The 57,671-nt window shown below is 35.6% G+C and carries 62 protein-coding genes (1 of these 62 running past the window's edge); 7 read left to right on the forward strand and 55 right to left on the reverse strand.

Annotation, left to right across the window (positions count from 1 at the left end):
• The 5 genes from EC501_RS05710 to ccpN all read right to left on the reverse strand — a co-directional run.
• Window positions 1-308, reverse strand: a 308-nt coding sequence (locus tag EC501_RS05710) for a transposase family protein (protein WP_148037799.1), incomplete at its 3' end; no start/stop codon positions are given.
• A 205-nt stretch (window positions 309-513) separates the two neighbouring features.
• On the reverse strand, window positions 514-1,641 hold the full coding sequence (rpoD, locus tag EC501_RS05715) for an RNA polymerase sigma factor RpoD (protein ID WP_122971335.1): 1,128 nt from the start codon (window positions 1,639-1,641) through the stop codon (window positions 514-516).
• A 31-nt stretch (window positions 1,642-1,672) separates the two neighbouring features.
• On the reverse strand, window positions 1,673-3,496 hold the full coding sequence (dnaG, locus tag EC501_RS05720) for a DNA primase (protein ID WP_122971336.1): 1,824 nt from the start codon (window positions 3,494-3,496) through the stop codon (window positions 1,673-1,675).
• Between the two features lie 297 nt (window positions 3,497-3,793).
• Entirely contained in the window at window positions 3,794-4,606 is an 813-nt protein-coding gene (locus EC501_RS05725; protein ID WP_122971337.1) for a pyruvate, water dikinase regulatory protein, read from the reverse strand.
• An 11-nt stretch (window positions 4,607-4,617) separates the two neighbouring features.
• Window positions 4,618-5,256, reverse strand: a complete 639-nt coding sequence (gene ccpN, locus EC501_RS05730) for a transcriptional regulator CcpN (RefSeq protein ID WP_122971414.1) — start codon at window positions 5,254-5,256, stop codon at window positions 4,618-4,620.
• A 793-nt stretch (window positions 5,257-6,049) separates the two neighbouring features.
• Here ccpN and EC501_RS05735 point away from each other — a divergent pair.
• Window positions 6,050-7,438: a glycine--tRNA ligase gene (locus EC501_RS05735; protein WP_122971338.1), complete on the forward strand. Its 1,389-nt coding sequence runs from the start codon at window positions 6,050-6,052 to the stop codon at window positions 7,436-7,438.
• Between the two features lie 207 nt (window positions 7,439-7,645).
• Window positions 7,646-8,119, forward strand: a complete 474-nt coding sequence (locus EC501_RS05740; protein WP_122971339.1) for a hypothetical protein — start codon at window positions 7,646-7,648, stop codon at window positions 8,117-8,119.
• Window positions 8,120-8,122: 3 nt separating this feature from the next.
• Here the strand turns inward: EC501_RS05740 and recO are convergent, their stop codons facing one another.
• From recO to EC501_RS05855, 23 genes are all read right to left on the reverse strand, one after another.
• Entirely contained in the window at window positions 8,123-8,905 is a 783-nt protein-coding gene (gene recO / locus EC501_RS05745; protein WP_122971340.1) for a DNA repair protein RecO, read from the reverse strand.
• A gap of 82 nt (window positions 8,906-8,987) precedes the next feature.
• Window positions 8,988-9,905, reverse strand: coding sequence for a GTPase Era (gene era, locus EC501_RS05750; protein WP_122971341.1), 918 nt, complete (start codon window positions 9,903-9,905; stop codon window positions 8,988-8,990).
• The gene (locus EC501_RS05755) at window positions 9,886-10,305 is read right to left on the reverse strand and encodes a cytidine deaminase (RefSeq protein WP_174232655.1); all 420 of its coding nucleotides are present in this window, start codon (window positions 10,303-10,305) and stop codon (window positions 9,886-9,888) included. The genes era and EC501_RS05755 overlap by 20 nt, the downstream gene beginning before the upstream one ends.
• A gap of 27 nt (window positions 10,306-10,332) precedes the next feature.
• Window positions 10,333-10,683, reverse strand: coding sequence for a diacylglycerol kinase family protein (locus EC501_RS05760; RefSeq protein ID WP_122971342.1), 351 nt, complete (start codon window positions 10,681-10,683; stop codon window positions 10,333-10,335).
• Entirely contained in the window at window positions 10,670-11,155 is a 486-nt protein-coding gene (gene ybeY, locus EC501_RS05765) for an rRNA maturation RNase YbeY (RefSeq protein WP_122971343.1), read from the reverse strand. Before ybeY ends, EC501_RS05760 begins: the two co-directional genes overlap by 14 nt.
• 15 nt (window positions 11,156-11,170) lie before the next feature.
• Window positions 11,171-13,288, reverse strand: a complete 2,118-nt coding sequence (locus EC501_RS05770) for an HD family phosphohydrolase (RefSeq protein WP_122971344.1) — start codon at window positions 13,286-13,288, stop codon at window positions 11,171-11,173.
• Between the two features lie 148 nt (window positions 13,289-13,436).
• Window positions 13,437-14,393, reverse strand: a complete 957-nt coding sequence (locus EC501_RS05775) for a PhoH family protein (RefSeq protein WP_122971345.1) — start codon at window positions 14,391-14,393, stop codon at window positions 13,437-13,439.
• A 3-nt stretch (window positions 14,394-14,396) separates the two neighbouring features.
• Window positions 14,397-15,524: a sporulation protein YqfD gene (locus EC501_RS05780; protein WP_122971346.1), complete on the reverse strand. Its 1,128-nt coding sequence runs from the start codon at window positions 15,522-15,524 to the stop codon at window positions 14,397-14,399.
• The gene (locus EC501_RS05785) at window positions 15,511-15,762 is read right to left on the reverse strand and encodes a hypothetical protein (protein WP_122971347.1); all 252 of its coding nucleotides are present in this window, start codon (window positions 15,760-15,762) and stop codon (window positions 15,511-15,513) included. Before EC501_RS05785 ends, EC501_RS05780 begins: the two co-directional genes overlap by 14 nt.
• A 99-nt stretch (window positions 15,763-15,861) precedes the next feature.
• Window positions 15,862-16,359, reverse strand: a complete 498-nt coding sequence (locus EC501_RS05790; protein WP_122971348.1) for a hypothetical protein — start codon at window positions 16,357-16,359, stop codon at window positions 15,862-15,864.
• 37 nt (window positions 16,360-16,396) lie between these two features.
• Window positions 16,397-17,395, reverse strand: coding sequence for a flotillin-like protein FloA (gene floA / locus EC501_RS05795; protein WP_122971349.1), 999 nt, complete (start codon window positions 17,393-17,395; stop codon window positions 16,397-16,399).
• Window positions 17,385-18,281 carry an NfeD family protein gene (locus EC501_RS05800; RefSeq protein WP_122971350.1) on the reverse strand — a complete coding sequence of 299 codons (897 nt, stop codon included), beginning with the start codon at window positions 18,279-18,281 and terminating at the stop codon, window positions 17,385-17,387. The genes floA and EC501_RS05800 overlap by 11 nt, the downstream gene beginning before the upstream one ends.
• 296 nt (window positions 18,282-18,577) lie before the next feature.
• A complete protein-coding gene (rpsU, locus tag EC501_RS05805) occupies window positions 18,578-18,751 on the reverse strand; it encodes a 30S ribosomal protein S21 (protein ID WP_004227078.1) in 174 nt (57 codons plus the stop codon).
• A 110-nt stretch (window positions 18,752-18,861) separates the two neighbouring features.
• Complete coding sequence (gene deoC / locus EC501_RS05810) at window positions 18,862-19,530, reverse strand: deoxyribose-phosphate aldolase (protein ID WP_122971351.1); 669 nt, start codon at window positions 19,528-19,530, stop codon at window positions 18,862-18,864.
• 187 nt (window positions 19,531-19,717) lie between these two features.
• On the reverse strand, window positions 19,718-21,052 hold the full coding sequence (gene mtaB, locus EC501_RS05815; RefSeq protein ID WP_122971352.1) for a tRNA (N(6)-L-threonylcarbamoyladenosine(37)-C(2))-methylthiotransferase MtaB: 1,335 nt from the start codon (window positions 21,050-21,052) through the stop codon (window positions 19,718-19,720).
• Window positions 21,053-21,068: 16 nt separating this feature from the next.
• Entirely contained in the window at window positions 21,069-21,812 is a 744-nt protein-coding gene (locus EC501_RS05820) for a 16S rRNA (uracil(1498)-N(3))-methyltransferase (RefSeq protein WP_122971353.1), read from the reverse strand.
• Window positions 21,813-21,892: 80 nt separating this feature from the next.
• Window positions 21,893-22,831: a 50S ribosomal protein L11 methyltransferase gene (gene prmA / locus EC501_RS05825; RefSeq protein ID WP_122971416.1), complete on the reverse strand. Its 939-nt coding sequence runs from the start codon at window positions 22,829-22,831 to the stop codon at window positions 21,893-21,895.
• Window positions 22,832-22,915: 84 nt separating this feature from the next.
• A complete protein-coding gene (gene dnaJ, locus EC501_RS05830; protein WP_122971354.1) occupies window positions 22,916-24,034 on the reverse strand; it encodes a molecular chaperone DnaJ in 1,119 nt (372 codons plus the stop codon).
• 163 nt (window positions 24,035-24,197) lie between these two features.
• The gene (gene dnaK, locus EC501_RS05835; RefSeq protein ID WP_122971355.1) at window positions 24,198-26,030 is read right to left on the reverse strand and encodes a molecular chaperone DnaK; all 1,833 of its coding nucleotides are present in this window, start codon (window positions 26,028-26,030) and stop codon (window positions 24,198-24,200) included.
• A 63-nt stretch (window positions 26,031-26,093) separates the two neighbouring features.
• Entirely contained in the window at window positions 26,094-26,669 is a 576-nt protein-coding gene (grpE, locus tag EC501_RS05840; protein ID WP_122971356.1) for a nucleotide exchange factor GrpE, read from the reverse strand.
• A gap of 12 nt (window positions 26,670-26,681) precedes the next feature.
• Window positions 26,682-27,716, reverse strand: coding sequence for a heat-inducible transcriptional repressor HrcA (hrcA, locus tag EC501_RS05845; protein ID WP_122971357.1), 1,035 nt, complete (start codon window positions 27,714-27,716; stop codon window positions 26,682-26,684).
• A 90-nt stretch (window positions 27,717-27,806) separates the two neighbouring features.
• Window positions 27,807-28,952: a radical SAM family heme chaperone HemW gene (gene hemW, locus EC501_RS05850; RefSeq protein WP_122971358.1), complete on the reverse strand. Its 1,146-nt coding sequence runs from the start codon at window positions 28,950-28,952 to the stop codon at window positions 27,807-27,809.
• A gap of 133 nt (window positions 28,953-29,085) precedes the next feature.
• Window positions 29,086-29,409 carry a hypothetical protein gene (locus EC501_RS05855; RefSeq protein WP_122971359.1) on the reverse strand — a complete coding sequence of 108 codons (324 nt, stop codon included), beginning with the start codon at window positions 29,407-29,409 and terminating at the stop codon, window positions 29,086-29,088.
• Window positions 29,410-29,981: 572 nt separating this feature from the next.
• Here EC501_RS05855 and EC501_RS05860 point away from each other — a divergent pair.
• Complete coding sequence (locus EC501_RS05860) at window positions 29,982-30,161, forward strand: hypothetical protein (RefSeq protein ID WP_122971360.1); 180 nt, start codon at window positions 29,982-29,984, stop codon at window positions 30,159-30,161.
• A 190-nt stretch (window positions 30,162-30,351) separates the two neighbouring features.
• On the opposite strand, the gene lepA is transcribed toward EC501_RS05860, so the two are convergent.
• From lepA to gpr, 3 genes are all read right to left on the reverse strand, one after another.
• On the reverse strand, window positions 30,352-32,184 hold the full coding sequence (gene lepA, locus EC501_RS05865) for a translation elongation factor 4 (RefSeq protein WP_122971361.1): 1,833 nt from the start codon (window positions 32,182-32,184) through the stop codon (window positions 30,352-30,354).
• A gap of 299 nt (window positions 32,185-32,483) precedes the next feature.
• Window positions 32,484-33,347: a stage II sporulation protein P gene (gene spoIIP, locus EC501_RS05870; RefSeq protein ID WP_122971362.1), complete on the reverse strand. Its 864-nt coding sequence runs from the start codon at window positions 33,345-33,347 to the stop codon at window positions 32,484-32,486.
• 48 nt (window positions 33,348-33,395) lie between these two features.
• Window positions 33,396-34,424 (reverse strand): GPR endopeptidase, encoded by a 1,029-nt coding sequence (gene gpr, locus EC501_RS05875; protein ID WP_122971363.1) that lies wholly within the window; start codon window positions 34,422-34,424, stop codon window positions 33,396-33,398.
• Window positions 34,425-34,589: 165 nt separating this feature from the next.
• Here gpr and rpsT point away from each other — a divergent pair, with 165 nt between their 5' ends.
• Window positions 34,590-34,841, forward strand: a complete 252-nt coding sequence (gene rpsT, locus EC501_RS05880) for a 30S ribosomal protein S20 (protein ID WP_122971364.1) — start codon at window positions 34,590-34,592, stop codon at window positions 34,839-34,841.
• A gap of 115 nt (window positions 34,842-34,956) precedes the next feature.
• Here rpsT and EC501_RS05885 read toward each other — a convergent pair whose 3' ends face one another.
• From EC501_RS05885 to holA, 3 genes are all read right to left on the reverse strand, one after another.
• Window positions 34,957-36,270: a hypothetical protein gene (locus tag EC501_RS05885; RefSeq protein ID WP_122971365.1), complete on the reverse strand. Its 1,314-nt coding sequence runs from the start codon at window positions 36,268-36,270 to the stop codon at window positions 34,957-34,959.
• Window positions 36,270-36,959 carry a hypothetical protein gene (locus EC501_RS05890; RefSeq protein WP_148037801.1) on the reverse strand — a complete coding sequence of 230 codons (690 nt, stop codon included), beginning with the start codon at window positions 36,957-36,959 and terminating at the stop codon, window positions 36,270-36,272. Before EC501_RS05890 ends, EC501_RS05885 begins: the two co-directional genes overlap by 1 nt.
• Before the next feature lie 128 nt (window positions 36,960-37,087).
• Window positions 37,088-38,098 (reverse strand): DNA polymerase III subunit delta, encoded by a 1,011-nt coding sequence (holA, locus tag EC501_RS05895; protein WP_122971367.1) that lies wholly within the window; start codon window positions 38,096-38,098, stop codon window positions 37,088-37,090.
• Between the two features lie 174 nt (window positions 38,099-38,272).
• Here holA and EC501_RS05900 point away from each other — a divergent pair, with 174 nt between their 5' ends.
• Window positions 38,273-38,437: a YqzM family protein gene (locus EC501_RS05900; protein ID WP_122971368.1), complete on the forward strand. Its 165-nt coding sequence runs from the start codon at window positions 38,273-38,275 to the stop codon at window positions 38,435-38,437.
• Window positions 38,438-38,462: 25 nt separating this feature from the next.
• Here the strand turns inward: EC501_RS05900 and EC501_RS05905 are convergent, their stop codons facing one another.
• The 12 genes from EC501_RS05905 to EC501_RS05960 all read right to left on the reverse strand — a co-directional run bounded on the left by EC501_RS05905 (window position 38,463) and on the right by EC501_RS05960 (window position 48,085).
• A complete protein-coding gene (locus EC501_RS05905; RefSeq protein ID WP_122971369.1) occupies window positions 38,463-40,772 on the reverse strand; it encodes a DNA internalization-related competence protein ComEC/Rec2 in 2,310 nt (769 codons plus the stop codon).
• On the reverse strand, window positions 40,756-41,328 hold the full coding sequence (locus EC501_RS05910) for a ComE operon protein 2 (RefSeq protein ID WP_122971370.1): 573 nt from the start codon (window positions 41,326-41,328) through the stop codon (window positions 40,756-40,758). The genes EC501_RS05905 and EC501_RS05910 overlap by 17 nt, the downstream gene beginning before the upstream one ends.
• Before the next feature lie 76 nt (window positions 41,329-41,404).
• On the reverse strand, window positions 41,405-42,091 hold the full coding sequence (locus tag EC501_RS05915) for a helix-hairpin-helix domain-containing protein (RefSeq protein WP_338322888.1): 687 nt from the start codon (window positions 42,089-42,091) through the stop codon (window positions 41,405-41,407).
• Window positions 42,092-42,167: 76 nt separating this feature from the next.
• Window positions 42,168-42,911, reverse strand: coding sequence for a class I SAM-dependent DNA methyltransferase (locus EC501_RS05920; protein ID WP_122971371.1), 744 nt, complete (start codon window positions 42,909-42,911; stop codon window positions 42,168-42,170).
• A complete protein-coding gene (gene rsfS / locus EC501_RS05925; RefSeq protein WP_122971372.1) occupies window positions 42,911-43,258 on the reverse strand; it encodes a ribosome silencing factor in 348 nt (115 codons plus the stop codon). Before rsfS ends, EC501_RS05920 begins: the two co-directional genes overlap by 1 nt.
• 29 nt (window positions 43,259-43,287) lie before the next feature.
• Window positions 43,288-43,851, reverse strand: coding sequence for a bis(5'-nucleosyl)-tetraphosphatase (symmetrical) YqeK (yqeK, locus tag EC501_RS05930; protein WP_122971373.1), 564 nt, complete (start codon window positions 43,849-43,851; stop codon window positions 43,288-43,290).
• Window positions 43,838-44,410 carry a nicotinate-nucleotide adenylyltransferase gene (locus EC501_RS05935; RefSeq protein ID WP_122971374.1) on the reverse strand — a complete coding sequence of 191 codons (573 nt, stop codon included), beginning with the start codon at window positions 44,408-44,410 and terminating at the stop codon, window positions 43,838-43,840. The genes yqeK and EC501_RS05935 overlap by 14 nt, the downstream gene beginning before the upstream one ends.
• A 12-nt stretch (window positions 44,411-44,422) precedes the next feature.
• Window positions 44,423-44,728 carry a ribosome assembly RNA-binding protein YhbY gene (yhbY, locus tag EC501_RS05940; RefSeq protein ID WP_122971375.1) on the reverse strand — a complete coding sequence of 102 codons (306 nt, stop codon included), beginning with the start codon at window positions 44,726-44,728 and terminating at the stop codon, window positions 44,423-44,425.
• A 16-nt stretch (window positions 44,729-44,744) separates the two neighbouring features.
• On the reverse strand, window positions 44,745-45,563 hold the full coding sequence (aroE, locus tag EC501_RS05945; RefSeq protein WP_122971376.1) for a shikimate dehydrogenase: 819 nt from the start codon (window positions 45,561-45,563) through the stop codon (window positions 44,745-44,747).
• A gap of 40 nt (window positions 45,564-45,603) precedes the next feature.
• A complete protein-coding gene (gene yqeH, locus EC501_RS05950; RefSeq protein ID WP_122971377.1) occupies window positions 45,604-46,707 on the reverse strand; it encodes a ribosome biogenesis GTPase YqeH in 1,104 nt (367 codons plus the stop codon).
• The gene (locus EC501_RS05955; protein ID WP_122971378.1) at window positions 46,707-47,225 is read right to left on the reverse strand and encodes a YqeG family HAD IIIA-type phosphatase; all 519 of its coding nucleotides are present in this window, start codon (window positions 47,223-47,225) and stop codon (window positions 46,707-46,709) included. The genes yqeH and EC501_RS05955 overlap by 1 nt, the downstream gene beginning before the upstream one ends.
• A 77-nt stretch (window positions 47,226-47,302) precedes the next feature.
• Window positions 47,303-48,085 carry a phosphatidylserine decarboxylase gene (locus EC501_RS05960; protein ID WP_122971379.1) on the reverse strand — a complete coding sequence of 261 codons (783 nt, stop codon included), beginning with the start codon at window positions 48,083-48,085 and terminating at the stop codon, window positions 47,303-47,305.
• A 113-nt stretch (window positions 48,086-48,198) separates the two neighbouring features.
• On the opposite strand from EC501_RS05960, the gene pssA reads away from it, so the two are divergent.
• Window positions 48,199-48,738: a CDP-diacylglycerol--serine O-phosphatidyltransferase gene (gene pssA, locus EC501_RS05965; protein ID WP_122971380.1), complete on the forward strand. Its 540-nt coding sequence runs from the start codon at window positions 48,199-48,201 to the stop codon at window positions 48,736-48,738.
• 122 nt (window positions 48,739-48,860) lie between these two features.
• Window positions 48,861-49,604, forward strand: a complete 744-nt coding sequence (gene sigK, locus EC501_RS05970) for an RNA polymerase sporulation sigma factor SigK (protein ID WP_122971381.1) — start codon at window positions 48,861-48,863, stop codon at window positions 49,602-49,604.
• A gap of 255 nt (window positions 49,605-49,859) precedes the next feature.
• Here the strand turns inward: sigK and mtnN are convergent, their stop codons facing one another.
• The 9 genes from mtnN to EC501_RS06015 form a co-directional block, all read right to left on the reverse strand.
• Window positions 49,860-50,552: a 5'-methylthioadenosine/S-adenosylhomocysteine nucleosidase gene (gene mtnN / locus EC501_RS05975; RefSeq protein WP_122971382.1), complete on the reverse strand. Its 693-nt coding sequence runs from the start codon at window positions 50,550-50,552 to the stop codon at window positions 49,860-49,862.
• A gap of 69 nt (window positions 50,553-50,621) precedes the next feature.
• Entirely contained in the window at window positions 50,622-51,338 is a 717-nt protein-coding gene (locus EC501_RS05980) for a YrrS family protein (RefSeq protein ID WP_122971383.1), read from the reverse strand.
• A gap of 202 nt (window positions 51,339-51,540) precedes the next feature.
• The gene (gene greA / locus EC501_RS05985; protein WP_122971384.1) at window positions 51,541-52,026 is read right to left on the reverse strand and encodes a transcription elongation factor GreA; all 486 of its coding nucleotides are present in this window, start codon (window positions 52,024-52,026) and stop codon (window positions 51,541-51,543) included.
• A gap of 241 nt (window positions 52,027-52,267) precedes the next feature.
• Window positions 52,268-52,906 (reverse strand): uridine kinase, encoded by a 639-nt coding sequence (udk, locus tag EC501_RS05990; RefSeq protein ID WP_122971385.1) that lies wholly within the window; start codon window positions 52,904-52,906, stop codon window positions 52,268-52,270.
• Window positions 52,907-54,184, reverse strand: coding sequence for a peptidase U32 family protein (locus tag EC501_RS05995; protein WP_122971386.1), 1,278 nt, complete (start codon window positions 54,182-54,184; stop codon window positions 52,907-52,909).
• Between the two features lie 19 nt (window positions 54,185-54,203).
• Window positions 54,204-55,136, reverse strand: a complete 933-nt coding sequence (locus EC501_RS06000; RefSeq protein WP_122971387.1) for a peptidase U32 family protein — start codon at window positions 55,134-55,136, stop codon at window positions 54,204-54,206.
• A gap of 6 nt (window positions 55,137-55,142) precedes the next feature.
• Window positions 55,143-55,775: an O-methyltransferase gene (locus tag EC501_RS06005; protein WP_122971388.1), complete on the reverse strand. Its 633-nt coding sequence runs from the start codon at window positions 55,773-55,775 to the stop codon at window positions 55,143-55,145.
• Between the two features lie 313 nt (window positions 55,776-56,088).
• Entirely contained in the window at window positions 56,089-57,210 is a 1,122-nt protein-coding gene (gene mltG, locus EC501_RS06010; protein ID WP_174232656.1) for an endolytic transglycosylase MltG, read from the reverse strand.
• A gap of 261 nt (window positions 57,211-57,471) precedes the next feature.
• On the reverse strand, window positions 57,472-57,671 hold the end of the coding sequence (locus EC501_RS06015) for a DUF1292 domain-containing protein (RefSeq protein WP_122971389.1). 316 nt of this gene lie beyond the right edge of the window; 200 of the gene's 516 nt are visible here — the last part of the coding sequence; its start codon lies beyond the right edge, outside the window; the stop codon is at window positions 57,472-57,474.

Consider the following 57,671-nt stretch of genomic DNA (forward strand, 5'->3'; position numbering starts at 1 on the left):
ACTTGATTCCATTCTTTCGAGAAACGTTGATATTTATCCACGAAAGGGGATTTTTCTGAAAAACGTTTCCCACATTGGCATACATAACGACGACGTTTATAAAAAAGGACGGTTAATCGTTCAAACCATTTTAAATGATTAATTTTTTGAATTCGATAATCATGGACTTTTGATGTTATATTCTTGCATGCTGGACATTGATGTTCTTTTTTTGGTATGGAAACGTGTAGAACAATACGTTCCCCCATCTCCTCCACCTTATGAACAGTTACACCTTTTAATCCTGGAATATTCATGTTAAAATTCATTTGCACGTATCACCTTTCATTGCTTGTTTCTCGACAATTCAAGTATATAGAAATCGGTGATTACGTGCTTTTTTATTTATGAAATTTTTTTAAACCCCAACAAATATTATAGAGCCACAAAAAAAGACACCCTTTTCTTAAATGCCAACGAATAGATACGAAATGTAACTATTCGTGGCAATTTCGAAAGGATGCCTAATTAAAACTATTCTAGGAAATCTTTTAATCGTTTACTTCTAGATGGATGGCGTAATTTTCTTAACGCCTTTGCTTCGATTTGACGAATTCTTTCTCGTGTTACGCCAAATACTTTCCCTACTTCTTCAAGGGTACGTGTACGTCCATCATCTAAACCGAAACGAAGACGTAAAACATTTTCTTCACGATCAGTTAATGTATCTAAAACATCTTCTAGTTGCTCTTTTAACAACTCGTAAGCTGCGTGATCAGATGGTGATTGCGCTTCATGGTCCTCGATGAAATCACCTAAATGGGAATCGTCTTCTTCCCCGATTGGTGTTTCTAAAGAAACCGGTTCTTGAGCAATTTTTAAAATTTCACGAACTTTCTCAGGGGTTAAATCCATTTCTTCACCAATTTCTTCCGGTGATGGTTCACGACCTAAGTCTTGTAATAATTGTCTTTGAACTCGGATTAATTTATTAATCGTTTCAACCATATGAACTGGAATACGAATTGTTCGCGCTTGGTCCGCAATTGCACGAGTAATTGCTTGTCGAATCCACCAAGTTGCATACGTAGAAAATTTGAACCCTTTACGGTAGTCGAATTTTTCGACTGCCTTGATTAGCCCCATATTTCCTTCTTGGATTAAATCAAGGAATAACATTCCTCGACCAACATAACGTTTAGCAATGGAAACAACTAGACGAAGGTTTGCTTCAGCAAGACGTTTACGAGCATCCTCATCTCCTTGTTCAATACGCTCTGCAAGTTCTATTTCTTCTTCAGCTGTCAGTAGATCAACGCGACCGATTTCTTTCAAATACATACGAACTGGATCGTTAATTTTCACACCAGGAGGAACACTTAAGTCATTTAAATCAAATGCTTCTTCGCTCTCTTCTTGTTTCGCTAAAACTTCATCTTCAAATTCTTCTTTACCTTCAACTTGAATACCATGACTTTTCTCGATATCTTCTGCAAAATGGAAAATTTCTTCGTTTTCCAAATCAAATGGGGCAAGCTTATTCGAAATTTCTTTCATGGAAATTTCGTTATCTTTTTTCGCTATTTGCTGAAGTAATGCTTTTACCTCTTCAACAGATTGCTCATTAATTACCTCTTTTGATTGTTCTGACTTGTCCGCCATAAACCTTCCTCCTTCTAACAACCGAATCGGGTTAAATCGCCGATAATGATTTCTTCAATTGTATGATTGTCTGGGCTAGTTCAAGTGCACGTTTATGTTCGTGCATCTTTTCCGCTTCCAGAGAATCATGAATTAATTTTTTTATTTCAACTTCAATTCGATGTTTTTTTAACTGCTTCAAACAGTCATTAATTTCTGCTTCCGACTGTTCTGGATCATGTTCTACAAGTGCAGCTTCCATCACAATTTTTCTCAACTCAGAGTCATCGAGAATTTCTAAAAATCTTTGATAATCAGCTGTTCCATGTTCCTCATAAAAACCAATTAAACGGACGAACACCGCTGCGTATTCATCCCGGGCAAAAGGTTGAGGATCATCACTTTTTAAAACTTTATCTATCACATCAATATTCATAAGCATATGCGACAATAATAATCGTTCTGCCCGTTCTGTTGCAGATAAAGATTTTTTTTGTTGAAGTTCGATTTGTTTCGTTTGAATATTTCCTTGTTCTGCCCGTTTAAAAGTTTTTGCATTATTCGCTTCTAATTTTCTAAATTGAGCATAAATAGCTTCCTCAGAAATATTTGTTTCACTTGCAATCTGTTTTATATAAAGGTCTCTTTCAATAGGAGAAGAGCGCCCGACGAGTTGCTCAAGCACTTCCTGGATGTATTGCAACACATCATTTTCAAATTGAAAGTTTTTATTTCTTCTCGCATGCATCATCATAAAAGCAATGTATGCATGAGGTTTATCTAAAATTTGCTGTACAAAATTTTCAGGTCCATATTTTCGAATATATTCGTCTGGATCTAATTTATCTGGTAGTACTGCAATTTCTACTTTCAATCGTTCGGAATGTAACATTTCAGAAGCACGTTTGGCTGCTTCCCAACCTGCATTATCACCGTCATAACAAATTATTATTTGCTCACTTAAGCGTTTCAACTTTGTGATGTGCTGTGTGGTTAAGGAAGTTCCCATTGTAGCGACTGCATTGTATACTCCAGCTTGATTGGCAGCAAGGACATCCATAAAACCTTCCATTAAAATAACTTGACGTTTTTTTCGGATAGTTGTTCTTGCCTTGTCCAAATTAAAAAGCACTTGACTTTTATGGAAAATTGGTGATTCAGGACTGTTTAAATATTTCGCCTCATCCACTGAATCGATAATACGACCTGAAAATGCGATTACCTTTCCATTTTCATCACGTATTGGAAACATGATTCGTCCTCTAAAGCGGTCAAAGTAAGTATGGTCACTTTCCTTCTGGATGATGAGTCCACACTCGGCCATTTCTTCTAAAGAAAAGCCTTTTCTTTTTAACAAAACTGAAAGAGTATCCCATGTTGGTAAAGACCAACCTATACCATTCGTTTCGATAAGCTCCTTTGTAAATCCTCTTTTCAAAAGATAATTTAACGCTTGCTCCCCTTCTTCAGTATTCATCAACAAATGATGATAAAAATCGGCAGCAAATTCATGGGCCTCAATCATTTTTTCTTCTTTTTTTGAATAAGATTGGCTTTCTTTTGACATACTATTGCTTTGGATATCTAATTGAATACCAAGTCGATTTCCTAACTTAACGAGGGCATCTGGGAAGGAAATATTTTCAATATCCATAACAAAAGTAATTGCATTACCGCCAGCACCACATCCAAAACAATGAAATATTTGTTTATCTTGAGACACTGAAAACGAAGGTGTATTTTCACCATGAAATGGGCATAATCCGAACCAGTTACGTCCTCTTTTCGTTAACTGCATGTACTCACTTATAACGTCAACTATATCGGACTGGGAACGAATTTGTTCAATCATCTCTTCAGGAATTTTCCCGGTCATTTTATCACCAACTTCAGATGCTAAGTAACACAATTCGAGATAAATTTAAAAAATCCTCTATTTTACGACAAAAATAGTTTATTTTCAAAATAAATCTCGGTTTAAAAATATTTTTACCACAATTTTTTCATTATAAAACAAATAGATGAAAATTTCCACTTTTTTTATAAAAAAACGAAAATATTCATCCTTCGATTGCAGACAAATCAGAAAGATAATACTTTAACTAATATGTATACTACAATCGCGCAAAAAAACCTCCTCCAAAATAGAAGAGGTGGCTAAAAATTTGTATAATTATTTATTTTGTTCGATTCTGTCGATAATATCATTTGCTGTTTCTTCAACAGCTTTATTCGTTACATCAATTACTGAACATCCAATACGTTCTACAACATTATAAAAATGTTCAATTTCTTGCTCGATGCGTGATTGTTTTGCATAAATGGCATCATCATTCAGTCCTAAAGCAATTAAACGCTCTTTTCGTATGACATTTAACTTTTCCGGAGAGATAACTAACCCGAAACATTTTTTCGGATCCACTAAAAATAATTCTTCAGGTGGATTCACTTCCGGTACAAGGGGAACATTCGCCACTTTATATCGTTTATGGGCTAAATATTGAGAAAGTGGTGTTTTTGATGTTCTAGAAACACCGACTAAAACAACATCTGCAAGCAACAATCCTCGGGGATCGCGGCCATCATCGTATTTAACTGCAAACTCAACCGCTTCAATTTTTTTGAAGTAATCATCATCTAATTTATGAACTAATCCAGGTTCCTCAAGGGGCTGTTCCCCGATTTGTTGTTCAAATAAATGAATCATAGGACCAATTAAATCAATACATTCCACTTGTTCATGATGACAAAGATTTATCATAAACTGTCTCATCTTTTCTTCTACAAGTGTAAATACAATAATTGCATTTTGTTCTTTGGCAATTTCAACAATTTTTTCAATATGATCGTTATCTTCTATATGGGGAAACTTTCGAATGAGAGTATTGTCAAAGTTTGGACGGAATTGAGTAATGGCCGCCTTTACAACTTGTTCCCCAGTTTCACCAACGGAATCAGAAACAACGAATACTTTTAATAGTTTCAAAATAGCACTCCTTATAAATCATGGGTTTCTGCTAAAGAGATGAAGGCTTTTGTAATATTTGTCTTCGTTAGTCTTCCGACAATTTCTAAACCTTTATCCGTTTCGTTCACAACAGGAAGTGAGTCAACTTGTCTTTCAATTAACTTTTTTGCAGCCACGATTAATGAATCTGATTTTTTACAATAAGCAATATTCGGCATCCTAGTCATAATAATATGAACTGGAATTTTTGTTAACTCTTGAGTACCAAGACTAGTTCTTAACAAATCTTTTCTTGATAATACACCTTGTAAAAATGAATGTTCATCTACAACAAAAAGTGTACCAACATCCTCTAAAAACAATTGAACAATCGCATCATATACAGTCATGTTTTCCGATACAACAACGGGTAAAGATTGAAAGTCTTTTACCTTTAAATTCATCATCGATTCTGATGCTGTTGTAATCGTCTTCTTACCTGAATAAAAATAACCAACACGTGGTCTAGCATCTAAAAATCCAGCCATAGTTAAAATCGCTAAATCTGGTCGTAGAGTAGCCCGGGTCAAATTTAAACGTTCTGCAATTTGCTCACCTGTGATTGGGCCATTCTCTTTAACGATTTGCAGAATCGTGTCTTGACGTTTATTGAGTTCGATTGGACTCACCCGCTTCAAATAGTGTTATACTTTTACTTAAATATTATATACTATAATGACGAATATTTGTTAAGAAAATACAAGATGCTACAATATTGACACAGTTCTAGTTCGTAGCATAGAATATCATATAGAACTTTATATTAGGCAATGACAGGACAATAAGTATCTTTTCAAAAAAAGCGAGTAGGAGTTTGGTGAAAGCCTGCGCGAAAAGAGAAACGGCACCCTTGAGCCAAACTAGTTAAAAGAGGATTGTTCAATTTTGTAAAAGCGAATGACGACGTTTACGGGCGCTTTACTTCGACCATTGAGGTTGAAAAGAAAGCGTTTATCAGACTAGGAATGAGGAGCCAATCAACCGCAGTGAACAAAATGGTTCATGAGGATTGCATTGGTGACGAATGACGACGTATGCGAGCGCTTTACTTCGACCATTGAGGTTGAAAAGAAAGCGTTTGTCAGACTAGGAATGAGGAGCCAATCAACCGCAGTGAACAAAATGGTTCATGAGGATTGCATTGGTGACGAATGACGACGTATGCGAGCGCTTTACTCCAACCATTGAGGTTGAAAAGAAAGCGTTTGTCAGACTAGGAATGAGGAGCCAATCAACCGCAGTGAACAAAATGGTTCATGAGGATTGCATTGGTGACGAATGACGACGTATGCGAGCGCTTTACTTCAACCGGACAATCAAGCGGGGTGGAACCGCGGGTGTACTATACATATGCACTCGTCCCCGGGCAAAAAGCCCGGAGACGGGTGCTTTTATATTTTCATCAATTAGGAGGAATTACTCATGGCTCAAAAATCTATGGAAACAATCGTAAACTTAGCAAAACATCGTGGTTTCGTTTTCCCAGGATCAGAAATTTACGGTGGTCTTGCAAACACTTGGGATTACGGTCCACTCGGTGTTGAATTGAAAAACAACGTAAAAAAAGCTTGGTGGCAAAAATTCGTGCAGGAATCAGAATATAATGTAGGTCTTGACGCTGCAATTTTAATGAATCCACGTACTTGGGTTGCATCTGGTCACGTTGGTAACTTTAATGATCCAATGATTGATTGTAAATCGTGTAAAGCTCGCCACCGCGCAGACAAATTAATCGAAGAAGCGTCTCTTGAAAAAACTGGCAAAGAGATTATTGTGGACGGTATGAGCTTTGATCAAATGAAAGCAAAAATGGATGAACTTGCTGTTACTTGCCCTGAATGTGGTGCAAATGATTTTACTGAAATTCGCCAATTCAATTTAATGTTTAAAACATTCCAAGGTGTTACAGAAAGTTCGACGAATGAAATTTTCCTACGCCCTGAAACAGCACAAGGGATTTTCGTCAACTTCAAAAACGTACAACGTTCAATGCGTAAACGTACTCCGTTCGGTATTGCGCAAATCGGCAAATCTTTCCGTAATGAAATTACACCTGGTAACTTTACTTTCCGTACACGTGAATTTGAACAAATGGAACTTGAATTCTTCTGTAAACCAGGTGAAGATTTAGAGTGGCAACAATATTGGAAAGAGTTCTGTAAAAATTGGTTATTAAATTTAAGTATGAAGGAAGAAAGCATACGTCTTCGCGACCATGAAGAAGATGAGTTATCCCACTATTCCAATGCAACAACGGATATCGAATTCCGCTTCCCATTCGGCTGGGGTGAACTATGGGGTATTGCCGACCGTACAGATTATGATTTAAAACAGCATATGGAACATTCCGGTGAAGACTTTACTTACATTGATCCAATTACAAATGAACGTTACGTTCCATATTGTATCGAACCATCTTTAGGTGCTGACCGTGTAACATTAGCCTTCTTATGTGATGCTTATGATGAAGAAGAATTAGAAGGTGGCGATTCTCGTACAGTATTACGCTTCCACCCAGCTTTAGCACCATTTAAAGCAGCAGTATTACCTTTATCAAAAAAATTAGCAGACGAAGCTGGAGAAGTTTGGTCCGAGTTACGTAAAGCATTCCCTGTTGATTATGATGAATCCCAATCAATCGGTAAACGTTACCGCCGACAAGATGAAATCGGAACACCATTCTGTATTACTTATGACTTCGATTCAAAAGAAGACGGCCAAGTAACGGTTCGCCATCGTGATAGCATGGAACAAATCCGAATGCCAATAGCAGAAGTTAAAGCATATATCGAAAAACATTTAGAATTTTAAAAACGATGAGCTTATTTCGCTAATTTAGCGAGATAAGCTCTTTTTTTTCTATATACTATAATTTTTTCTATATAACCCAATAAATGTATAAAAACACATATTCCACCCAATAATGGATATGTGTTTTTACTTTTGTTCATTTTATTTTTTCAATCTTTCATTTGTAAGAATATTTCGATTATAATGATAGGAAAAGAGGTGGGATTGATGTTATTTCAAACTTTATTTAAAAAACAAAAACCAATCAATATTGAAAAAAATGCCAGCGAAAAACTATTAGTCATTGTTAACGAATTATTAAATAAAGAATTGCCTGAGCATCAATCACATCACCATATTTTATTTACAGCAAACGTAAAGCTAGATACGTTAAAGAATGTCTTAAATCAACATCGAAGCCGATGTCAATTGGAACATAAAGTTGGACAATATCATATGGAAATGTATGATCAAATACGAAAACAAATCAGTGATTTGCAAAGTTTAGTGGACTGTTATACAGAACTTCATATTGATATGACCCATATGAATCATCGTTTACTCTTTTATTACGATAAAATTAACTATTTATACGAAAATTATTTACATCTACGAGATGGAACATTTTTGAGCGAAGCCAATCCATCATTTTGGAAAGCTATTAAGGAAGATACATTAGAAGTCGTTCGAAATATTTTATAACGATTATTCTGTCGTTTCCTCATTATGTTTATTTCTACTCAGTAATGGGGTTCTTTCTAATTGCTCAATAAACGACCTGGATTTTAACCGAATTCCCGTTTGTTCCTCGTATATAGTTGAAACAATTTTTTTAATAAACTGTTTTGTCCCCTTTTTTAAATCTAGTTTGCCAATTTGATCAATAGGTACCGAATAAAACATTCGGATTAATTTTAACTGGGTTGGCGTTAATCGAATGATGTAAGGGTCGAGATGGAAGCAACGATGACATAAATAGCCTCCTTGGGCAAAGGAAAAGGCAAATTCCCCTTCAATTGCTCCACACGATGCACAGGCATGTAACATCGGTTGAACACCTGTATAAGGTAGAAGCTTCCAATCAACAAATAAAGCGATGGCCTCAGGATCATACTCCTCCTCTATGGCATGAAGAGCTTGTTGTAACACTTCAAAGGCAAAAGGTTCCGGACTTCCCTCTTCGACAATTCGATCGAGAAGCTCAACAATATAGCTAGCATAGGCTGTTGCAACAATATCCGTTTGGATATGGCGCATGGAGGCTAAATGTTCCCCTTGTTGTAACGTTCCCATTCCCGAACCTCTTTGTACAACATATACCCCATGCATAAAAGTTTGAGTAATCCCAGCTAAACGACTCGTTGGTTTTTTTGCTCCTCTAGCCATCACCGTCACTTTACCTGCTTCCCTCGTCATAATTGTTACGATTTTATTGGATTCTCCATAGGATCTCGATTTTAAAACAATGCCTTCCCATTTATTTAGCATTGCCGCACTTCCTTCTACGTTTTTCTATTTCTATTATACATAAAAAGAACGCCTACATAATTGTAAGCATTCTTTTCGGTAATTAATATTCATCTTCGCGATAACCAAAATCACGTAAGTGGGTTGATTTATTTCGCCAATCCTTTTGTACTTTTACCCAGAGCTCTAAATACACTTTTGAGCCTAAAAGCATTTCAATATCTTTACGAGCAAGGGTTCCAACCTCTTTTAATAAGGCGCCCCGTTTACCGATAACAATTCCTTTTTGCGAATCCCGTTCAACCATAATCGTCGCTTGAACGCGAATCATATGTTCGTTTTCTTCATCCCGCTTAATTTTGTCGATCACAACAGCGATAGAATGGGGAATTTCTTCCCTTGTTAAATGAAGAACTTTTTCCCGTATGAGCTCGGAAATAATAAATCGTTCTGGATGATCTGTCACTTGATCTGCAGGATAGTACTGAGGACCATCCGGTAAATAGTTCTCAATCGTTACTAATAAATTATCTACATTATTACCTTGTAATGCCGAGATTGGTATGATTTCAGCGAATGGAAATTTCCCTTTATACGTTTCAATAATATTCACCAATTCATCAGGATGAATTTGGTCTATTTTATTAACGACTAAAAATACAGGGGTTTTTGTTCCCTCTAGTAACTCAAGAATAAATTCATCGCCTTTTCCTAAACCTTGTTCAGCATTCACCATAAACATAATGAGATCTACTTCACGCAAAGTATTTTTTGATACTTTGATCATGAATTCCCCTAATTTATGTTTCGGCTTATGGATACCTGGTGTATCGATAAATATCATTTGAGACTGGTCTCGGGTTAGTACACCTTGAATTTTATTTCTAGTTGTTTGAGGCTTATCTGACATAATGGCGATTTTTTGGCCAATTACGCGATTTAAAAAAGTGGATTTCCCTACATTAGGTCGACCGATGATCGAAATAAATCCTGATTTGTAACTATTGTTGTTTTCCTGCATGTTCTAAATCCTCCGGTGTAAAGGCGCCTGGTAATAGCTCGCCCACTGTCGTTTGTTGTATATCCCCTTTTAAATTCGTTAAATAAACAGGCATATCTGGTGCACAAAACTCAGAAATGACTTGTCTACACGCTCCACATGGGGAACATGGTCCCTCTGTATCGCCTACAACGGCAAGCGCTTTAAAATTTTTCACACCTTCAGAAACCGCTTTGAAAATCGCTGTACGTTCAGCACAGTTCGCTAAACCATAACTCGAATTTTCAATGTTACAGCCTTGATATACTGTTCCATCTTCCGCTAATAGGGCAGCACCTACTTGAAATTTTGAATAAGGTACATACGCTTTCTCTCTTGCTAATTTTGATTGCTCTATTAATTGATTCATATTCACTGTCATATTCCCCAACTCCTTAATATTTCTTTCTTAAAACCATTTTGGTAGAAAAATGAGTAATCCGATTATAACACTTGCCACCGCAAAAACAAGTACTGCCCCTGCGGCTACATCCTTCGCCTGTTTTGCTAAAGGATGATATTCGGGAGAAGCTAAATTCACGACGGCCTCAATTGCTGTATTTATCATTTCTGAACCGATGACCAGTGCTATCGTAATAATTAAAACAAGCCACTCTGTTATCGATATCCCCGTTAACACTCCAGCTATAACGACTATTACTGCACTAAATAAATGAATACGCATATTTTGTTCTTTTAACGATGTGCATATGCCAACTAAAGCATATCCAAAGGATTTAATGAGCTTAAGAACGTCCATTAAAATCACGGCCTAAGCCAAAAGAAGATAAAATGTCATCTTGTTTCCCAAACATTACTTTCTCATCCTCTTCTGTCATATGATCGTAGCCTAAAAGGTGTAAAAATCCATGAACTGCTAAAAATCCAAGTTCCCGTTCAAAGGAGTGACCGTATTCCTCAGCTTGTTCTTTCGTTCTATCTGTCGAAATAATGATGTCCCCTAAAATACGAGGGATCCCTTCTCCTTGAATCGCTACTTCCCCTTCACCTAATTCTTCAAGGGCAAAGGAAATAACGTCCGTAGGCTGGTCTTTATCACGATATTCCCGGTTAATTTCATGGATTGCCTCATTTGTAACAAAGGTAACCGAAACTTCACTTCCCTCTTCAATATTTAAAGTGTTTGCAGCATGTTGAAGTAGCTTTTCAACTAGTTCAATATGTTCTTCTTGCACTTCATTTGTTTCATCTAAAAAATCAATATTAAGCATGGAATCCTCCTATAATTATCCTTCTTTTGGATATTCAATCCTTGAATGGAATATCCCATTTAATGTCTCACATAATACTTCTTCAATTTTCTTTAATTCTTTAAGAGAGACATCACATTCATCAAATTGATGCTCTTGTACACGACTTTGAATAATGGAATGGACAAGTTGTTGTACTTTTTCCATACTCGGTTGTTTCATGGAACGTACAGCCGCTTCTACACTATCCGCAATATTAATAACTGCGGCTTCCTTCGTTTGAGGTTTTGGACCAGGATAACTAAACGCTGCTTCGTCAACCTCTTTCCCTTCATCCTTCGCTTTATGTAAGAAGAATTTTAAGGTACTTGTCCCGTGGTGCTGTAGGGCAATATCTACAATTTCTTTCGGCATTTTATGCTTTTTCAACAAAGCTGCCCCATCCGACGTATGGGAAATGATAATTTCCGCGCTTCTTTCGGGTGGCAATGAATCATGGGGATTAATTCCTGACATTTGATTTTCAATGAAAAATGCCGGTCTTCTCGTCTTCCCAATATCATGATAGTAACATGCAACACGGGCTAGTAAACCATCCGCTCCAATTGCTTCACAAGCAGCTTCCGCAAGATTGGCCACCATCACACTATGGTGGTAAGTTCCTGGTGTTTCTGTTAGCAATTTTTTCAACAACGGATGATTTGGATTCGATAATTCGATTAATCTCATTGTCGACAATAATCCTAAGGCTGATTCAAAGAAAGGTAATAATCCCATCGTTAATGCACCTGATAAAACTGCAGAAGTAATGCCCGCAATGGCATAAAATAATAATTCTACCAGCTCATAATCTGATTGGGACATGAGTAAATAAAAGGCAATAAATAAGAAATTACTTACTAATACAATGCCGCATGCTTTTAATAAATGGGATCTTTTCTCCATGCTCCTCATAAAGAATACACTTGATAATCCACCAAAAATAATATACAGTGCTATATCCATTTGTAAAACTGCTGCGTACCCTTCGTGGAACAATATTCCGGCAGAAGCTGCTGTTAATACGGTTACTAATATCGCCGCCCTTTCATTTGCTAACAACCTTACAAGCATTGTAGCAAGGGCTGTTGGATATAAAAAGGCAATCGTCATATCAAATTGGTCTGATAACAAACTAAGCAACTTCATTAATATAATTGAAATCGAATAAACAATAGCCGTTACAAATAAAGCTTTCCTTCTTTTTTCTAAATCCGTTTTCGAACGGTCAAAAAGGATATACATAAAAGCCATTTGCAAAACAATAAAGATGAAAAGGCCTAGAACCGGTTTTGTTGATGTATGGCTATTCAATAAACCTAAAAGTTCCAATTGACGATAAACTTCCCGATCAATCAATTCCCCTTCTTGAACAATGATTTGTCCTTGTAAAATTCTTGTTGGCTCAACTTCTTCACGGGCTTGTAAAATTAGCTCTTCTGTTCGCTCCTCATCCAATACTTCTGTTTCGACAATTGCCGCTCGTCCAATTACCGCAAGTACGCTGAATAAATTTTCATCCAATGTATCATTTTGACGAATTCTTGATTCAATTTCATTCCGTACTTGAGCTACATCATCTGTACGAATCGGCTCTTTCAATGTTGTTTCAACTAAATTAACAAGAAATGTTTTCGCAGTTGCAATACTCGCATCATTTGCTGTTAAAAGCGATTGTAATTGACTGTCGGTAAAATTAAGTTGGGATTGACTATCTGTAATATCCTTTAATTTATCTTGAAGTTGATGAACTTGATTTTCTATCGGCACTTCTTCTTTACTAGCACTTATGTCTTTTCGTACATCCAAAAGAATGTCAAAAATAGAAGTGACTAAAGAAGAACGATTATGTGCCGTTTCATCATTAAATACGTAAACAGGTTCTACAGCGTTTTCGGCATTATCTCTTTCCTGCTCCGTTTTTACTGTATCTTCTACCGTTTTGACTGCACGTATTGTCTCTGGTGCAAGTTGAAAAGCTTGGATATCATATGTAGTACCTCGAATATTACCGAGCATTAAAAAGAATTGTAGAATACCAGTGACAATTAAAACAACGATTAATAAAGTCCGAAAACTTATTATATTCAGCAATTTATTAAAGTGCTTTTCCACCTGCGCACCTCCAAAGGTCTTTCTCTATGTATAGTTTACCAATTTATGAATATAATTTCATGAAAAGTTACTAGAAATAAAAAATGTGCACGATTTATCGTACACATTTTTAGAGCTATACAATAATCCGGTATTAAACTTATCTTTATTATAACTCCTGATCTGTGTAAGCTTGGATAATTTTCGCCACAAGCGGATGACGGACTACGTCTCCAGCCTCTAACGTTTTAAACTGTATATCCTTTAAAAATTTTAATGAACGTTCTGCAATGATTAAACCTGACTCCGTATTTTTTGGTAAATCAATTTGTGTTTTATCTCCGGTAATAACCATTTTAGAACCAAATCCAAGTCTTGTTAAAAACATTTTCATTTGCATATGGGTTGTATTTTGCGCCTCATCTAATATAACAAAGGCGTCATCTAAAGTACGACCACGCATATAAGCTAAAGGTGCAATTTCAATTGTTCCCCGTTCAATTAAACGTTGGGTTTGTTCTTGACCATATATGTCATGTAGTGCATCATACAATGGTCGAAGATAAGGATCAACCTTTTCCTTTAAATCCCCTGGTAAAAACCCTAATGATTCTCCGGCTTCTACTGCAGGTCTTGTTAAAATAATGCGTTTAACATGACCGTTTTTTAAGCTTTGCGTTGCCATAACAACGGCTAAATAGGTTTTCCCAGTACCAGCAGGACCAATACCAAACACGAGGTCATGATGACGAATCGCTTTTATGTACTCGCGTTGACCGATTGTTTTTGCTCGGATAGGTTTCCCTTTAAAGTTTCTCGCTATTTCCTCTTCATATAATTCAGCAAAATATTCAATTGTCCCTTTATTCACCATTTCGATTGCAGTAGCCACATCCCGCAAATCAATATTAACCCCTTTTCGAATTACTCTTAATAGGGCAATTAATAAATCCTTTACTTGCTGTTTCGGAAGTTCTTCCCCGGCAATTTGAATTACTTCACCACGGGTAATAATGCGTACTTGAAATGTTTCTTCAATGAGCTTAATATTTGCATCGGACATTCCTAGTAACATTACTGCTTCATTTGGATTTTCTACTTGCAATTCTGATAATTGTTCTGACATAAATCAATCTCCTTGGTCAATTGGGTAGTTTTCCGCAATGTTTTCATTTACCAAAAATAGGACTTTCCCTTTCACTTTATCATCATCGAATGTAACGTGCAAAATGTTTTCCTTTTTGATAATTGTTTTTGGAGGTAAAGATTTTAAGATTTTTTCGTGCAGTAGTGGCAAAATAAACGATTCGATTCGTTCTTCTGTAATCTCTTCCGTTACAGTGATGTACTTTTGAGTCCTTTTGATTTCGATAAATTTTGAAAGCCACTCCGGTAAATCGATCTTTTGAAATGATTTTCCCTGCTCCTTTTTATCATTATTCATTTTGAAATCAATCGTCCACTCTCGACTACTAGCTGAGATGAGTTGTAATTCCTTTGGAATCGAAAATTCCGTTTCTAACCAGTAGTCTGCATACACTTCCCCAGAAGCTCCTACTACAACCGATTTATCTCCAACTGATATAACCCCTGATACAAGTGTATCCCCTTTATATACAGTTGTATTCGGTAATACACGACGTTCTCCACTAGAAATTTCAAAATGAGTAATTACACCACTTTTTGCTGCAATTAAATGATTTTTCCCTTCATTTATATTGTCTCTATTATCGGTAATCGGTGCAAGTTGTGGAACAATCGTCATACTACTACCTGTTTTTAATATATGCACCCAAGATAAATCTCTTAACTCTTCCATTATAGTTTGTCTAATTTCGAAATCCGATTCCACTTTTCCCCTTAATGTAGGCTTGGCGAGGGATAATTTTTCATTTACGATTTTTTCTACGGCAACTCGGACTTCAGGTATATCTGATTGCACCTCCACCTTCCAAACAAACTGGGAGGCAACAATTGGGATACAAATTAGTAGCAGTAAACCAATAGCTGTCCAACTATTTTTTTGAAAAATTCTAGAAACTTGTAAATATTGGATTTTCACTTTAACACGGTACTTTTTCCTAATCGTACGTACTATATTGATATCTTTCCTTGTAATTTCAAAACGAATTTCATTGTCTAAATGGGTTACATTCTTTATTTTTACACCTTTCGAATGTAAATTTTGAATGAAGGCATGGGCCGCATTGTTACGTGTTATACGAATTTCAACAGGACGATTATCAAACTTTTTCATAATCGTTCACCTGCCTTTTCATTTCAATTGATAATAAATTTTCAACATGTATAATAAATTCTTCCTCTTTTAATACATCTATATGTACGCGATTTGCTTTTATTAAAATTGAAAAATCTTCATATAAAAAGGAACAATGCTGTTCAGACGCTTCAATAAATTTATATGTTCCAATCAACCTTAATTGGCTGTTATTTACGATTTCAATTAATGGATCTTTTTGGAATAATTTTTTCAATTAAAAATGCCCCCCTTTCGCAAAAGTATATGCTTTGAAAAAGGGGGGCATGTATAGATTCCTTTTGTTTCTTACAAATTACTGCAAAACTTCAAACAATTAGGAATGTTGCTTTGCCTTTGGCGGTCCTAAAATTTCTGATGTAATAATCGCCTGAACTAACGCTTCTCTATTCGTAGGGACAAAGTTTCCAATTTCTCTTTGTTTCATTTTCCCTTTAGTATTTTTCACCCTCGTTATACTTGATGACCGATTGGAACGATTTGCATCAAGGGATGGTCTTGCATTTTTTGTTACAGGTTTCGATAAATCCTTTTCTATTTTTGTTGCTCTTCTGGCTACTTCTTGAGCAGATTTCTCCATGGAACGCTGGGGTGTTCTTGTAGCAGTTTTATCATTTAATTGTTGAAACACTTCACTCGCAAAATCTTCCAACGATTTTCTCGTTTCCCTACGTTCTACTTTATTAGAAGTTTGGGATTTTTGAGTCGTTTGTTTATTATTAAAAGGTGGCATTGGTTTTTGTTCTTTCTTTTCTTTACCACCAAATAAAGAACTAACAATAAAAATGACCACCATGAGAATAATGCCTTCCATTAACTAAACACTCCTCTCTTTTAGGTGTGTTATATCTTTAATCTTCCGTAGAATCTTGTTTATCATTTGTTACTTTCGCAATAGAATCTCTCATGGAAGTATCTGCTTGGATATTTTTATAATTCATATAATCCATAATTCCAAAGTTTCCAGAACGTAGAGCTTCTGCCATTGCCATTGGGACTTCTGCTTCTGCTTCTACTACTTTTGCTTTCATTTCTTGAACTTTCGCTACCATTTCTTGTTCTTTTGCTACTGCCATAGCACGACGTTCTTCCGCTTTTGCTTGGGCAATATTTTTATCCGCTTGTGCCTGTTCAATTTGAAGTTCTGCCCCAATATTTTTACCAACATCTACGTCTGCAATATCAATGGATAAAATTTCAAAGGCTGTTCCTGAATCTAACCCTTTTGAAAGTACCGTTTGAGAAATCAAATCAGGATTTTCTAATACTTTTGAGTGGCTTTCAGAACTACCGATTGTCGAAACGATCCCTTCACCGACACGGGCAATAATTGTATCTTCCCCTGCACCACCAACTAAACGGTCCAAGTTTGCTCTTACTGTTATTCTCGCTTTTGCTTTTACTTCAATCCCGTTAATTGCAACACCGGCAATAAATGGTGTTTCAATTACTTTCGGATTTACAGACATTTGTACAGCTTCTAATACGTCACGTCCAGCTAGATCGATAGCGGCACAACGTTCGAAGGATAACTCTATATTTGCCCGTTGAGCTGCGATTAAAGCATTTACAACACGGTCAACATTACCACCAGCTAAATAGTGGGACTCCAATTGGTTAATGGATACGTCTAAACCTGCTTTATGAGCCTTAATTAATGGATTTACAATACGAGCTGGAATTACTCGACGTAATCTCATCCCAATTAATGTAAAGATACTTACTCTTACTCCTGCTGCAATGGCACTAATCCATAGTGCTACTGGAACAAAAGTTAATATGACTGATAATACAATAATAACTACTACAGCGGTAATAATTAAACTAATAGCTGCTGCATCAATAACCATTTTCTTCCACTCCCTTTTCTATTTCTCTCACGACAACTCGTGAACCTTCTACACGCACAACTTCCACTTTCTTTTTTGAATCAACATAATTTCCTTCTGAAACGACATCGATTCGTTCGTTATCAATTATTATTGTTCCTGCAGGTCGAAGAGGTGTCAACGTATATCCGGATCTTCCTAACAGGTCAACACGGTTGATATTGGATACATAGCCTTCCTCTGTCGTCGTTGCGTCTCTTAATATTAATTTATTAAAGACGTGTAAATTTTTCCCAAAGAATTTCATTAATACCACCATTCCTATTATAGCGATAAACATAGCGATTAAAATGGAATACGCCATATGGACCACACTTTCACCTGCAAATAATAAACTGATAATCATCAGTGCGCCACCAATAAGTCCGACTATTCCCCCTGGAATAAACAATTCCGCTGCTAATAAAGCAAAGCCGATGACAAAAATTATGATCGATTCATAGGTTGCGAACCCTGAGGCGATATGTCCAAAGTAAAATAATCCAAAAGAAGATAGGCCGATGAGCCCCGGCACACCAAATCCAGGAGAAAATAATTCCATCGCTAACCCTAGGGCACCAATCGATAATAAAAAGGTCACAACAATAGGATTAGTCAAAAAATTTAAAAGCTTGTCAGAAAACGTTGTCTGTCCTACTTCCCCTTCATTTTCGGTTTGGACAAATTCTGAAAAATCATTGGCTGTTTCAGTTATTAAAGCACTTTCCTTTGTATCGCTAGTTACAACACCACTGTTCAATGAAACTATTTCTTCTCCATTGGCACTAACTGACAAGTTGAAGGAAAGAAACGTTAATGATATTAACAATAATGCCATGAAACAACTGCCTTTTATTATTTTCCCCATATCTACCCTCCTTACTTAGATGGGCTGTTCCTGATAGTTAATTCTACGGTTATATCGTCAAAAAGTTTCAAAAATCGAATGGTTTTTCTCATTTATTTTCATTGTACACGAATCGACTATCCAATTCTTAATTATTCTATTGTTATTCTATAAAAAAATGTACATCTAGTTTTACTAAAAAGGGCAAGAAAATGTAAAATACCCTAGTATTTGAAAGTTCAAATACTAGGGTATATCATTTTTTTCCTTAGTGAATCATAAATTGCGTGTTATGAACGTAGGGATTGTCTAGGAAATTACCACTTACGTTTACGTGCAGCTTCTGATTTCTTTTTACGTTTTACGCTCGGTTTTTCATAAAATTCGCGTTTTCTTACTTCTTGAATAGTACCACTTTTAGATACAGTACGTTTGAAGCGGCGAAGAGCATCTTCAAGCGATTCGTTTTTTCTAACGACAGTTTTTGACATCTCTCTTTCCCTCCCTCCGAACACACGTCAATACACAAACTACTATAGCAACTTGTGTACTAAAAAATTATATCGTATTGTCTAGCGACAGTCAATAGTAAGTATTCGAATTAATAGTTAGAATCGGAAATTAATCCATTCATTATCGCAACACCTGAACTTGCACCAATTCTTGTTGCTCCAGCTTCAATCATTTTTTGCATATCTTCAAGACTTCTTACCCCACCTGAAGCTTTTACACCGATTTCTGGTCCAACAGTTTTTCTCATTAATGCTACATCTTCAACAGTTGCTCCTCCCGTTGAAAAACCTGTAGATGTTTTTACGAAATCTGCGCCTGCTTCTACAGAAAGTTCACATGCTTTCATTTTCTCTTCATCAGTTAACAAACATGATTCAATAATTACTTTTACTAAAGTACCATTTGCTGCGTCTACGACAGCTTTAATGTCGTCTCGAACTAAATTGTAATTGCCGTCTTTTAATGCGCCAATATTAATAACCATATCAATTTCTTGGGCACCATTTTCAATTGCATTTTTTGTTTCAAAAGCTTTCACTTCTGAAGTTGTTGCTCCTAATGGAAAACCGATAACAGTACAAACTTTTACATTTGTACCTGATAAAAGTTGTGCGCTGTAATGAACCCACGTCGGATTTACGCAAACAGAGGCAAATTCATATTTTTTTGCTTCTTCACATAATTTTTCGATTTGATTTTTTGTAGTTTCAGCTTTTAACAATGTATGATCAATCATTGAAGCGTAATTTTGTGTCATAAAAATTACTCCTTTTCCTTAAGTTGTCCGTACCTCTCCCATCATACCATTAACGGCAATAACTTGTGAAATGTCAGATATTTTCAAAAATAATTTAGATGTTTACTTCAAATTAGTATCCCCAAAACAACACATTTCTTTTTACATAAAAAACGGCAAAACTCATTACAAGTTTTACCGTTTTCCTTTATTGTACTTGTTCTTCTAATACACGTACAAATTGACCTTCACAATATGGGTAGCCAGCTTTCGTAATCTTCACTTTTACAAGTTTTCCGATCATCGATTCATTACCTTCAAAGACAACACGTAAATAATTGTCTGTATACCCTACAAATAAGTTTTCTTCGTTTGATTCTTTATATTGTTCTTCAGGGATAATTTCTAATACTTCTCCTTCAAAGCGAGAAGCATACTCTTTTGCTAATTGATCGTTTAATGTAAGTAAACGGTGCACTCGTTCATTTTTCACTTCTTCATCGATTTGATCTTCCATTCTTGCAGCAGGTGTACCTGTACGTTTAGAGAACGGGAAGACGTGAAGCTCGGCAAATTTATGTTTAGCAATAAAGTTATACGTCTCCATAAATTCTTCCTCAGTTTCTCCAGGGAAACCAACGATAACGTCAGAAGTGATCGCTAAATCCGGTAACGCATCATTTAAACGTTCAAGCCGTTCTGCAAAGAAATCCATTGTATATTTCCGACGCATTCGTTTTAAAACGGTATCTGAACCCGATTGAATTGGAATGTGCAAATGTCGAACAACGATATTTGAATTTTTCAATACTTCAATCACTTCATCCGTTAATTGAGAAGCTTCAATGGAAGAAATTCGTAAACGTTTTAATCCTTTTACATTTGCTTCAAGGTCACGAAGTAATTGTGCTAAGTTATAATCTTTAAAGTCTTGTCCATATCCACCAGTATGAATACCAGTAAGAACAATTTCAAGATAACCAGCATCTACTAGCTGTTGTGCTTGGCGAATTACTTCTTGAGGATCCCGGGAACGCATTAAACCACGAGCCCATGGAATAATACAGAACGTACAGAAATTGTTACATCCTTCTTGAATTTTAAGGGAAGCACGGGTACGGTCTGTAAAATAAGGAACGTCTAACTCCTCATAAACACGGTTTTTCATTATATTTCCAACCGCATTAATTGGTTTACGTTCTTGTTTGTATTGTTCGATATAACCAAGCATCTTTTGACGATCTTGTGTTCCGACAACAATATCTACACCTGGGATTGCCATAATTTCTGCAGGTGATGTTTGAGCATAGCAACCCGTTACACAAATTACTGCATCAGGATTTTGACGGACAGCACGACGAATCACTTGGCGAGATTTTTTATCTCCTGTATTTGTTACTGTACATGTATTGATGACATAAACGTCTGCTTGATGTTCAAATTCAGTACGTTCATATCCTTGTTCTTTAAAAAGCTGCCAGATTGCTTCTGTTTCGTAATGGTTTACTTTACAGCCTAATGTATGAAAAGCCACCGTTGACAAGGCTAGTACACCTCTTTCATTCAAATTCATAGGAAATGGCAGATAGCGCATATAATGGTGCGGTTTCTGCACGCAATATTCTAGGTCCAAGAGACATTGTCTCAGCTCCAGCATCTAATAAACTTTGTGCCTCATTTCTTGAAATGCCACCTTCAGGACCGAAAATTAATAAAATAGACTTCAATTCATTATCATACACTTTTTTCAGCTTATCCGCAAATCTCGTACGCACTTCCTTTTTAGCATCTTCTTCATCCGCTATAAATACGACATCATAGTTCGAAAGTGTACGAATTAATTGTTTAAAGGAAATCGGGTTGGATATAGTCGGAACATGATTTCGATGGGATTGTTCCGCAGCTTCCTGAGCAATTTTTTGAAGTCTTTCGGTTTTCTTCTCACCCTTCTTTTCATCCCACTTTACAATGGAACGTTCCGCACTAAAGGGAATTAAAGCATACATTCCTAATTCCGTTCCCTTTTGAGCTATAAACTCTAACTTATCCCCTTTCGGTAATCCACACGCGATATGTACTTGAATAGGCATTTCAGAAGAGGGGATTGTTTCACCGGTTTGTTTTACAACAATTTCTTGCCCAACAGATAAAATTTCACAAATATATGCTATGTTATTCGAAACAACAACAATTCGATCTCCAGTAGTCATACGCATCACTTTAGAAATATGACGGGCATTTTCACCAGTAATCGTTATCTCTTTTTCTTGGTTAAAAGGTTCATCTAAAAAATAACGTTGCATTTCATCACACCTCCTAGATAAATGGAAAACTTCTTGTAAAATGATAAGGAGTTGACCCTTTATGGGACAACTCCTCCTTATTATGGTCTTCTTGCAATAATTGCAACCCAGTCTTCCATCATTAATACTTCTTCGATGATAAAACCTGATTTTTCTAGAGCTGATTTTACGCTATCTTTTTTCGCACTGATAATCCCCGATGTAACGTATAATCCCCCTGGTTTAACAATAGAGAAAACATCGTCAGTAAATGTCATAATAATTTCAGCAAGGATATTTGCCACCACAACATCCGCTTGTTCTGTTACAGTATCTAGCAAATTACCATGAAACACCTTTGCAACATGTTGTACATTATTCAGTTTGATATTTTCCCGTGCTGATTTTACCGCTATCTCGTCTAAATCAAGGGCATGGACGTTTTTAGCACCGAGCAATGCAGCAGCAATGGAAAGAACACCCGATCCTGTTCCAACATCAATGACTGTATCCCCTTTATTAACCACTTTTTCTAAAGCCTGTAGACACATAACAGTAGTAGGGTGAGTCCCTGTACCGAAGGCCATACCTGGATCAAGTTCTATGATGAGTTCATCCGTACTAACCGGTGTATAATCTTCCCATGTAGGAACAATAGTAAAGCGCTCAGAAATTTTTACTGGGTGGTAATATTGTTTCCAAGCTGTTGCCCAATCTTCTTCATTCACTTCAGAAATCGTGAAAATATTTTCCCCAAGGTTAATATCAAAATTAATAAGATTCGAGATTGCAAGCTTTATTTCTTCAACAGTTTCCGCCAAAAAACTAGAGGCTGGTAAATAAGCTTTGACTACTACTCCACTTACTGGAAAATCTTTTGGATTTAAATCATAAATTTCTCCAAATTGATCTACCCTTTCTTTTTTCACTTCTGTTGAATCTTCTATGACAACACCACTCGCGCCTGCTTCATGAAAAATATTTGAAATCGCTTCAACCGCTTCGTTTGTTGTTAAAACCGACAATTCTGTCCATTTCACTTGCAATCAGCTCCTCCTATAAATTTTAGTAAGTTGGGCTTTTCTTAATAAAGTCAAGCGTCCAACGTAATGGACGCATTGATTTTATTCGCCTTTAAATGTTTTTTTTATTTTATCGAATAAAGAACTACCTTGTTCTTCTGGTATATCGCCACTAATTTCAGCAAAATCACGCAACAATTGCTTTTGTTTTTCCGTTAATTTTGTTGGTGTCATGACTTTCACGATGACATATTGGTGGCCAGTTCCATAACCATGGACGTTTTTAACACCTTTATCTTTAATTCGGAATTGAGCTCCCGATTGAGTTCCAGCTGGAATTTTTAATTTTACTTTCCCATGAATTGTAGGAACTTCGATTTCATCTCCTAAAGCCGCTTGAGGGAAAGTTAATTTTAATTCGTAGTAAATATCATCGCCATCCCGTTCAAAATATGGATGGTTTTTCACATTAAATACAATATATAAATCCCCTGCTGGTCCACCATTTATACCTGGTTCTCCTTGACCTGATACGCGTAATTGTTGACCATCATCAACTCCGGCAGGGATTGTAACTTTGATTTTTTTACGTTTTTGAACTGTTCCAGCTCCATGACAAGATGAACATTTATCTGTAATAATTTTACCTGTTCCACGACATGTGCTACATGTACGACGGTTAACCATACGTCCAAATGGCGTATCAACTGCTTGATTTACTTCACCGGAACCATTACATGTTGAACATGTTTTTGGACTTGTACCTGGTTTTGCCCCAGATCCATGACATGTATCACAAGTTTCTTCTTTTGGAATTTCAATTTCTGTTTGCTTACCGAATACAGCATCTTCAAAGGAAATGTTCATACGGTATTGTAGATCATCCCCTTTTCTTGGTGCATTCGGATCAGACCGACGGCTTCCTCCACCGAAAAATGAACTGAAAATATCTTCAAAGCCACCGAATCCGGAACCACCGAATCCGCCAAATCCTCCTTGACTTGGACCGTCATGACCAAATTGGTCATATTGGGCGCGTTTCGAATCATCACTTAACACTTCATACGCTTCAGCTATTTCTTTAAATTTTTCATCAGCACCTGCTTCTTTATTTAAATCAGGGTGATACTGTTTAGAAAGTTTGCGATACGCTTTCTTGATTTCATCTTTGCTAGCGCTTTTACTTACACCAAGCACTTCATAATAATCGCGTTTACTCATCGGTCACACTCCGCTCTTTTACATAACGTATATTGTAACATGTTCAAAATATACTGTATATGAAGTTTGTTTTTATTATTGACATCTATTTGCAATGAAAAAGTCAAAGTCCATTTTCAGGCTTTGACTTTTTCTTGTTCCCATCTATCTTATCATCTGAAAATTATTTATCGTCTTTTACTTCTTCAAAGTCAGCATCTACAACGCCGTCGTCTTTTTTACCAGCATCTGCTCCTGCTTCACCTTGTGCCGCTTGAGCCGCTGCTGCTGCTTGTTCATAGACTTTCATTACTAAAGGTTGTAAAACGCCTTCTAATTTTTCTTTCGACGATTTAATTCCTTCGATTTCACCAGCTTCTAATGCTTTTTTCAATTCCTCTTTTGCATCTTCAACTGATTTTTTCTCGTCTTCTGTAATTTGTTCCCCAAGATCCGAAATAGTTTTATCCACTTGGAACACTAATTGGTCTGCTTCATTGCGAAGTTCTGCTTCTTCTTTACGTTTTGCATCAGCTTCAGCATTTGCTTCAGCATCTTTTACCATACGTTCGATTTCTTCATCAGATAAACCTGAATCGGATTGAATTACAATTGTTTGCTCTTTTTGAGTACCTAAATCTTTTGCTTTAACTGAAACGATACCGTTTTTATCAATATCAAATGTTACTTCGATTTGAGGTACACCACGTGGTGCTGGTGGGATATCAGCTAATTGGAAACGTCCTAAAGTTTTGTTATCAGCAGCCATTGGACGTTCACCTTGTAACACATGGATATCTACAGCTGGTTGGTTATCAGCAGCTGTTGAGAAAACTTGTGATTTTGAAGTTGGGATTGTTGTGTTGCGTTCGATTAATTTTGTAAATACGCCACCCATTGTTTCAATACCAAGAGAAAGCGGAGTTACGTCAAGTAAAACGATATCTTTTACATCACCCGTTAATACGCCACCTTGAACTGCAGCACCCATTGCGACAACTTCGTCTGGGTTTACACCTTTATGTGGCTCTTGACCAGTTTCACGTTTAACTGCCTCTTGAACTGCTGGAATACGAGTAGAACCACCAACTAAAATTACTTTATCTAAATCTGATGCGCTTAAGCCAGCATCTTTAAGAGCTTGACGAGTTGGGATAATTGTACGTTCTACTAAATCACGCGTAATTTCATCGAATTTTGCACGAGTTAAGTTTACTTCTAAGTGAAGTGGACCTTCAGCTCCTGCTGTAATGAATGGTAATGAAATTTGAGTAGATGTAACACCAGATAAATCTTTTTTCGCTTTTTCAGCCGCATCTTTTAAACGTTGCATAGCCATTTTATCTTTCGATAAATCAATACCATTTTCTTTTTTAAATTCGTCAACTAAGTAATCAATTACTTTTTGGTCGAAGTCATCTCCACCAAGTTTGTTATCCCCAGCAGTAGCAAGTACTTCGAATACGCCATCCCCTAATTCAAGGATTGATACGTCGAATGTACCACCACCAAGGTCAAATACTAGAATTTTTTGATCTTGATCTTGTTTATCTAAACCGTATGCTAGGGCTGCTGCTGTTGGTTCGTTAATAATACGTTCTACTTCAAGACCAGCAATTTTACCAGCATCTTTTGTTGCTTGACGTTGAGCGTCGTTGAAGTAAGCTGGAACAGTAATTACAGCTTTCGTTACTTTTTCACCTAAGTATTCTTCAGCATATCCTTTTAAGTATTGTAAAATCATTGCTGATACTTCTTGAGGAGTATATTCTTTATCTTCAATTGTTACTTTTTCAGAAGTACCCATTTTTGATTTAATAGACAAAATTGTGTTAGGGTTTGTAATTGATTGGCGTTTTGCCACTTCCCCAACTTGACGTTCACCATTTTTAAATGAAACAGCAGAAGGAGTTGTACGGTTACCTTCTGGATTTGGAATTACCTTTGGTTCCCCACCTTCTAATACTGCTACACAAGAGTTTGTTGTCCCTAAGTCAATACCAATAATTTTGCTCATATTAAATTTTGCCTCCTATTATTTAAAACACCATTTGTGCTCTTTCTAAATTAAATACGTTTATTATTCATTTACTGAAACCATTGATGGTCTTAATACACGATCTTTTAATTTATATCCTTTTTGAAGTTCGCGTATAACAATGCCAGATTCTTTTTCAGAATCATTTTCTTGCATGACTGCTTGATGTACCGTTGGATCGAAAGCTTCCCCTTCAGCAGGGATGACTTCTAATCCTTCCTGTTTTGCAGCTTCGATAAATGTTTTATAGACCATTTCAATGCCTTTATATAAAGAAACTGCATCATCGGAGCTCACTTCCACTTGTAACGCCCGTTCAAGATTATCTAGAACCGGTAATAAGTCAGTCAGTAATTTTTGAGCTCGATATTTTTCAGAAGCTTCTCTATCAAGTTGATTACGGCGACGCATATTATCAAAATCCGCACGTAAACGTAAGAAACGATTTTCTTCTTCTTGAAGTTTCGTTTCCAATTCCGCAATTTTTAAATTTAATTGCTCTTCAACGGTTAGTTCCGTTTGTTGCTCATTTTCCGTGTTATTCGTTACTTCTTCATTTGTTTGTTCTGTTACTTCTTCTGTTACTTCTTGTTGTTTGTTTTCTGTCGTTTCAGACACAACGAATCCTCCTTATAACCCATTAGTCGATTTATTTGAGAGCACACGAGAAAGTCCACTTCGCATCACATCTAATAAAGAAACAGCACGTTGATAATCCATACGTGTTGGTCCAATAATCGCAATGGAACCTTCTTGCTCTTTGCCAACGGAATATGTGGCTGTAATAACACTTAGATCATCCATCGCCAAATGATTATTTTCAGAACCAATTCGAATATGGATTCCTCTGTCACCTGGATGGAATAGGGAGATCACTTGACTCTCTTTTTCCATCATCTCCATTAAGGCGCGAACTTTATTTAAATCGTGAAACTCGGGTTGATTTAACATATTTGTTTTTCCGCCAAAATAAATTTTCCCTTCATTTTGCGCGAAAGCAACATTTTTTAAAGATTGGATAATAGAATCTGCTGTTCTTACATGCTGCCTTAGTACTTCAAAGGTTTCTAATTCAAGTCGACTTTGCAGTTCGAGCAATGAAACACCCACTAAACGTTCGTTTAAAATGTTAACTGTTTTTTCTATATCTACAGGAATAAATCCTTGAGGGAGAGTAATGGTGCGATTTTCCACGTGTCCATTATCTGTCACAATAATCGCAACAGCTGTTTGCTCAGTCAAAGGAACAATTTGGAATCGTTTCACACGATGTTTGCTTACATTTGGTCCAAGTAAAATCGTTGTATAGGATGTTAAATCAGACAATATATTGGCAGATTCACGAATTACTTGTTCCATCTCTACAATTTGATTTTTAAAAATAGATTGAACTAACCCAATTTCTCTTTCAGACATTGAAATAGGCTGTAACAAATGGTCCACATAATATCGATACCCTTTTTCAGAAGGTACACGTCCAGAAGAAGTATGTGTTTTTTCTAAAAACCCTAATTCCTCTAAATCAGCCATCTCATTTCGGATAGTTGCAGGGCTATAAGTGATCCATTCTTTCTTCGAAATTTGGCGTGACCCTACTGGTTGAGCTGAATTAACAAAATCATCAACGATTACTTGCAAAATTTGTAATTGTCGATTTGTTAACATAGTCATCACCTCTGTTAGCACTCATTAACTTAGAGTGCTAATACTATATTTAAATTATCAAATCTCTCAAATGATGTCAACGGAATCGCTTTAATCTTCCAATAAAAAACGTTGAAAAACTTCATTGCCGACAAAACGACCTTTATGGCTTAACTTCACACCTTTTTCATCTTCGAGCAATAAGTCTTCGATTTTTAGTTGTTCAATTGTGTTCCCATAAAGTTTTTTCATCGATACACCGAATTTTTTCTCAAATTGTTCAAAGGAAACACCCTCATTTTTTCGTAATCCTAAAAACATTTGCTCTTCACATTTTTCTTCAAAAGATACTTTATGTTCCCGGAGGAGCGGTTGTTCATTATTTTGGATTGTTTCAATATATTTCTTTATTGGGGCATAATTCGAATAACGGATTCCTCGCAAATAACCATGGGCTCCAGCTCCGAAACCAGCATACTCATCATTATCCCAATAAATTTTATTATGTGTTGAAATATGGCCATCCATAGCAAAATTGCTTATTTCATATTGTTCCTTTTGTTTTTCAGCCATCTTCTTCATTAATAATTCATACATATCTGCTTCCGAATCTTCAGTAGGTAAGCTTAATTTCCCTTTTGCATACTGGATATAAAAAATCGTTTTTGGTTCAACAATTAAAGAATAGGCTGAATAGTGAGGAAGATCCAATTCCAATGCCTTCATTAAAGTATCTTCCCATTGTTCCATCGTCTGACCTGGTAAACCATACATTAAATCAATACTCATATTATCGAAACCAATCTTCTTTGCCAGTTCAATCGTTTCATATACATGCTCATTCGTATGGGTACGTCCTAATTTTTTCAATAGTTGTTGATCAAAGGATTGTACGCCCATACTTAATCGATTTACTCCACCGTTTATTAATGCTTCCAGCTTATCCTCTGTTAATTCATCAGGATTTGCTTCGGAACTAAATTCGATTAGTTGATCCGTCGGGAGTATAGAATTGATATGATGTAATAGCCTAGTAATTTGTTTTGCTGATAATGCGGTAGGCGTTCCACCGCCAAGGTAGACCGTTTCAATTTCTTGAAATTGTTCCGGTGATTTGCGGACAGCCATTTCAATTTCTTTTCCAACAGCTTCTATATATTCATCAACTGGTTGATTTTTAAAAAATACTTTGTTGAAATCACAGTAATTACAAATTTGATGACAGAAAGGAATATGTATGTAGACACCTCGCGCCATTAAAATCCCTTCTTTCTAATGAAAAATATCCATTTCTCTCTATTGTACCCTTTCAATATAAAATTTCAATTTTACAGTTCAAAAACATTTTAATTTAATAAAAAAAGGACCCGTAAAAACAGGTCCATGAAAATTATATTGTAACTTCAATTTGTTTATTATGTAGATTATAAAATAAATCGATTAGGGAATAAGATGTTATATTTGATGCGAAGTCAGTTACCTCTTCTTTAGACTTAAAAGTAACTGCACCGACTTCCCTTACAATCTCATATTTTTCTTGTTGTAAGTTAATTAAGTATATTCTGACGACAGGATTGTACGGACGGGCTTGCTCCAAATTATCACCGGCTAATAAAATACCATTTAGCTGCTGATCATTTATAATTGTGTTCAACACTTCTAAGCCATCTAATTCAAACCATTCTGGAATTTCTACTTGCCCCATATTACTCATCTTTACTACATCTCCTTCGCTGTTTTATCAAATGAAGAAAATCAAATCATGTAAATATCAACTTTTAGCAAAGTTTAGTTCTAAGCTTGGTTTTTATAGATAAATTGTACTATAGCGAATTTATTTCATAAAGAGCAAAATGAAACGATTTTTTTCAGTCCATTTCACGTTATTCTTTATATGTTGCAATAAAAAACAGGTCAACTTCCAAAAAGAAAGCTTAACCTGCTAAAAACCTATATTAGTAAGACTTTTCTGTATACAATTCTATCTATTTTGTATCCAATATTTTTTTCTTACCTTCCAATTTTATTATCGACTATTGCACTAGTTCAATTACTGTTTTTCCAAATAATATATTTAATAGCGTAAATTGGTCTAAATAATGCCACTTCATCCTACGAAATGCTTTAAATTATACCGAACTAATTTTTTTCAGAAAAAGTAGATTAAGAGAGAGTATTCATCTACTAAATCCTTTAAATTATAATGTTTAGCAATACATCGTATTAATAGATCTTTCAATTCAATTGACCCGAAGCTGAAAACTATCGACAAGGAGAGATTAAAGATTGAAAGTTATTGATGTTGCGAAAAAGTTAGAAAAGATGATTGCTGTCTATTTCAATGGTAATAATTATGTTATGAATGGTTTAGAACTTTCGAGGGAGGACTCTAAAATCATAGCCTTTTCTTTAATCCACGCATATCAACTAACCGAATGGATCATTCATAATAAAACGGGTAAATAATCAAATATCCTTTACACTTTAACAAGTAACATCAAATAAAAGACATAGCAAATCTTCAATAATAGAAGACCGCTATGTCCTTTCATTCATTGATGGCAAAAGCAGATGCTGTTGTAATTATAAACAGTAGTAATCCCCACCGCTCATATTTCAATAACGTTAAAACACAACCTTTTGAAACGTTAGATGATTATTTTTTATTATTGTCATCCATTTTCAATACAGCCATAAATGCTTCTTGAGGCACTTCTACAGAACCGACTTGCTTCATACGTTTTTTACCTTCTTTTTGTTTATCAAGAAGTTTACGTTTACGTGAAATATCTCCACCATAACATTTTGCAAGAACGTTTTTCCGCATCGCTTTAATAGTAGAACGGGCAATAATTTTTTGACCAATGGCAGCTTGTACAGGTACTTCAAATTGTTGACGAGGAATTAATTCTTTTAATTTTTCAACAATCACTTTTCCGCGCTCATAGGCAAAGTCCCGATGTACGATGAAACTTAGTGCATCCACTTGCTCACCATTTAGTAGAATATCCATTTTTACTAACTTCGAAGGTTTATATCCAATCAGCTCATAGTCAAAGGACGCATAACCTTTTGTATTTGATTTTAAATAATCAAAGAAGTCATACACAATTTCGGATAATGGAATTTCATATTGGATACTTACACGGGTAGTATCAAGATAGTCCATCCCAATAAACGTACCGCGCTTCATTTGACATAATTCCATTACTGCCCCTACATAATCATTTGGCACCATAATCGTCGCCTTAACATATGGTTCTTCCACATGGTCAATTTTTTGTGGATCCGGCATCATCGAAGGGTTGTCCACTTTTACAGAACTTCCATCCGTTAAAGTAACATCATAAATAACAGAAGGAGCTGTTGTAATTAAATCAATATTAAATTCTCGTTCTAATCTTTCTTGCACAATTTCCATATGCAATAGTCCTAAAAAACCACAACGGAAACCAAAACCTAAAGCTTGAGAAGTTTCTGGTTCAAATTGTAATGCCGAGTCATTTAACTCTAATTTTTCAAGGGCCTCACGTAAATCATTATATTTCGCAGTATCAATCGGATATAGACCACAATATACCATCGGATTTAATTTACGATACCCTGGCAGCGGTTCACTAGCTGGATTCGTCACAGAAGTAATTGTATCCCCTACTCTTGTATCTCCTACCGATTTAATCGAAGCTGTTAAATAACCTACATCACCAACTGTTAATTCAGCTACTGGCGTAATCTTCGGAGTATGTACACCTACTTCAACAACTTCAAATTCAGCTCCTGTAGCCATCATACGGATTTTATCTCCTGGTTTAACTGTGCCATTAACAATTCGAATGGAGGTCACTACGCCTTTGTATGCATCGTATAAAGAGTCAAAGATTAAAGCTTGTAATGGAGCATCCGGATCTCCTGTAGGTGCAGGAACTTTTTCCACGATTTGCTCTAGTAAATCATCAATCCCAATTCCCGCTTTTGCAGATGCCAACACAGCCTCGGATGCATCAAGTCCAATTACATCCTCAACTTCTCCTCGTACACGCTCAGGATCTGCTGCAGGTAAATCAATTTTATTAATAACTGGGAGAATCTCTAAGTCATTATCTAAAGCTAAATAAACGTTTGCTAACGTTTGAGCTTCAATACCTTGTGCAGCATCGACAACTAGTATAGCTCCTTCACACGCAGCAAGACTACGGGAAACTTCATAGGTAAAATCGACGTGTCCTGGCGTATCAATAAGATGGAATGTATACGTTTCTCCATTCTTCGCTAAATATTTTAATTGGACTGCATTTAATTTGATCGTAATACCTCTTTCACGTTCTAAATCCATCGAGTCCAATAGCTGTGCCTTCATTTCACGGGCAGTTAATGCTTTTGTTTTTTCTAAAATTCGGTCTGCTAATGTAGATTTACCGTGATCGATATGGGCAATGATAGAAAAATTTCGTATGTTTTCTTGTCGTTTTAAACGTTCTTCTCGATTCATGTCGTGTTCACTCCTAATCAAATACGCCTCCCGCGTATATTCTGCCGTTAAATGCAGAATGGTCAAAGATTCACTTTGTACCGAAAAGGTACCTGTATCGAATCTTAGACAAACGCTGGAGGCTTTAACCTTTATCAGTACGGATTCATACTGAAAAATTGGTAACCCGCTTTGAATTACCTCTATTTACAATTCCTTCGAAAAAAGGCTAAACTAACTTGAATTATAGCAGTGACACAACACCTTTAGCAATCATGTAGTGAGAAAAAACGTAATTATCCGTCTGCACAATTGACAAACTAGGCACTTTCTTCTTGTTTTACATACGATTTAGCAATGGCTTGAGCAAGAACAGCAACAGTGCGATAGACTTCATCTTCCGTATTATCAATTCCACCAATTTCAATTAATAAAAGATTTTCTGCTAAATCTTGGTTGTACACGCCATCCACTCCTGCACCAGATTTTTTTATCGTCCCTCTTGAAATATTTGGAACAATTTGATTCATCGTCTGACTTAAAGTGTTGGCATAAGATAAATTCGTTTTATAATTTGGATTTTCAGCACCGATTACAAAGGCGATCTTTGCATATCCAACCTTATTATGGGTTATCGTCGATTTGTCATGGGCAGTTGCATCCCGATGTACATCTAAAATAAGGTCATACTGTGTTTTTTCTAGTTCCTTACTAATGTAAGGTCGTACAGTATCATATGCGGAAGAAAATGCTGAACCATTTTTCTTCATGACCGACATCACGTCTACATCAAGGGTTTTAGCATTTAAACCGTTTAATTTAAAATAATCTTCCATCACCTTTGACATGGAAAATAAATTACTTTTGTCATCATAAACGGCGACGGTTCCTCTTTCATTTTCAACAAACGGCTTATATGTTTCGTGAGAATGCGTAAACACAAACAATACATCAAAAGGATCGACTGGCATTGACACATCTGTAGCAGTTACTTCTGTTGCTGTTACTCCTTCAGAACTTACTTCCGATGAGTTAACTTCCGTTGACGCATAGACTACTTTCTTTTCTTCAGCTAAAGAAGGCTCGTATTTTTCATTGTTGGGAAAAGGCAATAGTCCTGTAATAATTGGCAACATAAAAAAGAAGACTAGAAAAACTGATAGTACTTTTAATCTTTTTAACATGACATCCTCTCCTTCCACTACGATATGGAGGGAGAGGTCATTTTAGAACTATTTGATTTTATGTTCCATCCAATTAAAGAGACATTTACTAATTAAAATCGAATATTTCGTAATCCAAACATCTACTTCCTTTGGCGTTACAATTAGTCTCTCAGGATGGGATGCGAATGCTTCCTCAAAAAGTTGTAGTCGATCATTTGTTGACCATGTCGACCATTCACCAAATATCGGTTTAATAAGATTTAAATCGACTCTATCGTTGGATTCCGGTGTCCATGAAGTAACAGATAATTTTCCAGATGGTTTTCCCCTTTCTTCTATTTTCGCAGCGATAGAACGAAATACACTATCGATGGCATCTGCAATAATCACTGTCGCATCAACGACTGTCGGAACACCGATTGCTGTAACAGGTACACCCATTACTTCCTTCGATACTTCTGTACGCTGATTCCCTACACCAGAACCAGGGTGAATTCCGGTATTTGTAATTTGAATTGTTTTACATAATCGGGAACTTCCCCTTGTTGCTAAAGCATCGATTACTAAAACTAAAGAAGGTTTAATTTTCTCCGTTAACGCAAGGATGAAATCACTCGTTTCAAAGCCTGTTTGTCCTGTTACTCCCGGCGCATACATAATAAAATGATCACTCGGGTTTTCAGACTGCTCATTTTGCATCGCATCAATTGCAAAAGGTCCAACGGCGTCTGGTGTGATCGTTTTGTTTCCTAAACCGATTACAAGAACTTTACTATCTTTCGTTAATTTTATATCTTTATGGATGTCGTCGAGATATTTGGTAAATGCTTTTTCTAGTTGTTCAAACCCATTATTATCATCTACCGTCAAAGTCGGAACGGAGAGTGTAATATATTTCCCTTCTTTTTTTCCGATTTGTTCTTCCCCATTTTTATCTACTAAAACTTTTGTAACTTTTACACGTCCTTCATTAAACTCATCTATCGAAACACCGCTAGAATGGGCTATTTTTTCCTTTTGGTTTTTCGTCTGATGCTCAACTACTTCTTGGGATTCATCAATTAAGTCCGTTCTACTCCAATTTACTTCTATCATTTTTATCACCTCATTTTCTATGTTGGACAAACTGTCAAGTAAATATTCTTTGCATTTATCTATTGCAATTATACGCGTCGTTTGGTAGAATGATTTTTGTTGTATTGACAAATGAAAACAGTGAGAAGATGACTCATCTCGTACCTTATTTAGGAGGTGAAAGATATGCCAAACATTAAATCTGCGATTAAACGAGTTAAAACTGCTGAAAAAGCAAACATTGCTAACTCTCAAGCAAAATCTGCAATGCGTACTACAATTAAAAAAGCTGAATTAGCATTAGCTAACAATGCTGAAAACGCTAAAGAATTACTAGTAGCTGCTAACAAAGCTCTTGATACAGCTGCTTCTAAAGGTCTTATCCATAAAAACGCTGCAGCTCGTAAAAAATCACGTTTAGCTAAAAAAGCTAACTAATTGATGAACTATTAAGAGGTTTTCCTTATCATTTCTTTATATGATGTGAGGAAAATCTCTTTTTCATTGCACAAAAAAACTATCCAAAAGACCCAAGTCCTGGATAGTTCGTTTATTAATATAAGAATAAGTATTTGAAGTAATCTTCCCAAGTAAACGTTGTTAACAGTTCTTTATCCGGCCATTCAGTTGGAAAAGGGAAAAAACTTCGGCTATATAATTTTCTTTCCTTATCATTTAAAATGACTGTACCATCTTCAATAGAACTTGTAAAAACGGTCGTTCCATGATCATGAAACTCTAAATGCACAGGTGACAGATTAATTTTCCCCTCTTCATCCAATATATAAACAAATTCACCAATACTTGAGTTTGACGTGTTGTCCGTATGCACCCATTCTTTCTTCAATCGATGAGCATTTAATGCTTCGTCAATTATAATTTTAGCCTTTGTCAAACTCGCAATCGGCTTATTAATAATTTGTTCATCTAGATCAATCCGTAATTCATAGGCAGTTGGTTGCGGAAGCTTTACGACCTTCTCCATTTCTTTATACCAGATCGATTTAATAGCAGGGATATTTTGTTTTTCTACTACAACACCTAGTAATTCTTTTTCCCCTTCTGCTGCTAATTCCAGTTCTTCTGCTCCTCCAGCTTGCCCAATGTTCTCTCCAACAAGTAACGGATCTAATTCTACATTTTGGTTTTCGTTTATTTGTTGCCATTCCTTTTCTGAAAGATAGGTTAATAGATTTTTATCATTAGGATAGAGTATAAACGTAACCGAACCATTTTCCTCAATCACATCACCTATCATCCCATCAACAGGACTAGATAACACATTAGATACAGTTAGTTCGTTCATTTGTTCATCAATGATATCAATGTTTCTTTGAACTTCAGCAATACGACTTTCTACGATTGCAATTGCTTCGATAGGTGATTCTTTCAAGATTTGCGTTTCAATAGTAAAAGTGAACTCATCACCGATTTCTTCGGTATCAAAATTTGAAGTAGGCTCATCTAAAAACTCTTCAACTTCTAATTTAGCAACAATCTCTTCTAAAGTTATTAACTCCCTCTCATAGGCCATTCTTTCGGCCTCCATTTTTTTTCGTTCCTTGGCTGCTTCTTCTGTTTTATAAGCGGCTATTTCTTCATCCATTAAAATTTTTTGACCAGGTTGGACGGATATTTGGGATAAAGCTTCTGCATTTGCTGTAATATGAATTTCTTCTTTCGGAACAATAAGAGCATCTTTTTCTATATACGCCCTTTCTGTATTTGAAGTGGCACGCTCATATTCAGAAATATAATAGGATCGACTTATCTGACTATCTTCACTAAATACAAGTCGAATATTCAAAATGAGAAAGGACAAAAAAAGTCCATAACCAATGATCCACCAAATTTTCACCTTCCGCATTATAGACCTACCACCTTTAATAGATAGTCTTTTATCGGTATTACACTAATAGCTGCAGTAATAAGGGCGAAGAAAAGTTGAACAATCATAATTTTCGTTAATAATATCCCTTTGCTTTCCTCTTCCCATTTAGAAAGAAATACGTATTGAATCACAACGGTTGCAACGGTTGCAACCGTTATTTGATTTAAAAAATATATAACAAAACTATCATTCACTAAATAGGATGTAATAGGCCCTAAGGATAAAAAGGATAAAGGTGTCGTATACCCCACCATAACAAATACTATAAATAGAATCACTTTCTCTATTAAAATACTAGCAATAACGAATAATTGAATCTTTGATATTGAACGAAATGGAAAGTCTGTTAATACATATAAACAAAAGGAAATAATATAATAATGAAAAAGGAAAAATAACATTCCTTCAATCGCTGCTCCTAATGTAGACAAATATCGACTTACCACAAATTCTTCATACATATTTGAAACGGAAAAATAGGTTAGACCTTCCGTCCCCATCCCCCAAAGGTCTCTTACTATGTAAAACATGATCATGAAGAAAAACAATATAAAAAATTTAATACGATACCCTTTTATTAGATAACCTTGATCTGCGTTATCTAATGCAAAGGCTAATTTACTAGGATTGAATAGTGAATGCCAAAATCTAAATTGATAGTCCATGTCTATTCCTTTCAATATAACGTTTATATTTTTTGGTTAAATTGAAACTTAATAGATTAAATATAACAGATTTTGTAAATGGAGTTAAATGGATAACTAATTATAAATTGGAAAATGCTCCATATGGTTTATAGCGCTTTTAGTAAAAACATTTCCAAATACCTCTCACGATTCCCACTGATGGATTTCAATTGTAAATCAATTTCAGCTAATTTATTTAATGCTTTGAGTAGCCTTTCTTCACTTGGCCGATCCCGATTTTCCAACATTAGCTTTACCCGATAAGGGTGAATTTTCAGCTGCTTTGAAATTTGATTTGGATGATATCCTTTTTTCTGTAAAAAATAAACGTTATTCATTGTACGAATATTTGACGCAAGGAGCCCGACAAGTTTAATCGGTTCTTCCTTTTGACGCAGTAAATCATGGTAAATATGCAGGGCTTCTGCACTATTATGAGACAAATAGGCATTTAACATTTTAAATGCATCATGCTCCAACGTTTTTGCAACAAGTTCTTCTACTAGATGAACGGATATTTGCTGTTCTTCACCTAAATACAACGATATTTTTTCAATTTCAATTTGCAATTGCAGCATATTTGCTCCAACCATTTCAATTAACTTATCCACCGCTTCATCAGTAATACTTTTTTCAAATGCTTTAACTTCATTCCGAACCCAGACAGCCAGATCATTTTCTTTCGGTGTTTCGGCATGTAGCATAATACTTTTTTCTTTCATAGCTTTTGTAATTTTTTTACGTTCGTCTAGCTTTTCATACGGTGCAATAAAAACGGTGATACAAAAATCCGATGGATGGGCTAACCAATTTTCCAACCTTTTTAAATCATGTTCTATTTTTTCTTTCCCTTTTTCCGATGCTTTTAAAAAAGATGCGTTTTTCGCAATCACTAATTTTTTTTCTGAAAAAAATGGGAATGTATCTGCTTCATCAATGACTAAATCAACAGGCGATTCTTCTAAATCAAATGTGATGATCTCCGCCTCTTCATTTTTATTCAAAGATTGTTTCAATCTTTTAATCGTTTCATCAACGAAATAAGTTTCTTCTCCGAAAATACAATAAATAGGAGCGATTTGCCCATTTTGCATTTCTTTCCAAATTTTCGTAAACATATTGAAATCCTCCTAATACTTTACCTACTAATAAGTATACACGTTTTTTATTTTCTAGCATCTATGTATAAAATGTGGCAAACAATGAAAGGTTAATAAAGAGAAAAGGTTTTATTCGATATAGATTTTTGTATAATCTTCACTTATAATTGAGTTTGAGTAGGAGGGATAGGTATGTCATCACATGATGAGAACGTTGTAACACACAATCCTTTTGAAGGCAAAAACGGCGCTTCAATGCGAAATCAAGCTATTGATGCTGGCGTTGGATTTGGTGTTTCTTTCGTATTCTTTGCACTTATGTTTATTATTGCAACAATTATTGATGTAGCAGCATAATCGCTGAAAGAAAAAAGGGAGATCTCTATTTTGAGATTTCCCTTTTTTCTTTATTTGACGTGACGATTTCCATATTGGAATCAGAAATTGTCACTTCAATTGTCCCCACTTCACTTGTCGTAAGTGTTGTTAAATCATATGCATCAAACCGCTCCACTACTTCTTGGTGCGGATGTCCATAACGATTATTTTCTCCAGCACTAAATATCGTTAAGCTTGGCTGTAGTTTTCCAATAAACTCTTCGCTACTTGATGTTTTACTACCGTGATGTCCCGCTTTTAAAACATCAATTTTAGATAAATCGGGATATTCCTTTACAATTATCTGTTCTCCTTCTTTCTCCAAATCACCTGTAAATAAAGCATCAAACTGATTCATTGACATATATAGAACTAGTGAATCATTATTTCCTTCGTAAGTTGTTTCTTTCGGCCATAAGTAAGTAAAGGTTATATCATCCACTTTCCAAGATCGATTTGATATTTGTTCGATGATAGGAATCTTTCTACTCTCCGCTTCCATTAGGAGCTCGTTCATTACCTTTTCTTTATACGAACTTGGAGTAATATGTATCTCCTTTACTTCGATCTCTTGTAAAACTTCTTCTGCTCCTTCAACATGATCACTATCAGCATGGGTTAAAATTAATTTATCAATCTTCGTGATACCTTTTCCTTTTAAATAAGGGACTACAACATCCCTTCCGATTTCATAAGAACGATTACTTTTTTTCCATTGTTCTTGTTCAAATCGTAATAAACCACCTGTATCTATCATATATACTTGTTTTCTATATGGTAATTCGATGACGACACAATCCCCTTGTCCTACATTTATAAAGGATATTTTTAATTCATTTGATAGCTTCCCACTAAAATGAATTATCAATGCAGGAATAAATAAAACAATCAGGATTATGGACCAATTTCTTTGGCTATCTAATAAATAAAAAACGATAAACACACTAATAAAAGCTACTAATATGAGAATTATCGTTGGTTTACCTGGATTCCACATTTGGTGTGGAATGGATTGTAAAAAATCAATGATTGTTGTAAGAAATAGCCGAACCGGCTCATAACCATGAAATAAAAAGGATGATAGATTGAACGGAAAATAAGAAACGAAGAGAAGCACGATATTAATCGGTAAAATAATAAATGAAAATAAAGGAACAAAAAATATATTCACAATAAAGGAAGATAAGCTTATTTCATAAAAATGGAAAAGCAATAGAGGATAAACAAGTAATTGACAAACAAAAGTAATGAAAAAAGATTGAATAATCCATGAAGAAAACCGGTTAATCAAAGGGCCAGAATAAATTAAACTAGCCGTAGCTAAATAGGATAATTGGAACCCTACTTGATATATGACCCAAGGTTCGAGCCATACAAATAAAATAAAACTAATTGCCAAGCAATCGTCTACCGATAATTTATTGCCCTTTATTCGACTTATCATCATTATTTCAACAATAGTGATAGCACGCCAAACTGAAGGCGCTCCGCCGGCAAGAATCCCATAGATTGGTAAAACAATCATTAATACAATTGTAGCAAGCTCCCTTCTCACCTTTAAACGCAATAACCCTTGAAAGAAAATGAAGGATACAATGGCAATATGGAGACCAGAAATGGCAAACAGATGGGTAATACCGAGTGTTTGATATGCCCTTGACGTCTCTTCATCGACATTTTCTTGTAAACCAATTAAAAGGGCTTGAGCTTCTCCAACTAAAGAGTGGGGAAAAGTTTCTTCAATATGTTGTTTTAAGTGAAATCGTTGTAAACTAATTTTACGTGAGATGGAATCTTGTATGCCTATAAACTGCCATTCCGATATTTCAACTATACCTATAGCTCCTTTACTTTTTAAATAACGTTTCATATCGAAGGCATAATCATGATTAGGCTTTGAAGGTTCTACTAACTTGCCATCCACTCTAAATTCCATACCGACTAATGGGGTTTGTTGGAAATTTATTTTTTCGTTTTCTGATTTTATTTCATACTTTACATAAATAGTTCTACCTTTGCGATCTTTCATAAAACCGCGCAATACATTCCCTTTTATCGTATATTCATCGGTCCATGTTAAAACTTCAGGAAGTTGAAGTGGTTCATTTAAACGTTTTATCTCATGAATAAAGGAAAAATAAGAAATAGTTCCGACAATTAGAACTCCCACCACATGTCCTATTGCTATTTTTTTATAAGTTAGAAAACCACTTATGAGTAATAAAATAAATAAAAGCCTTACCGATTCGAAAGCTGCAAGGGTAGCAACGAGAACCGATAAGGCATAGAAAATCCAGTTATGCTTGAACGACATCAAATAATTCTTTCACCTTCTCTTCAAAAGGCTTTATTTCCTCTTCTGAAGCACCTAAATCCCTCAATTTATGTAGCATGTCAACTGCTAATTGTAATTTGCTTTTTTGTAAAAAGTCTATTTTTGCTTCATCAAAAGGAATGTGTGCAACATTTACATTGGCTTTTTCAAATAACTCTAACGCATATTCATTATTTTTATAATCCTTAGCGTAGTATACATTTTTTATACCTGCTTGAATGATTGTTTTTGAGCACGGTAAACAAGGAAAATGGGTTACATAAATATCTGCACCGTTCGTTGGTGTTCCATATTTTGCGCACTGCAATAATGCGTTTGTTTCGGCATGGATTGTCCGAACACAATGGTTGTCCACGACGTAACACCCTTTCTCTATACAATGTTCATCGCCTGAGATTGAACCATTATAACCGCCTGCAATAATTCTTTTCTCCCTTACAATCGTTGCCCCAACCGCTAATCTACTACATGTACTTCTAAGGGCTAACAAATGGCTTTGTGCCATAAAAAATTGATCCCAAGTAATTCGCTCCATATGATTACCTCCAAACTATCTTACTTTAGTTTAGATGTTCACACTCGTTTGTGCAATGTCATAAATGTTGAAATGTTTATTTTATATCAATTAAATCCATTAACTTTTCGAACGTTTTATCTCCAATACCAGAGACATTTTTTAATTCATCAATCGATTCAAAGGGACCATTTTCTTCTCGATAACTAATAATCGCCTGGGCTTTGGACGGTCCTATGCCTGGAAGGGTCGTTAATGTAGCTTCATCCGCATTATTAATATTCACTTTATCATTTGTGTTCCCACTATTTTGGGATGGGACACTTGTTGCAATCCCGCCTGACAAACTATTTTCTATAACTTCACCTATTTTAGGAACAAAGATGACCATTTCATCTTGTAGCTTTTGGGCATGGTTAATTGCCTTCGTTTCCGCCTCTTCTGTGTAGCCACCCGCTAGCTCAATTGCATCAATAACCCGATTTTCCATCGTAAGTTCATAGACACCTGGATATTTTACAGCACCTTTTACATCTACTAAAATCTTTTCTGTTTTAAGTTCTTCTTCAGTAATTTCTTTCTCTTTTGCCTTATCTTTTATTTGTTGTTGCTCATTACTATTGAATTGTTCAGTTTGTTCTTGTGGAATCGTTGAAATCGTATAGGATTCTTTCGTAGAATCTTCTTGTTGAAGGAATAAATAAAGGAGAACGATAACGACAATACCGGGGAACAGCATTGTCTTTCCATATTTCTTTAATACTTTCTGGAATATAAAAAACACCTCTTCTCCAGAAGGTAATCATATGGAGTATAACAATAATATACATAAATTACCTTCTGTTGAAAAGATGTTTTCTTTATTTCATTGCACGTATAAAAATTCGTTCACTTTCCTCTGAAGGACTTTGTTGTGACCAATCAGCTGTAACTGAAACTTCCGAAAAGCCGACTTCTTTTAACCATTTAACATACATTTCCCATGGATAAGTTCGTTGGAAATGTTCCTCATCGAAGCGCTCATATAAACCACTGTTCTCATCTTTCACGAAAAACGTCATTTGATGATATACAGAATGGTCAAACTCACCTTGTTCGGTATACCAAAGATACATAATTTCTCCATCATCATACGTAAAAGGACTTTCCATAAAAATAAAATCCATTTTATAAAGGGAGTGAACATCAAAAAATAATTGTCCACCATCCCGAAGTTGTGTATAAATTCGTTTGAACGTTTCTAAACAAGCATCTTGTTCCACTAAATAATTAATGGAATCAATCGGAATCGTTACGACATCCAGTTCAGAAAAACCATCTAGTTCATCCATTGACATCGCAAATAACGGGATATCTACCCCTTCAGAATCAAACCGTTCTTGGGCAACCGATAACATCTCTTCTGACAAATCAATGCCACTGACCTTATACCCTGCTTGATGAAATAGTAAGGAGAGTGTCCCTGTTCCACAAGCGACATCCAACAACTTTGGATATTTATCGCTTGGAGCAAAGGTTTGTATCCAATGAACATATTGATCATAGGGAATGTCTTCCATTAGCTGATTATAAACGGATGCAAAACGACTATAACTGTTCGTCATCACTCAGCAGCCGGCATATCTAATTGAGGAGCATCTCCCCATAATCGTTCTAAATTATAAAATGCTCGTTCATCTTTATGGAAAATATGCACTACAACATCCCCAAGGTCCACTAAAATCCAACGCGCAGAGTCAAACCCTTCGATACGTTTAATTTCATAACCATTTTCTTGGGCCTTTTCTTGAACTTCTCGTGCAATAGCTTGTGCTTGTCGATCTGAATTACCGTTACAAATTAAAAAGTAATCAGCTAACAAAGAAATATTTTGCATATTTAATACAACAATATCCTCTGCTCTTTTATCATCTAATGCTTTATATACAATTTGTAATAAAGATTCTGTCATTCTCCACTTTTCCTCTCTTTATAAACGCTCTATGCATTTTTTGAAATTACATCATTATAGCACTCTATTGAAACCGGAAAAATTGCTTGCTCGGTATGGACTAAAAATGAAATCGTATGGCAAATACATGCTTTCATTGCTTCATCCAAGTCAGCATTTGCCATTTGCCTTAATTCATCTACTCGATCAAATTTCCGATTTGGTTCAATCATATCAGCAATGTAAATAATTTTTTCTAATTTGGACATATTTGCCCGACCTGTTGTATGGAAACGGATGGCATTTAAAATATCTTCGTTTGTAATATTAAATTCAGTTTGAGCAATCCATGCCCCAACAGGTCCATGTAAAATTTCTGAACCCCAGCCTAATAATCGTTCATCAAGACATTTTTCTTTTACTATTTGATTCATCCATTCTTCATCAGCATACTTCGCGATGTCATGTAAAATGGCAGCAACTTCAGCTGATTTTACATCTTCACCGTACTTTTCTGCTAAGAAAATGGCTGTTTCCATTACACCAATAGTATGAATATATCTTTTTTCAGGCATACGTGTTTTAATTGCCGATAAATAATCACTGCGCTCCATATAGACCTTCCTTTCGAATATAAGCTTCAACGCTATCAGGTAGTAAAAATTTTAATGTACCACCTGTTTTAATACGCTTTCTTATTAACGTTGAAGATAAATCCAATTCAGGCGCCTCCACCATTTTCACATCATATGTAGAAGACGATTGGGTGCCAGGACGTTTCAATCCAACAAATTGAATCAGTTTTACCAATTCGTCAATTTTATACCATGTATGTAACGAATCAATCATATCGCCACCGATGATAAAATAAAATTGTACATCTGGCTCCCTCTTACATAATTCAACCATTGTATGATACGTATAAGATACACCGCCGAGCTCAAATTCAATCTTTTCAACCTTGAAATGATCGTATGGCTCGATGGCAAGCTCTACCATACGTAGACGATTTTCCATCGAGGCATCATCGACAAATTGTTTATGGGGTGCAATGGCATTTGGCATAAACCGGACTTCATCAAGTTGAAGGGCATCAAAGGCTTCGTTCGCCATTATTAAATGTCCAATATGGGGAGGATTAAAGGTTCCTCCTAAGATGCCAACTTTTTTCATAGGCATAACACCTTACTTTTTACTCTCTTTAGGTAACACAATTTTTTTATTGTTACGAGATTCTTTATATAAAACAACTGTTAAACCGATTAACTGTACAAGTTCTGCACCAGTTCCAGTTGCTAAGCTTTCCGCTACTTCGTTTTTTTCATCTTCACAATTATCTAAAATACGCACTTTAATTAATTCACGTGCCTCTAGTGCATCCCGTAATTGACGAAGCATTTGGTCATTAACGCCACCTTTACCTACTTGGAATATCGGTGTTAAATGGTGTGCTTCTGCTCGTAAAAATCTTTTCTGTTTGCCTGTAAGCATAAAATAAAATTTCCTCCTAAAGTAATTCTTCAGTTAATCTTTTTATCATTAAATTTGTATTTGGATATTGTCCTAACCAATGTTGAAAAGCGATTGCTCCTTGATGGACAAACATGCCAAGACCATTAATAATTGTTGCCTTCCTTTTTTCGGCCTCCAATAAAAATGGTGTCATTAATGGATTATACACAATATCCGCCACAAATGCTCCCTCTTGTAATTTTTCAAGGGATAACGGCAATTTAAAATCCGTATTCGCTAAGCCGGCAGAAGTACATTGAATGAGAATGTTAAAACGGTCCAAGGAATTTTCTGCTTCTTCTATAGAAAGTGCCCGTCCTTCCCCTAATTCATTCACTATTTTTTCTGCTTTTGAAACGGTTCTATTCGTAATCGTTAAATTGTGATATCCATACTGTTGTAACGCAAAGGCAATTCCGCGGGCTGCTCCACCTGATCCAATGATTAGAACTTCACTTTGTTTTTGTTGTCCTATCGCTTCTTCAAGGGAATGAACAAAACCTGCTCCATCCGTATTGTATCCTTTTAACTTTCCATCTTGGACAACGACCGTGTTCACTGCAGCCATTTTTTCAGCTATTGGATCAAGTTCATCTAAAAACGGAATAATCGTTTGTTTATGGGGAATGGTGATATTCCATCCACTAACACCTAATGTTTTTAAAGCTGCGACCGCTTTTTCTAACTCATCACCTTTTACATGAATCGGTATATATGTCGCATCTATATTCATTTCTTCAAACCAAGTATTGTGCATATTCGGTGATTTGGAATGGGCAATCGGGTCCCCAATAACAGCAAACCATTTCTTCATTTGTTCAACCTCCCCATCCATAAGCAATACGTTTCATTTTTTAAATTAACGATGGTCGAATAAATACTTCAACACCCTTTGGTGCATGAGCTGCAACAACTACATTCGGATGTTGGACTGTAATCCACCCAAGACCGGAAATAACCACATCGGTTTTCCCTTCTTTTATAGCAAATTCATGACGAACTAATTCTGGTAATTGATCAATATATTTTTCAGAAGGTGGTGAAAGGAGTTCCCCTTTATGTTCCATATATAAAGTATCTGCCTTCTCCAACTTAGTACGATGAATTGGTAGGTCATTTGCTGCATAGATTGTAAAAGCAGAGCGATCACCCTTTATGAAATCAAATCGAGCAAGAGCCCCGATAAATAAAGTTTGACCTTCATTTTGTTGATATACTTTCGGTTTAATTTCTTTTTTCGGCATTATATATTTCAATTCACTTGAATCGATATGATGGGCCATTTGATGATGGTTAATAATACCCGGCGTGTCATAAAGGGCTGAACCATCATCTAGCGGAATTTCAATCATATCTAGCGTTGTTCCAGGGAAATGGGATGTTGTAATGACATTGCCTTCTCCCGTTGCCTGTTTAATAATACGGTTAATGAAAGTAGATTTCCCTACATTTGTACAGCCTACTACGAATACGTCTTGACCTTTTCTTAACGTTTCAATAGCATCTACTACTTCTTCCATTCCGAACCCTTTATGGGCACTAACAAGCATTACATCAATCGGTTGTAATCCTAACGCTTTTGCTTCCCGTTTTAACCAATTAATAACTTTTTTCGGTTTTACAGACTTTGGCAATAAATCGGCTTTATTCGCCACAAGTAAAACTTGATTTTTTCCGACAAATCGGTGCAAGCCTGGTAACCAACTGCCATTAAAATCAAAAATATCAACGATTTTTACGATTAACCCTTGCTGTTCTCCAAGGCCGTTTAATATACGTAAAAAGTCGTCATCGGTTAAACTTACCGGTTGAATTTCATTGTAATTTTTCAATCGGAAACAACGTTGGCATATAACGGTTTCCTTTTCTAATGAAGAAGGAGGTGCATAACCTACCTCTTTCGGATTTTCTGTTTGTATAATTGCTCCACAGCCAATGCAGTTTGGCATTTCACTCATTACTGTTCCTCCCAAGTTTTAATTCCTTTGCGTTTTAACGTATTAAACACTCGACGTTCTACGAAACGATTAAAACGCGTAACAAAGCCATCCGATTCTGCAACCGGACGGACTAAAAAAGTATATAATTTTAAACGGTTAGCACCCATAATATCCGTTAATAATTGATCCCCAACCATTGCCACTTCATTACTTTTTAAGCGAATTTGTTTCATAGCAGCAAAATAGGCAGCTCCTAATGGTTTTCGAGCCCGGAAAATAAATGGAATTCCTAGCGGTTCAGCAAAACGTTTTACCCGTTCTTCATTGTTATTAGAGGCAATAATAATACGAATTCCTGCGTCTTGCATCATTTTCATCCAAGCTGCAATCTCTTCCGTTGCATCTGGTCGATCCCATTCAATTAAAGTATTATCTAAATCTGTAATAATGCCTTTAATGTTGAGTGCTTCTAATTTTTCTGGTGTAATTTCAAATACACTTGAGACAAATTCTTTTGGTAATAAAAAATTATACAAAGCCTTAACTCCTTCATAATATCTATAAGTATTGGATGATATTACCTCTATTTATAAAGGTTCTCTTTATTAGTCGATTATAGCATAGTTGCAATCGGTTCTCCCATTTTCACGGCATGTCCTTTTTGTACATTGTTTGTAAAAGTAACAACATTTTCTTCAAATAACATGACAACCGTTGATCCAAAACCGAAATAACCGATTTCTTCGCCCTTTTTCCAAGAAGTGGACACATTCGTCAAAGTAATGGAATTAACAAACATTGCGCCAACTTTCACAAGGGTAAAGTATTTATTATTTTGAATTTGAATTTCATTAATCATACGATAATTATGGCTAATCGGCTTTTTGCCATATGTTAACCCTAATTGATTGACTGGATACGATTTATTTCCAAGAAAGTATTGACGAATAACCGTACCATCTAACGGACTATGAATTCGATGATAATTGGCAGGACTTAAGTAAAAAACAATATATTTTCCTTTTTTATATTTTTCAACCATTTGTTCTTTCCCTAATAAGTCAAACAACGTATAAGGCTTGCCTTTTACACTAAAAACAGCACCATCTTCTATTTCACCGAACGATTCAATTTTTGCATCTACTGGACTAATGAACGTTTTGTCATGTTGATTTATTGGTCTGGCATCCTCTTTTAACTGTCTTGTGAAAAAATCTTGTAAACTTTCAAAACTATGTAGTTCTCTTGAAACCTCAGAGACATCTATTCCGTATACTTTACTATACTCACGAATAAACTTTTTACTAAATGAGGATGAGACAAGTTTTTTTAACATCAGGGAGCTGTATTTTCCATTCGTCAGTTCAATCAAGTATTGATATATTTTTTCTTTCATATAAACCCCCTATAAATAAATTCTTAATTTTTAAGAAAAAATGAATGACTTACAATTTGTACTGTTTCGAAGTATAATATAGAAATATAATTAGCGCAAAGGAGTGTTTCCCCATGTTTCTTCTACATATGGTGGATTCCACGATTAAAAAAATTAAATCGCACGCTGCTAATCTAATTACTTTATGTAATTTGTCATTTGGTGGCGCTTCTATTATGGCGACATTAAATGAATCATATAGTTATAGCGTATTATTTATATTTATAGCTGCTTTCCTCGACCGTTATGACGGTAAGGTAGCTCGGAAATTTAATCAAGAATCGGAACTTGGTAAACAATTAGACTCGATGGGTGACATTATTTCGTTCGGTGTCGCACCAGCCCTTTTAATGTATGAATGCATTTTAAATGACTTTGGTACATTAGGAATGATTATTACGATTTTCTATATTGCTTGCGGCGCGTTCCGTCTGGCACGATTTAACATAACTGAATCCAACTGTTATTTTGTAGGTTTACCAATTACGGCTGCAGGTACAATTCTTACAGTATCCTATTTCCTAATACCCGTAGTGAATCCGCCCTTTTACTTATTTGTCTACCCGATACTTTCCATTTTGATGGTAAGTACCTTTTCATTAAAAAAATTATAATGAAACACGATGCATCAAATCTAAATGATTGCATCGTTTTTTTATGTTTATATCCCATATACCTTTCATTTTCTCGAAAAGTTTATCATATAATGTCGAAAAAGGCAGAAAGGATGACGTGATTGAGTGGAATTTTTGCATCACTAATGCAGCTTTGGCTAGACATTCCGTCATTTCTTGGGTATTTAAAGGGGCAGGCTTTTCACCGACCTTTTACGAAAGAAGAAGAAGCCAAATGTATCGAACGCTTCATGGCAGGTGATGAACAAGCACGTCTCGATTTAATTGAAAGAAATATGAGACTTGTCGCTCATGTCGTCAAGAAATTCCATCCGCAGCACGAACAACTAGACGATTATATATCCATTGGTACAATTGGTCTGATGAAAGCTGTGAGTAGTTATACGCCTGATAAAAAAACACGTCTAGCCACATATGCTGCCCGTTGTATTGAAAATGAAATTTTAATGCATTTAAGAGCACAAAAAAAAGTTCAAAAAGATGTTTCCTTGTTTGAACCAATTGGCGTAGATAAAGAAGGACAATCATTACAAATTCGCGACTTATTACAACTAGATGAACAACCCGCTATCGATAAAATTGAACAAAAAGAAAGTTTTGAACAACTCTATTCCTACCTAAATACCCTTGAACCTCGAGAATTGGAAATTATCGTCTATCGTTATGGACTAAACAATAACGATCCATTAACTCAAAAAGAAATCGCAAAAAAATTAAAAATTTCCCGAAGTTATGTTTCGCGGATTGAAAAACGAGCCCTCGTTAAACTTTACCAACAATTTAAACATAATCAAGCGGAAAAGGAAAATCGAAAATCAGAAAATGATGCCACCCATTTAAACTGAATCTCCCAATGAACAACTGATAAAATCTCACCATAAAAAAAGCTCATTAATGGTTGTTATTTAACCTTAATGAGCCTTTTCATTAATGATGTACGTGTGAATCATTCGCACCAAAATAAATTAAAATACCTAAAATTGCAGTGATAACTACAGAACCACCCATAAGATATAACATTGGTTAACCTCCCATTACATTCATATTTCTATATTACTTTGTCTATTTCTGAAGCGTCAAGACGTTTATTTAACAAACCATTACAACTTATCAATCGTTTTTAAGACAATTTCCGTAGAATGTTTTGCTGCAACAGGTAAAAATTCATCAAAACTAATATTCGATTCCTTCCCTGCTATATCAGATAATGCTCTAATGACAACAAACGGTGTATCAAATTGATAACAAACTTGCGCAACGGCAGCAGCTTCCATTTCTACAGCTTTCATTTGTGGAAAGTACGTTCTTACCTTTTCAACACGCTCAGGGTCGTTCATAAAGGAATCACCCGAACAAATAAGTCCTACCGCATATTGATGTTCTCCAATCTCTGTAACAGCCTCTTCAGCCAGTTTCATTAACCGTTCATCGGATTTAAAAGCTGCAGGTAATTGGGGTACTTGACCCATTTCATAATTAAAAATCGTTACATCCACATCGTGATGGCGTACTTCATCTGAAATGACAATAGCTCCAACTTCTAATGATGGATCATATCCACCAGCAGATCCAGTGTTAATGACCACATCCGGTTTAAACTCATATAGTAACGCAGTAGTCGACATCGCTGCATTTACTTTTCCTATTCCACTTTTTAATAAAACCACTTCTTTATCATTATATGTACCTGTTGTATATTCGCTGTTCGCAATCGTTGTCGTTTCTGTATTTGCAAGTGCATTTCTTAATAATTCTACTTCTTCTTCCATTGCACCAATGACGGCAATTTTCATTCCGATATCCCTCCAATAATTGACACTTATACTAAGATAAAGAATAAGTGGCCATACGTCAACGAAAAACTAATAGGTACCTTCTAATTTTTTCAGTTTCTCAACCTTCACAGGCTTCCAACCTTCATTTTGAACCCATTCAATATAAACTCGATATTTTTCTGTTTTATCATTGTTTGAAACGACGGCAACTGAACTATCGGCACTACCATTATTTTTTACTGACCAATAAATGATATTATTTTCATCTAATTGTACAGCATTTCGAATCGTTTTTAATTTTTCCTCGTAATCAATATGCCCTTCTTCATAGGCCGATACATGTTCGCCGCTTTGCTTTGTTGGCGTAACATCCCAGCTTGGATTCGTAATAACTTGTTCTACTATTGGATCGTTCGAACTTTGTACGATCAATTTGGCTTCACTTGTCTCTTTATCGTCTTCTGCTTTTCCAGAGTCAGATTCCGTACTATCTTGATTATCCTCCGATTGGGAAGAATCCCCTTCCAGAGCCTCTCCATCATCGTCCTTATCAGAAGAGTTGTTATCTGTTTGATTAGTATCTTCATTCTCTTTCATATTATCGCTACTATTATTTTTATTTTCTTGAGCTACCTCAGTTTTTTCTTCTTTTTCAGAATCATCATTTAGAACAATCACTAAGTTTAAAATAATGAGTATTGAAACAACAGCAATTAATATATTTAAGAGGCGATCCATTTTGCTCTTTGTCTTTTTACGCCGCTTATTTGAGCGTGTTAAAGATTCCTGTCCTTTTTTAGACATACGATTGAATCCTCCTTTACACCATTACTTTTATTGTATCAATATTCCATTTGAAAACCATTAAATACCCCATTATTTAATATTCTTGTTAGAAATTTAAACGAAATGAAAAAGTCGACAAATCAGTAAAATTCGTCGACTCTTCTATGTTTTCCAAATTCGAATGGCTATGTATATTAAGCCAGTTGAAAGGATGGTAGAACTATTTTGCTGTTTTAATGGAAACGATGCGTACTTCCATGTCTCCACCAGGTGTAGTTAATTTTACGATATCATCTACCTTATGGCCAAGTAATGCTCTCGCAATCGGTGAATCGTTTGAAATACGTCCTTCAAATGGATCTGCCTCAGCTGAACCAACGATTGTATATTCTTCTTCATCGCCATCAGGAAGTTCAACAAACGTAATTGTTTTCCCTAAAGTTACGATATCACTTTCGCCCTCAGATTCCTCTATAATTAATGCATTTCGTAGCATTGATTCAATTGCTGAAATACGTCCTTCTACAAAACCTTGTTCTTCTTTTGCTGAATCATATTCAGAGTTCTCTGATAAATCTCCAAAGCTTCGAGCAATTTTAATGCGCTCTACTACTTCTTTACGTTTAACTGTTATTAAATATTCTAATTCTTCTTCTAATTTTTGTTTTCCTGCTAATGTCATTGGATATTGTTTTTCATTTGACAAGACATTTCACTCCTTAAATACTAACAATATTTTACTTGAAACAATACTATACACCTTATACATGAAAATGCAATCGTTTTCTTTTTTAAAGTGTAATAATAAAACCCGGTTAGTAATTAAGCATATGAGAGAAAAGTAACCAATAGAAGTACTTTTATCCACTTAACTAATAACCGAATTTATTAGTAATATTATATATTTTTCTTCAAGTTCTATAAAATTCCAATACTAACTCATCATATTACACAATCGACATAGTTTCAAGAATTGTTTTAATTTTTGTTACCATTAAGTCGATGGCTACTTCATTTTCTCCACCTTCTGGAATAATAACATCAGCATAGCGCTTAGTCGGTTCGATGAATAAATTATGCATTGGACGAACTGCCGTTAAATATTGATCGATTACTGAATCAATTGTTCTTCCTCGTTCTTTAATATCTCGCTCAATACGTCGAATTATACGTAAATCTGAATCAGTATCAACAAACAATTTAATATCCATTAAATCACGTAGACGTTTATCTTCCAGAACTAAAATACCTTCAAGGATAATAACGTCCTTCGGATCTACATGAATTACTTCCTCTGCACGAGTATGATTCACATAATCATATACTGGTTTATCAATTGCTTTTCTTTGTAATAAACGATTTAAATGCTCTAGCAGTAGATCATTATCGAATGCTAGTGGATGATCATAATTCGTTTTCAAACGTTCTTCAAAAGTTAAATGGCTTTGGTTTTTATAGTAATAATCTTGCTCTATAACTACAACAGAGTGTTCTCTGAATACATCATAAATGGCATGTGTCACACTAGTTTTCCCTGAACATGAACCACCCGCAATCCCTATTACTAAAGGGCGCTTTTTGGACATTTATTTATTCTCCTTTCGCATCATGTTGTATTGGAACAATGGGCGATCCACTTTGAATTTTACAATTTGTAACGGATGATTTGCTACTTCGATCTCATTACCCTTTTCATCCCAAATTTGTCCAACTTCCATTTTAAATGATTCAATATCAGGTCCGAAAAATTCAACCGTATCACCTTGCTTGAAGTAATTTCTTTGCTGTAAAGTGACGATTTGACTTTCTTGATCATAATCAAGGACAAGGCCTGCAAAGTCCCATTTTAATTTCGTCGCATGAGTGCCAAACATTTGTTGCTCAAAACTTGGTTCTCCTTCAAAGAAGCTTGATGCAGTGGCACGGTTAGCGCAACGATCCAACTCTTCTAACCACTCTTTTTTAATTTTAAAGTTTTCTGGATCCGCGCAATAGGCATCAATCACTTTACGATAAACAGAAATAACAGTGGCAATGTAGTGAATGGATTTCATACGTCCTTCCACTTTTAACGAATCAATGCCAAGTTCAATCATATGGGGAATAGATTCAATTAATTTTAAATCTTTTGGACTCATTGCAAACGGCGCGTCTCCTTCGTTAAACAACGCTTTTTCTTCGCCATCTACTTCTTCATATAAGTCATAATCCCAACGGCATGACTGGCAGCATCCTCCACGATTTGAATCCCGAGCTGTCATATGGTTAGATAATACACAACGGCCAGAATAGGCAATACACATCGCACCGTGAACAAAAGCTTCAATTTCAATATCCACTTCTTCTTTCATTTTGCTCATTTCTTCTGCGCCTACTTCACGGGCTAACACAACGCGATGAAGCCCTTCTTGCTTCCAATACTTAACCGCTTTCCAATTGGAAAGGGATTGCTGTGTAGATAGATGAATTTCTAATTTAGGAGCTACACGACGACATGTTTCAATAATAAATGGGTCCGCTACAATAATTCCTCTAACTCCCGCATCTTCAATGTCCTGTAAATACTCTTCTAGACCAGCCATATTTTCATTATGGGCAAAAATGTTCGTCGTTACATACACAACAGCGCCATAATTTTTTGCAAATTCTACACCTTCACGCATCTCTTCGATTGTAAAATTGTTTGCGTTGGAACGTAAACCAAATTCTTGGCCACCAATAAAGACAGCATCAGCTCCGTAATGAACGGCTACTTTTAATTTTTCTAAGCTGCCTGCTGGTGCTAATAGTTCAGGTTTTTTTGTAATAACACGTTTACCATTAACCGTCTCACGAATTTTTTCGTTTTCTATTAATTGAAACAAGGCAAATGCCGCTCCTTCCTTAATACACTGTTTCTTTAAAGATAAATCCTGTATCTAATGGACGTAATTTTGGTTGAATGATTTCAATTCGCTCTAATAGCTTATTTTTCAAGTCATCATAAGCATCTTCACCTTGATCGAAATAGGCATCAATTGCTTGGCGATAACAATTAGTTACAGTCACGATATATTCCTCTGTTTGGAGTACACCATCAAATTTCAATGAATCAATTCCCGCTTCAAATAGCTCCGTTAATTCATCGATAAGACACATATCGTTAGGAGAGAAAATGTGTGTTCCATTTAAATCTTCGTAAATCGGATATTTATTTTTACGTTCTTTATCATGAAGGAACATATTTTTATTTTCTTTCCGATTTTCAACTTCCATTACTTCTCCGCGATATAAGAAATAGTTCCCTAATAGCGAACGTTTTGATTGGAACATACATGTCATTCCATGAACTTGTACTTCTATTTCTGGTTTTGCATGTTCTTTTATTTCTAACACTTCGTCTAAAGAAAGTTCACGGGCTAACACAGCACGTTTTGCCCCACGTTCTCCCCAATAGTTCGCTTGGAACCAGTTCGTCGCAATTGTTTCAGGATTCCAATGAAGTGGTATCGTAATCCCTAGCTCACGTACTGATACGACTACGGCAGGGTCACCAAATATTAATGCGTCTACACCTATTCTTTGCATCTCTTTTAAGTATTCATCTAAAGCCTCTAGACGGTCATTGTGGAAAAGTGCATTTACTGCAACATACACTTTTTTACCAGCCTCATGAATTAGCTTTGTTGCTTCTTCTACTTGGCTAACGGAAAATTCACCTGCTAAACGCAGACCAAATTGTTGCTCGCCAATGACAAATGCATCTGCGCCTGCTAGAATTAACTCTTTAATATGTGGTATCGATTTTGGCGTAACTAATAATTCAGGTTTTTTCATTACTTGTCACCTCTTCAAACAAATTAATAAGCCATCACCAACAGGAAAAAATGTACTATCATAATTAGGATTTTGCATAATCCAGTCAGTGAAATGTTTTAAATTACGAATCATCGTTCTTTTACGCCGGGGAACTTCTTTAATATCTAAATCCGACAGACCGTGCATGTATATATTGTCGATATACAAAATACCACCCGGCGGAACTAGTGGTGCGAATTTTTCAAAGAAACGAATATTTTGGCCTTTTGCGGCATCAATAAAAACAGCATCAAAAGTAGATTGAATTGTTTCAACATCCACTTCTAACGCATCGCCTTCGATTACCGTAATTCGATTTGATACTTCTGATCGTGCAATAAATTCTTTTGCAAGATTGACTCGTTCGGAATCCCTTTCAATCGTCACAATACTACAATTCGGTAATGTTTCTGCCATCCTTAATGCAGAATAACCAATTGCAGTTCCTATCTCCAATATGCTAGATGGATTTTGGATTCGAAGGAGTTGGTTTAAGACATCAATGGCAGGCAGTTGCATAATCGGCACATGATGTTCCTTTGCAAAACTTTCCATCTCCATTAATAACGCATTGCGTGGTTGAATAAAGGATTCTATATAAGCATCAGAAAATTCCATTATGTGAACCCCTTTTTTATAAGAAAAATAAAATCGTTAAAAAGAAAAAACCAAACATTATATTTGGCTTAAAGACTTACTATACGATAAAACAAAAAATCAATCGTAAAAAAACGAAAGATTCGTTGTTACGTTGCAAATCTCTTTCTTCAATGAATACAAAAAATCACAACTTATAATATCACGAAAACAGAAGGAAAGCGAATAATCTTTATTGTGGAGTATAGAAAAAAGTTTCAACTCTATTTTTTCTATACTCTCCAAAAAAACGTTCGTTTCCTTCTGATTATGTCATACTGTTATGGAATTACTATTATTGTTGTAAATATTGGTCTATATTTTTCAAATGTTCATCGTATGTTTTGGCAAAGTGATTGTTTCCTTCTTTATCCGCTAAGAAATATAAATAGTCAGTATCGGTCGGACTAAGGGCAGATTCAATTGAAACTTTTCCTGCATTGGCAATCGGTCCAGGTGGTAACCCCGGATTTTTATACGTGTTATAAGGGTTGTCCACTTCTAAATCTTCATATAAAACCCGTTCTTTATGGGAACCTAATGCATAAAGTACAGTTGGATCTGTTTGCAAAGGCATATCTGCATCTAAACGATTATAAAATACACTCGCAATAGTTGCTCGATCCGTCTGTGCTGTTGCTTCTTCTTCTAAAAGAGAGGCAAAGGTTAATAATTGATGTGGTGTCATTTCTTTTTCCTGTAGCAATGCACTATACTCCACAACAATATCATTTGTTTGAGAAATCATCATTTTAATAATATCATCTAATGACGGATTTTCTTCATAGAAGGAATAAGTTGCAGGATATAAATATCCTTCAAGGGCAAAGCGAATGTTTTCATTAAAAACTTCTTCCGTAATTAAATCAGGGAATGTCCCCATCATGTTTTGAATAAATTCTTTATTTGTTACCTTTTCCATAAACTGTTCAGCCGTATAATTTGTATGTTTTTCAACAATTTTAGATATTTGCTCTAACGTCAAACCTTCTGGAATGGTAAGGGTAAATAAAGGTTCTCGATATACTTTCCCAGTCTTCAAGCTTTCGATAATTTCATCAAAAGTCATTGCTTGAGTCATGACATAGTTACCAGCCTGAAAATTCGTTGCATTTTTAAACTTTGTATAATATTTAAAAACTCGGGCATCTTTGATAACCTTCTTTTCTTCTAAAATACTAGAAATTATTGTTATCCCTGAACCCATTGGAATTTCTACTTCAATCTCAGCAGTTGCCTCAGGATCAATTGGTTTCATAGCAGATTTCACATAGAAAAACCCACTAACACCTACTACCAATACAATTAACAAAATAGCAAGCGTCACAATCGTTACAATCCGTCTTACAACTCTTCCTTCTGATTTTCGTACGTTTAATTTCTCTATCATTTTCTGTTTTTTAGAATCACTATCCACTAGCGTACCCCCTCACATCTCCTAATATGATACAAGAAAATACAAATGGTGACAATAAAACATGTCTCTTACGGGTTAGAGACATGGTTTATCTGCGCCGAAAGCTTGCGACAGGCGTTAAATATTCCTTCTCAAAACTTGAGTTTGAGTAATGTTCATTTGCGACGAGTACCTACTGGAACTAAAGGAGCAATATGTTTTATCTACAAAAATTTTTTAATACAAAAAAACGCTATGAGAGTCATAACGTTTTTATCATTACTATTCACTTAAAGCTTCTACTTCTTTTTCAACCTGTTTCCATTCTTCTTCCTTTTCAATTGGCAGTAAATCAAGAACTTCCCCGTTCTCTCCTGGAATATATGCAGCTGCATAAATTTCCCCTACTTCTTCTTGATCTGCAAAGGTATAAAGAATATACGACTTATTAAATTCTTCTAATTCAAAACGATGGATAACTT

The sequence above is a fragment of the Lysinibacillus halotolerans genome, assembly GCF_003711845.1.
Classification (GTDB): Bacteria; Bacillota; Bacilli; order Bacillales_A; family Planococcaceae; genus Ureibacillus; species Ureibacillus halotolerans.

Excerpts from the sequence above, each read along its gene's own strand:
- EC501_RS05900 (WP_122971368.1), top strand. The coding sequence starts at position 38,273 with ATGTCATCACATGATGAGAACGTTGTAACACACAATCCTTTTGAAGGC.
- dnaK (WP_122971355.1), bottom strand. The coding sequence starts at position 26,030 with ATGAGCAAAATTATTGGTATTGACTTAGGGACAACAAACTCTTGTGTA.
- EC501_RS05780 (WP_122971346.1), bottom strand. The coding sequence starts at position 15,524 with ATGAAAAAGTTTGATAATCGTCCTGTTGAAATTCGTATAACACGTAAC.
- hrcA (WP_122971357.1), bottom strand. The coding sequence starts at position 27,716 with ATGTTAACAAATCGACAATTACAAATTTTGCAAGTAATCGTTGATGAT.
- EC501_RS05855 (WP_122971359.1), bottom strand. The coding sequence starts at position 29,409 with ATGAGTAATATGGGGCAAGTAGAAATTCCAGAATGGTTTGAATTAGAT.
- hemW (WP_122971358.1), bottom strand. The coding sequence starts at position 28,952 with ATGGCGCGAGGTGTCTACATACATATTCCTTTCTGTCATCAAATTTGT.
- EC501_RS05885 (WP_122971365.1), bottom strand. The coding sequence starts at position 36,270 with ATGCGGAAGGTGAAAATTTGGTGGATCATTGGTTATGGACTTTTTTTG.
- EC501_RS05800 (WP_122971350.1), bottom strand. The coding sequence starts at position 18,281 with ATGGGGAAAATAATAAAAGGCAGTTGTTTCATGGCATTATTGTTAATA.
- dnaJ (WP_122971354.1), bottom strand. The coding sequence starts at position 24,034 with ATGAGTAAACGCGATTATTATGAAGTGCTTGGTGTAAGTAAAAGCGCT.
- EC501_RS05740 (WP_122971339.1), top strand. The coding sequence starts at position 7,646 with ATGTTATTTCAAACTTTATTTAAAAAACAAAAACCAATCAATATTGAA.
- gpr (WP_122971363.1), bottom strand. The coding sequence starts at position 34,424 with ATGATAGAAGTAAATTGGAGTAGAACGGACTTAATTGATGAATCCCAA.
- ybeY (WP_122971343.1), bottom strand. The coding sequence starts at position 11,155 with ATGCTTAATATTGATTTTTTAGATGAAACAAATGAAGTGCAAGAAGAA.
- EC501_RS05820 (WP_122971353.1), bottom strand. The coding sequence starts at position 21,812 with ATGCAACGTTATTTTTTAGATGAACCTTTTAACCAAGAAAAAGAGATA.
- yqeK (WP_122971373.1), bottom strand. The coding sequence starts at position 43,851 with ATGGAGCGCAGTGATTATTTATCGGCAATTAAAACACGTATGCCTGAA.
- EC501_RS05775 (WP_122971345.1), bottom strand. The coding sequence starts at position 14,393 with ATGTCAGAACAATTATCAGAATTGCAAGTAGAAAATCCAAATGAAGCA.
- floA (WP_122971349.1), bottom strand. The coding sequence starts at position 17,395 with ATGGTTATTGATGCAGCAGCTATTAGTTTAATTATTACCGCTGTAGTA.
- aroE (WP_122971376.1), bottom strand. The coding sequence starts at position 45,563 with ATGAAGAAATGGTTTGCTGTTATTGGGGACCCGATTGCCCATTCCAAA.
- EC501_RS05905 (WP_122971369.1), bottom strand. The coding sequence starts at position 40,772 with ATGTCGTTCAAGCATAACTGGATTTTCTATGCCTTATCGGTTCTCGTT.
- EC501_RS06000 (WP_122971387.1), bottom strand. The coding sequence starts at position 55,136 with ATGAAAAAACCTGAATTATTAGTTACGCCAAAATCGATACCACATATT.
- lepA (WP_122971361.1), bottom strand. The coding sequence starts at position 32,184 with ATGAATCGAGAAGAACGTTTAAAACGACAAGAAAACATACGAAATTTT.
- EC501_RS05920 (WP_122971371.1), bottom strand. The coding sequence starts at position 42,911 with ATGACGAACAGTTATAGTCGTTTTGCATCCGTTTATAATCAGCTAATG.
- EC501_RS05755 (WP_174232655.1), bottom strand. The coding sequence starts at position 10,305 with ATGACAGTGAATATGAATCAATTAATAGAGCAATCAAAATTAGCAAGA.
- era (WP_122971341.1), bottom strand. The coding sequence starts at position 9,905 with ATGCAGGAAAACAACAATAGTTACAAATCAGGATTTATTTCGATCATC.
- EC501_RS05790 (WP_122971348.1), bottom strand. The coding sequence starts at position 16,359 with ATGGAAGGCATTATTCTCATGGTGGTCATTTTTATTGTTAGTTCTTTA.
- EC501_RS05760 (WP_122971342.1), bottom strand. The coding sequence starts at position 10,683 with ATGGACGTTCTTAAGCTCATTAAATCCTTTGGATATGCTTTAGTTGGC.
- EC501_RS05910 (WP_122971370.1), bottom strand. The coding sequence starts at position 41,328 with ATGGAGCGAATTACTTGGGATCAATTTTTTATGGCACAAAGCCATTTG.
- dnaG (WP_122971336.1), bottom strand. The coding sequence starts at position 3,496 with ATGACCGGGAAAATTCCTGAAGAGATGATTGAACAAATTCGTTCCCAG.
- EC501_RS05935 (WP_122971374.1), bottom strand. The coding sequence starts at position 44,410 with ATGAAAAAAGTTGGCATCTTAGGAGGAACCTTTAATCCTCCCCATATT.
- rpsU (WP_004227078.1), bottom strand. The coding sequence starts at position 18,751 with ATGTCAAAAACTGTCGTTAGAAAAAACGAATCGCTTGAAGATGCTCTT.
- udk (WP_122971385.1), bottom strand. The coding sequence starts at position 52,906 with ATGTCCAAAAAGCGCCCTTTAGTAATAGGGATTGCGGGTGGTTCATGT.
- EC501_RS05980 (WP_122971383.1), bottom strand. The coding sequence starts at position 51,338 with ATGTCTAAAAAAGGACAGGAATCTTTAACACGCTCAAATAAGCGGCGT.
- yhbY (WP_122971375.1), bottom strand. The coding sequence starts at position 44,728 with ATGCTTACAGGCAAACAGAAAAGATTTTTACGAGCAGAAGCACACCAT.
- rpsT (WP_122971364.1), top strand. The coding sequence starts at position 34,590 with ATGCCAAACATTAAATCTGCGATTAAACGAGTTAAAACTGCTGAAAAA.
- spoIIP (WP_122971362.1), bottom strand. The coding sequence starts at position 33,347 with ATGTTAAAAAGATTAAAAGTACTATCAGTTTTTCTAGTCTTCTTTTTT.
- yqeH (WP_122971377.1), bottom strand. The coding sequence starts at position 46,707 with ATGAGTGAAATGCCAAACTGCATTGGCTGTGGAGCAATTATACAAACA.
- recO (WP_122971340.1), bottom strand. The coding sequence starts at position 8,905 with ATGCTAAATAAATGGGAAGGCATTGTTTTAAAATCGAGATCCTATGGA.
- pssA (WP_122971380.1), top strand. The coding sequence starts at position 48,199 with ATGTTTCTTCTACATATGGTGGATTCCACGATTAAAAAAATTAAATCG.
- mtnN (WP_122971382.1), bottom strand. The coding sequence starts at position 50,552 with ATGAAAATTGCCGTCATTGGTGCAATGGAAGAAGAAGTAGAATTATTA.
- EC501_RS05890 (WP_148037801.1), bottom strand. The coding sequence starts at position 36,959 with ATGGACTATCAATTTAGATTTTGGCATTCACTATTCAATCCTAGTAAA.
- holA (WP_122971367.1), bottom strand. The coding sequence starts at position 38,098 with ATGTTTACGAAAATTTGGAAAGAAATGCAAAATGGGCAAATCGCTCCT.
- EC501_RS05735 (WP_122971338.1), top strand. The coding sequence starts at position 6,050 with ATGGCTCAAAAATCTATGGAAACAATCGTAAACTTAGCAAAACATCGT.
- EC501_RS05960 (WP_122971379.1), bottom strand. The coding sequence starts at position 48,085 with ATGAAAGAAAAAATATATCAATACTTGATTGAACTGACGAATGGAAAA.
- deoC (WP_122971351.1), bottom strand. The coding sequence starts at position 19,530 with ATGACACAAAATTACGCTTCAATGATTGATCATACATTGTTAAAAGCT.
- rpoD (WP_122971335.1), bottom strand. The coding sequence starts at position 1,641 with ATGGCGGACAAGTCAGAACAATCAAAAGAGGTAATTAATGAGCAATCT.
- rsfS (WP_122971372.1), bottom strand. The coding sequence starts at position 43,258 with ATGACAGAATCTTTATTACAAATTGTATATAAAGCATTAGATGATAAA.
- EC501_RS06005 (WP_122971388.1), bottom strand. The coding sequence starts at position 55,775 with ATGGAATTTTCTGATGCTTATATAGAATCCTTTATTCAACCACGCAAT.